The sequence below is a fragment of the Arthrobacter sp. AD-310 genome, assembly GCF_054656615.1.
Genome location: NZ_BAAHNO010000002.1, coordinates 1 through 55,768 on the forward strand (window position 1 = coordinate 1; position 55,768 = coordinate 55,768).

General features: G+C 66.4%; 57 protein-coding genes, 2 tRNA genes and 2 riboswitches (1 of these 61 cut by a window edge). Of the genes, 16 read left to right on the top strand and 43 right to left on the bottom strand.

The features are described 5' to 3' along the window. Both ACYQ1Z_RS00590 and ACYQ1Z_RS00595 read right to left on the bottom strand, forming a co-directional pair. A partial coding sequence (locus ACYQ1Z_RS00590) for a lytic transglycosylase domain-containing protein (RefSeq protein ID WP_459790405.1) occupies positions 1-932 on the bottom strand: 932 nt, incomplete at its 3' end. 111 nt (positions 933-1,043) lie between these two features. Next, on the bottom strand, positions 1,044-1,316 hold the full coding sequence (locus tag ACYQ1Z_RS00595) for a dienelactone hydrolase family protein (RefSeq protein ID WP_459790406.1): 273 nt from the start codon (positions 1,314-1,316) through the stop codon (positions 1,044-1,046). A 238-nt stretch (positions 1,317-1,554) separates the two neighbouring features. Further along, positions 1,555-1,721: riboswitch (cyclic di-AMP (ydaO/yuaA leader) on the top strand. A gap of 3 nt (positions 1,722-1,724) precedes the next feature. On the opposite strand from ACYQ1Z_RS00595, the gene ACYQ1Z_RS00600 reads away from it, so the two are divergent. Further along, positions 1,725-2,561 (top strand): LysM peptidoglycan-binding domain-containing protein, encoded by an 837-nt coding sequence (locus ACYQ1Z_RS00600; protein WP_459790407.1) that lies wholly within the window; start codon positions 1,725-1,727, stop codon positions 2,559-2,561. A gap of 118 nt (positions 2,562-2,679) precedes the next feature. On the opposite strand, the gene ACYQ1Z_RS00605 is transcribed toward ACYQ1Z_RS00600, so the two are convergent. From ACYQ1Z_RS00605 to ACYQ1Z_RS00630, 6 genes are all read right to left on the bottom strand, one after another. After that, positions 2,680-4,155: a protein adenylyltransferase SelO gene (locus ACYQ1Z_RS00605; RefSeq protein WP_459790408.1), complete on the bottom strand. Its 1,476-nt coding sequence runs from the start codon at positions 4,153-4,155 to the stop codon at positions 2,680-2,682. Further along, positions 4,152-5,594 carry an APC family permease gene (locus tag ACYQ1Z_RS00610; protein ID WP_459790410.1) on the bottom strand — a complete coding sequence of 481 codons (1,443 nt, stop codon included), beginning with the start codon at positions 5,592-5,594 and terminating at the stop codon, positions 4,152-4,154. The genes ACYQ1Z_RS00605 and ACYQ1Z_RS00610 overlap by 4 nt, the downstream gene beginning before the upstream one ends. Next, entirely contained in the window at positions 5,591-6,529 is a 939-nt protein-coding gene (locus ACYQ1Z_RS00615) for a ribonuclease Z (RefSeq protein ID WP_459790411.1), read from the bottom strand. The genes ACYQ1Z_RS00610 and ACYQ1Z_RS00615 overlap by 4 nt, the downstream gene beginning before the upstream one ends. Before the next feature lie 66 nt (positions 6,530-6,595). Beyond that, positions 6,596-6,787: a hypothetical protein gene (locus tag ACYQ1Z_RS00620; protein ID WP_459790412.1), complete on the bottom strand. Its 192-nt coding sequence runs from the start codon at positions 6,785-6,787 to the stop codon at positions 6,596-6,598. Between the two features lie 91 nt (positions 6,788-6,878). After that, positions 6,879-7,310: a hypothetical protein gene (locus tag ACYQ1Z_RS00625; RefSeq protein WP_459790413.1), complete on the bottom strand. Its 432-nt coding sequence runs from the start codon at positions 7,308-7,310 to the stop codon at positions 6,879-6,881. Between the two features lie 176 nt (positions 7,311-7,486). Next, entirely contained in the window at positions 7,487-7,699 is a 213-nt protein-coding gene (locus ACYQ1Z_RS00630; protein ID WP_459790414.1) for a hypothetical protein, read from the bottom strand. Between the two features lie 120 nt (positions 7,700-7,819). Here ACYQ1Z_RS00630 and ACYQ1Z_RS00635 point away from each other — a divergent pair, with 120 nt between their 5' ends. From ACYQ1Z_RS00635 to ACYQ1Z_RS00645, 3 genes are read left to right on the top strand one after another with little or no spacing between them, the layout of a single operon-like run. Continuing rightward, positions 7,820-8,338 carry a hypothetical protein gene (locus ACYQ1Z_RS00635; protein ID WP_459790415.1) on the top strand — a complete coding sequence of 173 codons (519 nt, stop codon included), beginning with the start codon at positions 7,820-7,822 and terminating at the stop codon, positions 8,336-8,338. Continuing rightward, positions 8,335-8,526: a hypothetical protein gene (locus ACYQ1Z_RS00640; RefSeq protein ID WP_459790416.1), complete on the top strand. Its 192-nt coding sequence runs from the start codon at positions 8,335-8,337 to the stop codon at positions 8,524-8,526. Before ACYQ1Z_RS00635 ends, ACYQ1Z_RS00640 begins: the two co-directional genes overlap by 4 nt. Before the next feature lie 49 nt (positions 8,527-8,575). Then, positions 8,576-9,448 (top strand): HNH endonuclease, encoded by an 873-nt coding sequence (locus ACYQ1Z_RS00645; protein WP_459790417.1) that lies wholly within the window; start codon positions 8,576-8,578, stop codon positions 9,446-9,448. Positions 9,449-9,462: 14 nt separating this feature from the next. Here ACYQ1Z_RS00645 and ACYQ1Z_RS00650 read toward each other — a convergent pair whose 3' ends face one another. Then, positions 9,463-10,692: a hypothetical protein gene (locus tag ACYQ1Z_RS00650; protein WP_459790418.1), complete on the bottom strand. Its 1,230-nt coding sequence runs from the start codon at positions 10,690-10,692 to the stop codon at positions 9,463-9,465. A 251-nt stretch (positions 10,693-10,943) separates the two neighbouring features. Between ACYQ1Z_RS00650 and ACYQ1Z_RS00655 the strand changes: the two genes are divergently transcribed. The 4 genes from ACYQ1Z_RS00655 to ACYQ1Z_RS00670 all read left to right on the top strand — a co-directional run bounded on the left by ACYQ1Z_RS00655 (position 10,944) and on the right by ACYQ1Z_RS00670 (position 15,167). After that, on the top strand, positions 10,944-12,815 hold the full coding sequence (locus ACYQ1Z_RS00655) for a vWA domain-containing protein (RefSeq protein ID WP_459790419.1): 1,872 nt from the start codon (positions 10,944-10,946) through the stop codon (positions 12,813-12,815). Between the two features lie 52 nt (positions 12,816-12,867). After that, positions 12,868-14,472: a phospholipase D family protein gene (locus tag ACYQ1Z_RS00660; protein ID WP_459790420.1), complete on the top strand. Its 1,605-nt coding sequence runs from the start codon at positions 12,868-12,870 to the stop codon at positions 14,470-14,472. Positions 14,473-14,587: 115 nt separating this feature from the next. Continuing rightward, entirely contained in the window at positions 14,588-14,764 is a 177-nt protein-coding gene (locus ACYQ1Z_RS00665) for a CsbD family protein (RefSeq protein WP_159823645.1), read from the top strand. Positions 14,765-14,927: 163 nt separating this feature from the next. Continuing rightward, positions 14,928-15,167 (top strand): hypothetical protein, encoded by a 240-nt coding sequence (locus ACYQ1Z_RS00670; RefSeq protein WP_459790421.1) that lies wholly within the window; start codon positions 14,928-14,930, stop codon positions 15,165-15,167. A 42-nt stretch (positions 15,168-15,209) separates the two neighbouring features. Here the strand turns inward: ACYQ1Z_RS00670 and ACYQ1Z_RS00675 are convergent, their stop codons facing one another. Then, positions 15,210-16,070: a hypothetical protein gene (locus tag ACYQ1Z_RS00675; protein WP_459790422.1), complete on the bottom strand. Its 861-nt coding sequence runs from the start codon at positions 16,068-16,070 to the stop codon at positions 15,210-15,212. Further along, entirely contained in the window at positions 16,070-17,821 is a 1,752-nt protein-coding gene (locus ACYQ1Z_RS00680; protein ID WP_459790423.1) for an NAD(P)/FAD-dependent oxidoreductase, read from the bottom strand. The genes ACYQ1Z_RS00675 and ACYQ1Z_RS00680 overlap by 1 nt, the downstream gene beginning before the upstream one ends. Before the next feature lie 150 nt (positions 17,822-17,971). On the opposite strand from ACYQ1Z_RS00680, the gene ACYQ1Z_RS00685 reads away from it, so the two are divergent. The 4 genes from ACYQ1Z_RS00685 (at position 17,972) to ACYQ1Z_RS00700 (ending at position 20,441) form a co-directional block, all read left to right on the top strand. Further along, positions 17,972-18,334, top strand: coding sequence for a UBP-type zinc finger domain-containing protein (locus tag ACYQ1Z_RS00685; RefSeq protein ID WP_459790424.1), 363 nt, complete (start codon positions 17,972-17,974; stop codon positions 18,332-18,334). 65 nt (positions 18,335-18,399) lie between these two features. Then, entirely contained in the window at positions 18,400-19,092 is a 693-nt protein-coding gene (locus tag ACYQ1Z_RS00690) for an MSMEG_4193 family putative phosphomutase (RefSeq protein WP_459790425.1), read from the top strand. Positions 19,093-19,116: 24 nt separating this feature from the next. Beyond that, on the top strand, positions 19,117-19,674 hold the full coding sequence (locus ACYQ1Z_RS00695) for a DUF3090 domain-containing protein (RefSeq protein ID WP_459790426.1): 558 nt from the start codon (positions 19,117-19,119) through the stop codon (positions 19,672-19,674). Next, positions 19,674-20,441, top strand: a complete 768-nt coding sequence (locus ACYQ1Z_RS00700; protein WP_459790427.1) for an SCO1664 family protein — start codon at positions 19,674-19,676, stop codon at positions 20,439-20,441. The genes ACYQ1Z_RS00695 and ACYQ1Z_RS00700 overlap by 1 nt, the downstream gene beginning before the upstream one ends. Positions 20,442-20,521: 80 nt before the next feature. Here the strand turns inward: ACYQ1Z_RS00700 and nrdF are convergent, their stop codons facing one another. The 7 genes from nrdF to ACYQ1Z_RS00735 form a co-directional block, all read right to left on the bottom strand. After that, positions 20,522-21,496 carry a class 1b ribonucleoside-diphosphate reductase subunit beta gene (nrdF, locus tag ACYQ1Z_RS00705; RefSeq protein WP_459790428.1) on the bottom strand — a complete coding sequence of 325 codons (975 nt, stop codon included), beginning with the start codon at positions 21,494-21,496 and terminating at the stop codon, positions 20,522-20,524. Positions 21,497-22,056: 560 nt separating this feature from the next. Next, positions 22,057-24,177, bottom strand: a complete 2,121-nt coding sequence (nrdE, locus tag ACYQ1Z_RS00710) for a class 1b ribonucleoside-diphosphate reductase subunit alpha (RefSeq protein ID WP_459790516.1) — start codon at positions 24,175-24,177, stop codon at positions 22,057-22,059. A 20-nt stretch (positions 24,178-24,197) separates the two neighbouring features. After that, the gene (gene nrdI, locus ACYQ1Z_RS00715) at positions 24,198-24,668 is read right to left on the bottom strand and encodes a class Ib ribonucleoside-diphosphate reductase assembly flavoprotein NrdI (protein WP_459790517.1); all 471 of its coding nucleotides are present in this window, start codon (positions 24,666-24,668) and stop codon (positions 24,198-24,200) included. Between the two features lie 109 nt (positions 24,669-24,777). Next, positions 24,778-25,023, bottom strand: coding sequence for a glutaredoxin-like protein NrdH (nrdH, locus tag ACYQ1Z_RS00720; RefSeq protein ID WP_459790429.1), 246 nt, complete (start codon positions 25,021-25,023; stop codon positions 24,778-24,780). A gap of 405 nt (positions 25,024-25,428) precedes the next feature. Next, positions 25,429-26,742 carry a class I SAM-dependent methyltransferase gene (locus ACYQ1Z_RS00725; RefSeq protein ID WP_459790430.1) on the bottom strand — a complete coding sequence of 438 codons (1,314 nt, stop codon included), beginning with the start codon at positions 26,740-26,742 and terminating at the stop codon, positions 25,429-25,431. Further along, positions 26,739-27,470, bottom strand: coding sequence for a DUF1365 domain-containing protein (locus ACYQ1Z_RS00730; protein ID WP_459790431.1), 732 nt, complete (start codon positions 27,468-27,470; stop codon positions 26,739-26,741). Before ACYQ1Z_RS00730 ends, ACYQ1Z_RS00725 begins: the two co-directional genes overlap by 4 nt. Continuing rightward, positions 27,467-28,849, bottom strand: coding sequence for an NAD(P)/FAD-dependent oxidoreductase (locus ACYQ1Z_RS00735; protein WP_459790432.1), 1,383 nt, complete (start codon positions 28,847-28,849; stop codon positions 27,467-27,469). The genes ACYQ1Z_RS00730 and ACYQ1Z_RS00735 overlap by 4 nt, the downstream gene beginning before the upstream one ends. A gap of 94 nt (positions 28,850-28,943) precedes the next feature. On the opposite strand from ACYQ1Z_RS00735, the gene ACYQ1Z_RS00740 reads away from it, so the two are divergent. Further along, positions 28,944-29,861 (top strand): LysR family transcriptional regulator, encoded by a 918-nt coding sequence (locus tag ACYQ1Z_RS00740; protein WP_459790433.1) that lies wholly within the window; start codon positions 28,944-28,946, stop codon positions 29,859-29,861. A gap of 45 nt (positions 29,862-29,906) precedes the next feature. Then, on the top strand, positions 29,907-30,413 hold the full coding sequence (locus ACYQ1Z_RS00745; RefSeq protein WP_459790434.1) for a DUF2004 domain-containing protein: 507 nt from the start codon (positions 29,907-29,909) through the stop codon (positions 30,411-30,413). A 154-nt stretch (positions 30,414-30,567) separates the two neighbouring features. Here the strand turns inward: ACYQ1Z_RS00745 and ACYQ1Z_RS00750 are convergent, their stop codons facing one another. The 7 genes from ACYQ1Z_RS00750 to ACYQ1Z_RS00780 form a co-directional block, all read right to left on the bottom strand. Beyond that, positions 30,568-31,530, bottom strand: coding sequence for a methylenetetrahydrofolate reductase (locus ACYQ1Z_RS00750; RefSeq protein ID WP_459790435.1), 963 nt, complete (start codon positions 31,528-31,530; stop codon positions 30,568-30,570). 360 nt (positions 31,531-31,890) lie between these two features. Then, complete coding sequence (locus tag ACYQ1Z_RS00755) at positions 31,891-32,562, bottom strand: hypothetical protein (RefSeq protein ID WP_459790437.1); 672 nt, start codon at positions 32,560-32,562, stop codon at positions 31,891-31,893. 35 nt (positions 32,563-32,597) lie between these two features. Beyond that, positions 32,598-33,515 (bottom strand): VWA domain-containing protein, encoded by a 918-nt coding sequence (locus ACYQ1Z_RS00760; RefSeq protein ID WP_459790438.1) that lies wholly within the window; start codon positions 33,513-33,515, stop codon positions 32,598-32,600. 71 nt (positions 33,516-33,586) lie between these two features. After that, entirely contained in the window at positions 33,587-34,591 is a 1,005-nt protein-coding gene (locus ACYQ1Z_RS00765) for a vWA domain-containing protein (RefSeq protein ID WP_459790518.1), read from the bottom strand. Continuing rightward, a complete protein-coding gene (locus tag ACYQ1Z_RS00770; protein ID WP_459790439.1) occupies positions 34,591-35,061 on the bottom strand; it encodes a hypothetical protein in 471 nt (156 codons plus the stop codon). Before ACYQ1Z_RS00770 ends, ACYQ1Z_RS00765 begins: the two co-directional genes overlap by 1 nt. Then, positions 35,051-35,938 carry a DUF58 domain-containing protein gene (locus ACYQ1Z_RS00775; RefSeq protein WP_459790440.1) on the bottom strand — a complete coding sequence of 296 codons (888 nt, stop codon included), beginning with the start codon at positions 35,936-35,938 and terminating at the stop codon, positions 35,051-35,053. The genes ACYQ1Z_RS00770 and ACYQ1Z_RS00775 overlap by 11 nt, the downstream gene beginning before the upstream one ends. 7 nt (positions 35,939-35,945) lie before the next feature. Then, on the bottom strand, positions 35,946-36,953 hold the full coding sequence (locus tag ACYQ1Z_RS00780; protein WP_459790441.1) for an AAA family ATPase: 1,008 nt from the start codon (positions 36,951-36,953) through the stop codon (positions 35,946-35,948). Between the two features lie 168 nt (positions 36,954-37,121). On the opposite strand from ACYQ1Z_RS00780, the gene ACYQ1Z_RS00785 reads away from it, so the two are divergent. Then, positions 37,122-37,325, top strand: a complete 204-nt coding sequence (locus tag ACYQ1Z_RS00785) for a hypothetical protein (protein ID WP_459790442.1) — start codon at positions 37,122-37,124, stop codon at positions 37,323-37,325. A 6-nt stretch (positions 37,326-37,331) separates the two neighbouring features. Here ACYQ1Z_RS00785 and ACYQ1Z_RS00790 read toward each other — a convergent pair whose 3' ends face one another. From ACYQ1Z_RS00790 to ACYQ1Z_RS00815, 6 genes are all read right to left on the bottom strand, one after another. Continuing rightward, a complete protein-coding gene (locus ACYQ1Z_RS00790; RefSeq protein WP_459790443.1) occupies positions 37,332-38,204 on the bottom strand; it encodes a carbohydrate ABC transporter permease in 873 nt (290 codons plus the stop codon). Beyond that, on the bottom strand, positions 38,201-39,082 hold the full coding sequence (locus ACYQ1Z_RS00795) for a carbohydrate ABC transporter permease (RefSeq protein ID WP_459790445.1): 882 nt from the start codon (positions 39,080-39,082) through the stop codon (positions 38,201-38,203). Before ACYQ1Z_RS00795 ends, ACYQ1Z_RS00790 begins: the two co-directional genes overlap by 4 nt. Positions 39,083-39,085: 3 nt before the next feature. Further along, complete coding sequence (locus ACYQ1Z_RS00800; protein WP_459790446.1) at positions 39,086-40,438, bottom strand: extracellular solute-binding protein; 1,353 nt, start codon at positions 40,436-40,438, stop codon at positions 39,086-39,088. Between the two features lie 116 nt (positions 40,439-40,554). Further along, on the bottom strand, positions 40,555-41,757 hold the full coding sequence (locus tag ACYQ1Z_RS00805) for an ROK family transcriptional regulator (protein WP_459790519.1): 1,203 nt from the start codon (positions 41,755-41,757) through the stop codon (positions 40,555-40,557). A 187-nt stretch (positions 41,758-41,944) separates the two neighbouring features. Next, positions 41,945-43,126: a class I SAM-dependent methyltransferase gene (locus ACYQ1Z_RS00810; RefSeq protein WP_459790447.1), complete on the bottom strand. Its 1,182-nt coding sequence runs from the start codon at positions 43,124-43,126 to the stop codon at positions 41,945-41,947. Positions 43,127-43,170: 44 nt separating this feature from the next. After that, a complete protein-coding gene (locus tag ACYQ1Z_RS00815) occupies positions 43,171-44,253 on the bottom strand; it encodes an FAD-dependent oxidoreductase (RefSeq protein ID WP_459790448.1) in 1,083 nt (360 codons plus the stop codon). 119 nt (positions 44,254-44,372) lie between these two features. Here ACYQ1Z_RS00815 and ACYQ1Z_RS00820 point away from each other — a divergent pair, with 119 nt between their 5' ends. Beyond that, positions 44,373-45,686: a class I SAM-dependent methyltransferase gene (locus ACYQ1Z_RS00820; RefSeq protein ID WP_459790450.1), complete on the top strand. Its 1,314-nt coding sequence runs from the start codon at positions 44,373-44,375 to the stop codon at positions 45,684-45,686. A gap of 100 nt (positions 45,687-45,786) precedes the next feature. On the opposite strand, the gene ACYQ1Z_RS00825 is transcribed toward ACYQ1Z_RS00820, so the two are convergent. From ACYQ1Z_RS00825 to thiD, 12 genes are all read right to left on the bottom strand, one after another. Continuing rightward, positions 45,787-45,859 (bottom strand) — tRNA-Ala (locus ACYQ1Z_RS00825). 230 nt (positions 45,860-46,089) lie between these two features. Next, positions 46,090-46,162: transfer RNA gene (locus tag ACYQ1Z_RS00830), tRNA-Ala, on the bottom strand. 117 nt (positions 46,163-46,279) lie between these two features. Further along, positions 46,280-46,681 carry a ribosome silencing factor gene (rsfS, locus tag ACYQ1Z_RS00835; protein WP_459790451.1) on the bottom strand — a complete coding sequence of 134 codons (402 nt, stop codon included), beginning with the start codon at positions 46,679-46,681 and terminating at the stop codon, positions 46,280-46,282. A gap of 40 nt (positions 46,682-46,721) precedes the next feature. Further along, positions 46,722-48,095, bottom strand: coding sequence for a hypothetical protein (locus ACYQ1Z_RS00840; protein WP_459790452.1), 1,374 nt, complete (start codon positions 48,093-48,095; stop codon positions 46,722-46,724). A gap of 7 nt (positions 48,096-48,102) precedes the next feature. Beyond that, positions 48,103-48,762, bottom strand: coding sequence for a nicotinate-nucleotide adenylyltransferase (nadD, locus tag ACYQ1Z_RS00845; RefSeq protein ID WP_459790453.1), 660 nt, complete (start codon positions 48,760-48,762; stop codon positions 48,103-48,105). A gap of 10 nt (positions 48,763-48,772) precedes the next feature. Then, complete coding sequence (locus ACYQ1Z_RS00850) at positions 48,773-49,003, bottom strand: hypothetical protein (RefSeq protein ID WP_459790454.1); 231 nt, start codon at positions 49,001-49,003, stop codon at positions 48,773-48,775. An 83-nt stretch (positions 49,004-49,086) separates the two neighbouring features. Beyond that, positions 49,087-50,463, bottom strand: coding sequence for a glutamate-5-semialdehyde dehydrogenase (locus ACYQ1Z_RS00855; RefSeq protein WP_459790455.1), 1,377 nt, complete (start codon positions 50,461-50,463; stop codon positions 49,087-49,089). 26 nt (positions 50,464-50,489) lie between these two features. Then, entirely contained in the window at positions 50,490-51,638 is a 1,149-nt protein-coding gene (proB, locus tag ACYQ1Z_RS00860; protein WP_459790457.1) for a glutamate 5-kinase, read from the bottom strand. Next, the gene (gene obgE / locus ACYQ1Z_RS00865; RefSeq protein WP_459790458.1) at positions 51,628-53,214 is read right to left on the bottom strand and encodes a GTPase ObgE; all 1,587 of its coding nucleotides are present in this window, start codon (positions 53,212-53,214) and stop codon (positions 51,628-51,630) included. The genes proB and obgE overlap by 11 nt, the downstream gene beginning before the upstream one ends. A gap of 115 nt (positions 53,215-53,329) precedes the next feature. Beyond that, positions 53,330-53,593 carry a 50S ribosomal protein L27 gene (gene rpmA / locus ACYQ1Z_RS00870; protein ID WP_009372867.1) on the bottom strand — a complete coding sequence of 88 codons (264 nt, stop codon included), beginning with the start codon at positions 53,591-53,593 and terminating at the stop codon, positions 53,330-53,332. Positions 53,594-53,654: 61 nt separating this feature from the next. Continuing rightward, positions 53,655-53,963, bottom strand: a complete 309-nt coding sequence (gene rplU, locus ACYQ1Z_RS00875; protein ID WP_056336264.1) for a 50S ribosomal protein L21 — start codon at positions 53,961-53,963, stop codon at positions 53,655-53,657. 263 nt (positions 53,964-54,226) lie between these two features. Continuing rightward, entirely contained in the window at positions 54,227-55,747 is a 1,521-nt protein-coding gene (gene thiD, locus ACYQ1Z_RS00880) for a bifunctional hydroxymethylpyrimidine kinase/phosphomethylpyrimidine kinase (RefSeq protein WP_459790520.1), read from the bottom strand. 7 nt (positions 55,748-55,754) lie between these two features. Continuing rightward, positions 55,755-55,768, bottom strand: a riboswitch (TPP riboswitch); it runs 84 nt beyond the window's last position.

Genomic DNA, 55,768 nt, shown 5'->3' on the forward strand with positions numbered 1-55,768 from the left:
GGTGCGGCCGGAACGGCCGGCGCAGGGTTGGCAGGGAGGGGATCGGCCGGGGCAGGACCGCCGGGAGCGGGGTTTGCCGGGGCGGGCCTGCCGGGTGCGGCAGGTTTGGGGGCGGCCGCAGCGGCAGCGGCCTGGCGGCGGGCCTGCTCCTCGGCCGCGGCGCGTTTGGCTGCCTGCGCTGCCTCGTAGGCGGCGAGCGCCGCCTGGCCCTGCCGGTACTCCTGTTCCACGGCCGCCGTCGTCCCCTTGAGCGACGCAAGCTGCGCTGTGAGCACTTCGTTGCGCCGCTGCTCTTCTCCGATCTGGCGCACCAGGGCCGACTGCGCAGACCGGGCGGCATCGAGTTTCGCCCTCGACTCCCCCGCCAGCCGCTCCCGTTCGGCTGCCGCGGCCTTTTGCTGCTCCGCCAGGGACAGGCTGGCGTTGCCGGCGGCCCTCGCTTTGCTGACGAGGTCCGCCGTCTTTTCCCCGACAATCTGCACAACGTTGAGGCCGTCAATACTGTTGTTTTCCAGGGCATCCAGGGCCACGAAAAATCCGATGGTGGTCCCGCCGGTTTTGTAGGACTGCGCGGCAAGGTTGCCGATTGCCTTCTGGTGGCGTGCCAGCTCGGCTTCGGCCGCCGCTGCCTGGGCGGACAGGTCGTCCACCCGGGCGGAGGCGGACTGCAGGGCGGCATCGGCTGCGGCATACTCCGCGGCGGAGGCCACCGCGGCCGCGCCCACGGACTCGGACTCGGCCTGGAGGCCCGCCAGGAGCCCGGTTATCCTGTCGATTTCCGCCGCCGTGCCCGCTTCCGATTCCTGCGCTTTCCGGACCTCGTCCCAGGACGGGTAGCCCTCCGGCGGCGCCTCGCCGGCGGAGGCCGGCAGCAGCGCGGCGGAGCATGCAAGGGCACAGGCCAGCAAGGCCCCCAGCAGCGGGGACGTCATCGTTCTACCGGACAGGCGCATAGTTCCGAAGCCTACCGGGTTCAACGCCGGGTTGAGGGTTGGCGGCCTGACATCGTTATGCAGCGGAGACTGGGACCCCTGGATACCGCCCTAGACGTGTTCGGCGAACCAGGCGAGGGTGTCGTTCCACGCGGCCGTGGCCTGTGCTTCGTTGTAGCGATCGCCCGTGTCGTTGTGGAAGGCGTGGTCACCCCCGGGTACACGGTGAGCCGGTGCACCACGCCGGACTTCTCCAGGGCATCCTCCAGGGCGGGCATAGCTATCCGCCGGCCATCCACAAAGTCCTGCCCGGCAAGGTGATCGAAGGCGGCGGCGAAATCGGCCACGCGCCGGTGGGCACCGGCGCGGGTGGGGCAAGATCATGGAGCGAACGGGCAGTCAATTTATTGTTTTGTGACATAAATAACAGCACTCTTCGGCGTGGCACTATCTTCCGTGGTCAGATGCGGGTGCTACAAAAATCCACGCGATTGCTTAATCCGAGAGCGGCGACTCGCATGTTACCTAAACGTGACAATTGGAGGGGGCCGGGTTAGGGTCTTAAACGTGTCCCTCCCAGACGGGACATTCCCCTCAGCATGCCGAGCCCTGCCGCTGAACCGGGACTTCATCGCTTTCCTGTTGGCAGGGACGGGGGAACCAAGTTTCCGCGGCTTCATCGAAGCCTTGGGGTTAAGTCGAAGAGCGCCTCCAACCGGGGCCGCTTTCGGCCGGGTATCTCCAACCCGAACCCGACAGCTCACCCCGCAGGCATGGGAGAGGCGATCAACTGTGTCAAAGAATTTTCCTACCGCCCGTCACCGCGCGACTCCGGCCCGCTCAATCGCGCTCCAGGGCTTGGCTGTTTCCGCAAAGTCCCAGGCCCTGACGCTCGGCCGTCCGGTGCTCGCAGTTGCCGCTGCATCCGGCATTGCGTTCGGCATCGGGGCTCCGGCCCACGCAGGGGTGAGCGGCCCGGACACCACCGAAACCACTAACGTCCAGGCTTACTCCGCACCTGCCGCGGCAGTTGCCGCCCCGGCACCTGCTGCAGCCAACGTCTACACCGTGGTTTCCGGCGACACGCTCGGCGCCATTTCCACTGCGCACGGCGTCAGCCTGAACGACGTCCTGGCAGCAAACGGCCTGGACATCTCGGCCATCATTTACCCGGGCGACCAGATCACCATCCCGGCCGCAGGCTACGCAGCACCCGCTGCCGCTCCGGTCCAGGCAGCGTCCGCACCGGTGAACACCGGCGTGACCGTGTCCTACGCCTCAGCGACCCCGGCCCCCGCCCCTGCTCCTGCTGCAACCGGCACGGGCACCGGCGCCGCGATCCTGGCTTCGGCTTACAGCCAGCTGGGCGTCCAGCAGGACTGCACCGCCATGGTCGAGAAGGCCCTGCGCTCCGTCGGCAAGTCCGTTGGCGACCTCGCCCCGACCCAGTTCTACCAGTACGGCACCGTGGTGGGCACCCCCGCACCGGGTGACCTGGTGATCACCGCAGGCCACGTGGGCGTTTACGCCGGCGACGGCCAGGTTGTCAGCGGCGGCGTGGACGGCTACAAGACCGAGGTCCACTCCATCAGCTGGCTCGGCGGCGCTTCCTTCGTCCGCGTAGCGTAGTTCCTGGGCAGCCTGGCGGAAGCAAAGCAGCCAGGCAGTACAGCAAGGGCGGCAGCCGGTTCACTCCGGCTGCCGCCCTTGCCCGCTTAACCGGGCAGCAGGGGTAGACGGCGCTTGGCTAGGTTCCGCAGAACGTCATGTAGTTCCCGAAGTCCTCCGGCGCCCCCTCCGTGTAGAGCTCCAGGCCCGGCCGCTCATCGTAGGGCGCCGTCACCGCCTCCAGCAGCCGGGTTAGGGGACCCAGCTCTCCGTCGGTGGCGGCGGCGAGCGCTTCTTCTACCAGGTGGTTCCGGGGGATGTAGACGGGGTTGACCCGGTCCATCCGGTCGGCGTCCGGGGACAGGGACTTCCAGCGCCCGTGCCACGCGTCGAAGGCGGCCAGGTCCAGGACCATGCCGCGGACCGGGCGGACGTCGCCCAGGGCGGCCTTGCCCAGGTTCCGGAAGAACAGGGTGTAGTCCACAGGTCCGTCCTTGAGGAGCGCCACGGCCCCATCCACCAGTTCCGAGGCCGTGTCTGCTTCCGGCGTTCCCGGCCGGACGCCGGCCAGGCCCAGCTTGGCCTTCATGCCGCCGAACCAGGCGTCGCTGTACTGGCGCCGGAATGCCCCCAGGGCCTCCACGGCCGGGGCAACAGCCTGTTCCTGGTCCTCGTTGATCAGCGGGAGGATGGCTTCGGCGAGCCGTGCAAGGTTCCATTCGGCGATGACCGGCTGGTTCGCGTAGGCGTACCGTCCGCCGACGTCGATTGAACTGTAGACGGCGCCGGGGTTGAACGCGTCCATAAAGGCGCAGGGGCCGTAGTCGATGGTTTCCCCGGAAATGGTCATGTTGTCTGTGTTCATCACGCCATGCACGAAGCCCACCAGCATCCACTGCGCCACCAGCGAGGCCTGCGCGGTCACAACGGACGAGAACAGGGCCAGGTACGGGTTCTCCGCAGCGGCGGCGGCCGGGTGGTGCCGGCTGATGGCGTGGTCCGCGAGCCTGCGCAGAAGGTCGATGTTGTCGGTGGCCCGCGCGTACTGGAAGCTGCCCACGCGCAGGTGGCTGCTGGCTACCCGGGCAAGGACGGCACCGGGCAGCATGGTGTCGCGGCGGACCAGGCGGCCCGTTCCCACAACGGCCAGGGAGCGGGTGGTGGGGATGCCCAGTGCGTGCATCGCCTCGCTGACGAGGTACTCCCGCAGCATGGGTCCGACGACGGCGCGCCCGTCGCCTGCCCGTGCGAAGGGGGTCCGGCCGGATCCTTTAAGGTGAAGGTCATGCACGTTGCCGCGGGGGTCCGTGAGTTCGCCGAGCAGAAGCGCCCGCCCGTCCCCGAGCAGGGGCGAGTATCCGCCAAACTGGTGGCCCGCGTACGCCTGGGCTACCGGCGTCGCGCCTTCCGGCACGTGGTTGCCGGCCAGGAGCCGGATACCCTCCGCGCTGCGCAGGTAGCCGGAATCCAGTCCCAGCTCCGCCGCCAGCGGCTCGTTGAAGACAAGGAGCTGCGGCTCCGGGGCCTCCTCTGCCTGCCAGGGCACAGCCATTTCCGCCAGTTCCCGCGCGAAGCGCCCGTCGACCGTGATTGTGGATTCTGCAGATGCAGTCATGGATTAACCCTATCGCCGTGATTCGTTCGCCGGTTGATCAGCCAGGTGACCAGCCACAGGACTACGCCGATGGCCATCAGTCCGCCGGCAATCTGGTACTGGATGACGTTGCGCCCCACCCAGGGCCCGGCAAGGAACGCGCACAGGATGGCGGCCACCAGGGGAAGGGGCCCGGGCGAGGTGAAAAACACCTTGCGGTGCGGGTCCCGCTTTCGGCGCAGCACCAGGCAGGCAACGTTCACAACGGTGAAGACACACAGCAGCAGAAACGCCGTGGTACCGGAAAGGTTGGCCACTATGTTGCTCTTCGGGTCACTGGTGACATAGAGGATGAGTCCCAGCGCCAGGATGGTTGAGAAGGCGATGCCGGCCCATGGTGTGCGGCGGTGCGGCAGGACCTTGCCCAGTGGGCGCGGCAGGACGTGCTGGCGCGCCATCCCATAGATCAGCCGGCTCGCCATCAGCATGTTGATCAACGCGGTGTTGGCCACGGCGAACACCGCAAGGAAGGGGAACACCCGGTCGATCGGGAAGTCCGGTGACCCCTTATGCACCACTTCGAGCAGGGCCGCGCCTTCCGCTTCCCGGATCCCTTCCAGTTCGGTGGGCGACAGGACGCTGACCACGGATACCGCCACCAGCATGTAGAGCAGGACCGCGATGCCGAGACCGGTCAGCATGGTCCGGGGAAAGATTTTTTCGGGATTGCGGGTTTCCTCCACCATGTTTACGGAGTCCTCGAAGCCAACCATGGCGAAAAAGGCGATTGACGTGGCAGCGGTGACCGCAAGGAAGAGGCCCTTGTCCTGGTAGTCGTTGAAGACGAAGATTTCGCCGGGGTTGCCGGTGCCCTGGGCCATCACAAAGAAGCCCACGCCAATCACGATGCACAGCGCCACCATCTCCACCAGGGTGAGCACCACATTAAACTTAACGCTCTCCCCCACTCCCCGGAGGTTGATGGCCGCAAGCAGGAGCATAAATGCGAGGGCCACTGCGGTGACGACGCCCTGCCCGGGGTCCGCCATGATGCCGTTTACTTCCAGGCCGCCGAAAAAGTTCTGGGCCAGGACGTTCGCGGAAGTGGAAGCGCTGGTGATGCCGGAGCAGACCACCGCGAACGCGACCAGGAAGGTGATGAAGTGGATGCCGAAGGCCTTGTGTGTGTACAGCGCTGCGCCGGCGGCCTGCGGGTACTGGGTCACCAGTTCCAGGTAGGAGAAGGCGGTCAGGGTTGCCACCACGAACGCCAGCAGGAAGGGAAGCCACACGATGCCGCCCACGGTTCCGGCCATGGTTCCGGTGACGGCGTAAACGCCGGCGCCCAGGATGTCGCCGACGATGAAGAGGAGCAGGAGCTTGGGCCCCAGAACCCGCTTCAGGGCGGGTTCATGGTTCCCGGGAGTTACATCGTGGACTTCCTCCGACGTAGCGCTCATCTTGGGCCTCCTTGCCCGGCTGGATGGATTGCGGGAGTGTCGTGTCCGGTGTGGCGCCGCGGTGGAAACGGGATGGTCTGCAGGTCCCGGGCGGCGGTGACAGCAGTATCGGGTGCCCGGGCCGCCGCTTGGGCCTCAAGCATGCCGGCGTCGTCCCCGTACCGGGACGAGAAGTGGGTGAGCACCAGGTTCCGCGCGCCGGCGCCTGCCGCCAGCTCCCCCGCCTGCCCGGCGGTGAGGTGGCGGTACTGCCGCGCCAGCCCGGCGTCGTCATCGCTGAAGGTGGATTCCGCGACCACGAGGTCGGCACCGTCCGCCAAGTCCTCGGCGCCCAGGCAGGGCGCGGTGTCCATGATGAACGCGAAGCGCTGTCCGGGGCGGGGGATGCTCACGTCGTCGAGTACGACGCCGGCAAGGGTGCCTTCGCGCTGCAGCCGGCCGACGTCGGGGCCGGCGATGCCCGCTGCCGCCAGGCGTTCGGGCAACATGGTCCGCCCGTCCGGTTCCGTGAGCCGGTAGCCGCAGGTTTCGATGCGGTGTCTAAGATCCCGGACCTCCAGGCCATCAGCGATTGTGTCGCCACCCGAGTGCGGGTGCAGTCGGAGGTCGATTCCGGGCGAACTGATGGAGACGAGGGCGCGCACCACGTCCTCTCCGGAAGCCGGATAGTGCAGGTGAACGGGGTGGGCCACGCCGTCCAGGGCCATCCGGGACAGGACGCCGGGAAGGCCGAAGCAATGGTCGCCGTGCACGTGGGTGAGGCAGATCCTGGTGATCTGCGCGGCCGACACACCAGCGTGGATCATTTGACGCTGGGTCCCTTCACCAGGGTCGAAGAGCAGGCCCTGGCCTTCCCAGCGCAGGAAATACCCATTGTGGTTCCTGGTGCGGGTCGGGACCTGGGATGCGGTGCCGAGGATGACAAGTTCACGCATGGGATCGGAAGACCAAAAAGCAGGTTCCGGATTTCTCCGGGACCTGCTTCCTGGCCGGGCCGAGGCTCAGTGCCGCCTGAGCATGCCCATGATTTTGTGTGCCATGCCGCTGGTCCGGCCATGCATGGCGCCGGTGGTGTGCGGCGTCCGGCCTGTGGTGTTCAGCCGGTAGTTCCGGCCCGTGCCGGTGGTGCCCGCGGTGCCTGTCCTGCCGGCGATCCGTCCGGCGGCATTCCTGATCATGCTTCCAAGGTTCATGCGAAACTCCTAAGTCCTGATCGGACACTGATGTTCATCAGTGTGCTTATTAGTTTAGCGGGGATCGGATCTGGGGCCAGTGGCTGCCCGGTCAGCGTTCCAGATCCTCGGGATCGAATTCGCTCAGCGGGGAGCCGCCGAAGTTCTCCGCATCGTCACTGCCCTCGGCTTCGGGACCCGTAGGGTTTTCGCCGAAGTCGACGTCGGCCACAGCCTCACCAAGGGTGGGCGTAGCCGCCGGCATCTCATTGCCCGCTCCATCACTTGTGGCCTTCATCTCGTCACGGAGGGTCTGGTCGCTCAGGAAGTCCTCCTCCTCTCCGGACACGGCCTCTTCCTGGAGCAGCGGGTCCTCCTGCCAGCGGTCAGGATTGTTCTCCGCGGCGCCGGGGTAGCTGTCCGGCACGCCGGCCGTGACAGGGTCCAGTTCCAGGGACGCGGCAGCGCCGGGGGTTTCATCCAGGAGCACGTCGTTTTCGTCGACGACTTCAAGCTCGTCGTCCGGAAGGTTCTGCTCGGTCATGGTGGTCCCTTCTCTCGGTCGGCTACGCAGACAATAGTAAGCATACTGATGAATGCGCCCCGAGTGAACCGGTGAGGTAACGTCCGGCCACGCGCTCCCGGGGCCTCCGCTATCACCCGCACCCGCTTTTCCATGTCCTGGGCACTTTCGTATTGTTCCCAGGCGGATGCCACCCATCAGTGCAGGAGCCACGAGCTGTCCTGCGGCGGATCGTGCTTGCGGCGGAGCTTGCGCACCAGCACGACGACGGGCCAGGCCAGCAGTTGCAGCAGGCCAGCTGCCAGCAGGAGGCCGACGACGAGGACAAGGACGGGTGAGTACAACAGGAATACGCCGATGCCGGCTGCTACGTAACCGCCGGCCAGCGCAAGAAATGTCCCGGAGTCCATGGAACTTCCCTGAAGGTGAACGCCGGGCGCTGGCCCGGGCTGCGGTGGCCGCCTGCTTCCTAACGGTGAGCCCAGCGTACTCTTCCCGCCCGGGCCCCGGAAGGAGCATAAGCTGTTCGTGTGGCACCGTCTCCCTCTCCCGGCCCCCTGGAGGTCATCGTCAATTCGGGGCCGGCCGACTGGTGGGTGATCCTCGCCGGGCTGGGTCCGCTGGCTGTCCTCATCGCCGCCCTCCTGGCGTTCTACATCAACTGGCGCACCCTCAAGCAGCGGACAGCGGCTGACAAGACCGCGCTGGAGCAGAAACGCGAAGCGGACGCCCAAGCCCTCATGCAAAAAACCGAAGCTGACAGCCGGGCGGAATGGTGGCGCCGCACGCAGTGGGCCCTTGACCGGGCGCTGGACGGGGACGAAGGTACCAAAGCCCTGGGGCTGGCCACACTGGAGGTCCTGGCCCGCAGCGAACTGGCCCGCGACGAGGAACTGGAGTTGTTCGACATCGCCTGGAAGAGCGTTGCCGGCGACGATAACGGGGACGAAGGCGACGCCGACGACGGCCCGGCCTTCGTGGACGCCGCTGCGAACTTGGGCGAGAATGGGATAACAGATGAAGGCAACACGAAGGAGGCTGGACTGTGAGCGCATCGGCTGAGCACCGCTTCGTCCACACTCCGCGCAGCACCCAGGCCAAGCCAGCCAGGAAAAAGACCACCCCCGCGGAACACCGCGTCCAGGTCGCCGCGGCCCGCCTGCGCGTCACGCTTGATGAGCGGCTGGGCCGGGAAACCCCAGCCAAGACCAAAGCGCTCGCCAAAGAGCCCATCTGACCGCCGCCGTGGCTGTCGCGCCTGCAGTACCGAACGGTCCGGGTGGTGTGTGGGTGCTGTAATACTCGGATGGGATATCCGCCGCTGGGACTTCTGGGACTACCGCGCCGCCGTCGAACGCGTGGCTTTATCCGGCCGGATGCTGCAGCCGTGGGAGGTCGGGCCCGGTACGGACATCCTCCCGGAGACTGAAGTATGGCTGGTCCTCCATGGCGCCAGCGAGGCGGCTGCCGGCCTGGCCGGACACGGCATGGTGATGTCCGGCCCATGCAACATTCCCCCGGGCCGGGACCGCGGGCCTGAGGGTACTTTCATCACGGTGGCGTTTAACGCCCTGGTTCCGCTGGGTGAGCAGATCCGCCCGGCTGTCCTCCGCGAAGCCGTGCCCGCCATCCAGTGGGAGCCGGGTGCAGCCGGAGCCATCGCGGCCGTTCCGGAATCAGCCGAACCCGGACTGAGGCGGCTGTGGCAGGACCAGGGCCCGGTCCGTTACAGGTCATCGTGGCTGCTCCCGGGAACCTACCCGCCGGAGGATATCACCAGTGCCGTTGTGAACCGTTACGAGCACGACCCCGACGCGCGCAGGCTCTGCCTGGCCTTCCACGGAACTTCCTGCTCAGCATGCGGCTTCTCCTTCGAGGAATCCTTTGGCCGGGCCGGGCCGGACGCCATCGACGTTCACCACGTCGTGCCGCCGGCGCTGCTCGGACCCGGCTACGAGCTGGATGCAGTTGCCGACCTTGTTCCGCTCTGCCCCAACTGCCACACCATGGCGCACCAGGGCAGGGGCACGCCGCGCTCGGTTTCGGAGCTGCGGGACATCCTGTCCGCCTCCGGGCATTTGCGGGGCCAAGTGGTCAGCCGGCAGGTCCTGGATGCCGAGGAGGAAGCGCGCAGGATGCTCGGAGGCGGCCACGGCTGAGGCCGCCCCGGGGCCTAGCTTGCCGGCACGGCGGCATCCTCGTCGTCGACGGCTCCCAGGAGGTCCATTTCCGCGAGCCGCGCAGGGTTCTCAACGGCCTCCGCAACGGAGCCGATCAGCGCCGGGGGTACGTGGAAGTGGGTGTCGATGGCCAGCAAACCAAGCTCCGCGATTTCCTTCAGCCGTTCCATGCCCACGGTGGTCAGCAGGGCCGCGGCGTCCTGCTCCTCGTCGGGAGCGTGCTCCGGAGCGGCCAGGACCCGCTCCACCAGTGGCGGTTCAAAAGTGGTCGCCGCCGTCAGGATTGAAACCTGCAGAGCCGCCAGGCTGGCTTCCCAGGGTTGCGCCGGGTCGAGCCGGAACACTGACTGGTCCAGGAAGCAGGCCGCAAACCTCCGGTACCGCGCCAGTTGCCCCGACGGCGTGCCGTCCAGGAAGCCCGGGGCGTCCTCCGCAGGAACCACCTTGGTCGACTTAATGTCGATCAGCCCGGCGGCCTGGAGTGCAGCCCACATGCGTGCCAGCAGGGGCACGTCATGCATGCTGCGGACCACGCGAAGGTCACTGGCGGCATCTGCCTGGCTGGTGCTGCCGGTGGCAGCCACGCCGACACATGCGGCGGCCGCTTCGATATCGCGCAGGCGGAGGGCGCCCGTGCCTGTGACGGGTTTTCCGTCACCGATCCACGAAAGCAGCGCGGAGGCCCGCTGGATCAGGGGCAGGCCCCGGAACGCTGCGAGCGCCTCGTCGTCGGAAATGTCCGGCACCTCGATCTGCGGTTGCCCGCCGGCAGTGGCGAGGCCTTCGAAATAGTCGTGGGCGCGGGCAAGATGCTCGTCGCTTCCCGTCCACCTGCCGGTTTCAGCGAGGAATTCGACGTAGCTGCGGATGGCGTCGACGATGTAGGCAGCGCGTTCCGATTCCGGAACTTCCGCGTTCTGCCCGGCCTCGGCGTCGGCCACGGCGCCGGAGACAGCGTCAGCCAGGGCTGCCGGATCAAGGCTTGTCACCTCCGCCGCGGCGGTGACGTCCAGGTAGCGGCTGAGGACCGGTTCGATCAGCTTCAGGTATTCCATTGCGGCGGCGGCTGCCCCCGGCATGCCGTCGTCGAACCACTGCACAAAAGCCGGCGCCAGGGAGTCCAGTGCCCGTGCGGCGCGGAATGAACTCAGGGAGACGGAGCTGGAGTTCGGCTTCCCTGCTCCGCCTTTCGCCGCGCGCCGTTTTTTGTTGTTCTTGCCCACCGTGCACCTGTCTGCTCGAAATTATTGCGGGTTCGACGCTACTGACTTCGGTGGCGGGATGCCACTTGCCGGCCCGGATTTGAGTCCGCACCCTCACATTCCGTGTTTCTGGGGGTTATCCTCAAAGGGCGTATCCGGTTGTTGGGGCATCAGGGCGGGGGGCTAGGCGCCCCGCGGTGTGCCTGCCGCGGGCCAGTTTCATAATTTGCATTCACACCGGGGTGACCCGGCGGATTTCAAAGGAAACGAGCATGGGCCGTCGACGGGCAGAAATAGCCCCAACCTATCCCCGCTGGGTCTGGGTCGCCGCAGCAGCCGCAGTTGCACTCCTCATCGTCGGTGGCGCGTTCGTGCTGCGGACGGTCGCCTTCCCCGACACTCCCCAGGCAGGCGGGACTCCTCCGGGCACTGGCGGCCCGCCGTCGTCGGAAGAATCCCTGCCGCAGGACAGCCCTGCCGCCGCGGCCGGAGCGTCCCCCTGCATCCCCCTCAACATCCTCACGTCGCTGGAAAACGCGGACATGGTGCGGGCACTGGCTGCCGAATACACTTCGAAACCCCGCAGCGTCGACGGAAAATGCGTGACGCCCGCGGTCACCCAGGAAAAGTCCGGCCTGGCGGCGGACAAGGTCGCCGCGCAGTTCCCCGCCCTGGGCGCCGGCGGTAAACCCGCCATCTGGCTGCCGGACTCGTCCGCATGGTTGCGCATTGCGGGCAGGGATGCCGGCAGCGGGGCCGTCCCCCAGCAGGGAACCAGCATCGCCCGGAGTGCGGTTGTTGTGGCGCTGCCGGAAACGATGGCTGCCGCGCTGGGTTGGGACGATAAGGCTCCGTCATGGTCCGAGGTCTTCACAACGGCCGGGGACCCGGACGTCTGGGAACGCCTCGGGCACGGCGACTGGGGCAAGTTCAAGTTCGGGAAGGCCAGTCCGCTTGTCTCGACGTCGGGCCTGATGGCCCTGGCCGCCTCCTACGGTGCCGCGGGCGGCAACGTAGGCGGCCTGGACGACATGGATTTGAACGACGCCGGGGTGGTGGACAAGGTGCGTGCCGGGGAACTGCGGACCAGCCACTACATGGCCACACCCGAGCACTTCCTCTGGCACGTCAGGGAGGCCGATAACGCCGGAAAGGTCTCCGAATTCCTGTCCGCCGTGATCGTGGACGAAAAATTCGTCTGGGACTACAACCGGGGAGTGGTGAGTGAGGACGGGATTACGAAGCATACAGGTTCGGCGCCCAGGGAACCGCTCAAGGCTGTCTACCCCAGCGACGGCGTGCCCGTGGCGGACAACCCGGCAGTCATCCTCAAGGGAGACTGGGTAGGAAACGAGCAGCGCCTGGCAGCCCGCGACTTCCTGGCGTTCGCGGTGACGGAGCAGGGACAGAGCGTCGTAAAAGCGTCAGGGTACCGGACCCTCCAGGGCCGGGTGGAGCCCGGGGTGGCGGAGACGGGACGGTACGCTGCCACGCTGCAGCCGCTTCCCCTGCCCCGGGCCGAAGTGCTGGCCGCCCTGCAGGAAAGCTTCCCGGAAGTCCGCAAGCGGGCCAGGGCCTTGTTCCTGCTGGATGTCTCGGAGTCCATGGCGCACGAGGAGCAGGGGGTCACCAAGCTGCAGCGGGCCAAGGACGCCATCGTTAAAGCCCTCGACCACTTTGTCGCTGGGGACGAGGTCGGGCTGGCGGCGTTCTCGCATGTTGAGGACGGCCCCCTGGAACCGGGCCTCGTCAGTCCGGTGGCCCCCTTTGAAACCGGCAGGGAGGACATCGTCACCAAGCTCAACGGACTCCAGACCCTGGACGCGACTCCGCTGTTCGAAGCGGTGGGCCGCTTCGCCGGGGACCAGGCCCGGGACTATAAGGACACGTACATCAACACCATCGTGCTTCTGAGTGATGGCAAGAACGATTCCACCCACCCCGGTGACCTCAACGGGCTGTCCGAACAGCTGAAGCGCCAGAACGGCACGACGCCGGTACTGGTCTTCACCCTGGCTTACGGGCCTGAGGCAGACGTCCCCACCCTGCTGGGGATAGCCAAGGCCAGCGGGGCGCATTACTATGACGCGACCGATGCCACCCGGCTCGAAGAGGTGCTGGGTGAACTGGTGACCAGTTTCTAGGCCGGCCGCCCGGGCAAAGCTGGGCAGCCCCGGAAACCGAGAGGAGCCCTACGTGGACAGCAGCCCTGAAACGTGGTTTCTGGGGGCCGACGAACGGGGAAATGCGGCCACGGAGGTGCATGCCGGTGCCGGATCACGGTCCTGGTCGGAGGGGAACCTGGTGCGGCCCCTTATACATGGGGCCACGTACTTCGCGCGGCTGCATGAGGAGCTGTCCGCGCTGCAGAAGGGCGACCGCGTCTGGTTCACGGACTGGCGCGGCGACGGCGACGAGCGGCTTACGCCGGACGGCCCGACCATCGGCGCGCTGCTGGAAAGGCTTGCACGCGAGGGTGTGGAAGTCCGGGGCCTGGTCTGGAGGTCCCACGGTGAGCGCGTGTCAGCGCCGATGAGCGGCCGGTCAAACCAGCATTTCAGCCGTGAGGTCAACGACGCCGGCGGCGAGGTACTGCTCGACCAACGGGTCCGCCTTTTCGGTTGCCATCACCAAAAACTCGTGGTCATCCGGCGGCGCGGGGACCCGTCCCGGGACGTCGCGTTCGTAGGCGGGATTGATCTGTCGCACAGCAGACGGGACGATGCCGTACATGCGGGAGACCCGCAAGCGGTCGAGATGGATCCGCGGTACGGGAAACGGCCTCCCTGGCACGATGCGGCCATTGAATTGCGCGGGCCGGTGGTGGCTGATGTGCTCGAGTTGTTCGCCGAACGGTGGAATGACCCCCACCCGTTGGACCACCGCACACCTTACGGGATGCTGCTGCACCGCCTGGCGAGGATGCCGAGGCATCCCCAACCGCTTCCGGAAACCGCGCCGCCGCCACCGCCTGCCGGTCCGCATGCCGTCCAGCTGCTGCGCACGTACGGGGTGCGCCGCCCGCCGTTTCCGTTTGCCCCCGAAGGTGAACGGAGCGTGGCCCGTGCCTATTCGAAGGCTTTCGCCCTGGCGCGCTCGCTGATCTACATCGAAGACCAGTACCTGTGGTCTTCCGAGGTGGCCGACGGAATTGCAGACGCCCTGGCGAAGAACCTGGAACTGCAGGTCATTGCTGTGGTGCCCCGGTATCCGGACGCGGACGGTGTGCTGTCCGGGCCGCCCAAGCGGGCGGCGCAGGTGCGTGCCATCAACATCATGCGCCGGGCTGCTCCTGGCAGGGTCGGTGTGTTCGATTTGGAGAACAAGGCCGGCACCCCTATCTACGTCCATGCCAAAATCTGCATTATCGATGACACCTGGTTCACCATCGGGTCGGATAACTTCAACCGCCGGTCGTGGACCACGGACAGCGAGCTGACATGTGCCGTCATCGACATGGCGACGTCCGGCAGCAGGCAGGCTGGCGCAGTCCCGGGCGCTCCCGAGCCCCTGGCCCGCGACCTCCGGCGGCAACTCTGGGCCGAGCACCTGGGCTTGGAGCCGGAGGATCCGCAGCTGGACGCCATAAAGGGCGGCCTGGGACTGTGGAACGCAACCGCCGATGCCCTGGACCAATGGCACCAGGAAGGCCGCTCATCCAACCGGCCCCGCGGCCACGTGCGCCGCCACCCTACGGAAAATGTGCGGCGCTTTCAGCGCCTCTGGGCGGACGCTGCCAACAGGCTTGTTGTCGATCCTGATGGCCGGCCCCGCGGCATGCGTGGGTCAAACAGGTTCTAAACAGCGAAGAACAGGCAGGCGGAGAACGGGCCCAAGGCTTGCCATCGGATTCCTAAGCATGCTTATGATGTAGGTGGCCGACTGAGTACGGCTGCCAACCAAGGGAGGAAACGCTATGGGACTGGGCGACAAGATTGAGAACGCGGCCGAGAAGGCCGGAGGCAAGGGCAAGGAAGCGGCCGGCGCCGCGACCGGCGACGAAAGCCTGCGGGCCGAAGGCCAGGCGGACCAGGCAAAGGGCGATCTGAAGCAGGCAGGCGAGAAGGTCAAGGACGCCTTCAAGAAGGACTGACCCTTTATAACAAAAGGCGCACCCGGCGAACGGGGTGCGCCTTTTGTTGTGTCGGGGCATTTGCGGTCATGAACGCGTAACGGCTTCTTCAACCCAATCACGTGTCGATAACCCTTGTGCGCGGGCTGTGTATCAGGACGCGTCCCGTTCCTACACTGGGCCAATGGAGACGATTACCGCGATGATCCTGGTTTTCGCTGCCGCCTTCGCCTGGATTGGCTTGACGGTTTATGTGCTCCTGCATTTGCGCCGCCGCCGCAACGGCTCCACCCTGGTGGCAACGGCCCCGGGCCATGACGGGCATGTCCGCGGTCGTCCACAGCTGCCCTGGCGCCACCACCATCCGGCAGCGAACCGGACCAGGGCACGCCGCAAGCTGCATCTACGGAAAGTGCGGGGCTAGGCGGGGTACGAACGCCCTGAGGCCGGGATCAGGGGACACCGCCTAACGGCGGATTCCCGGCGGACGTGAAATAGCGAGCGCCCACCCTCCGGCCAGCCCGATGGCGAGCAGCACGGTAACGAACCCTATCGACGGTCCGCTCGTCCAGGTCAAAGCGTCGCCATACCGCATCAGGGCAATAGCCTGCAGAATGACGAACGCAACGGAAGTCAGTGCCACCGGGCGAACGGAGCGGAGGTCGCCGCTCAACTGGCCCTGCCCGGCCGCCCACCCGAGACCGATCAGCCAGGCCCCGACTGCCCTTGCTGTCAGCTCGGACAGTTGCCACGGCCACCACACGGCCGCAAATAACGGTACAGCCAGGAGCGCCACGCCATACAGCACGAGAACCGCAGCGATTCCGCCAAGCAGCCACCGGAGCCCGGCGGGCAGCACCGGCCGCCGTTCCGCCGTCGGGGTGTTGCGGATAGCCGGCCGGGACCGCACCTGAACCCGGCTGATGACAACCATCGCCACCGGCACCACCGCATAGATTGCCAGCCACGCCCAGGCGGCAAATTGGGCCAGGGGCCCACTGCCTGGTGACAGGTGGAAGCGGTCGAGATGAAGCAGGGTGATTCCAAGGGTCAGCGACGTAAAGACGAACACGGGCCACACCGCCAGCCTCGCCGAATCCCACCTCGCAGAGCGGGCGCCCGTTACTTCAAGGCCCGCGCTGGCCCAGTAGGCCGCGCCAAGGAAAACGGCGGTCATGGGCGGGTTGACCGTCCAGGCGAACCATTCCGCTGTCCGGAGCGGAAACACAAACAGCACCAGTCCGGCAAGAAACACAAGGAACGCGGCGACATAGAGCAACCCCCGCATCGCCGGAATCACTGGTGCAGTGTCAGTTGAGGCGGACATCACCGGACAGTTCCTCGGGTTCCGGCACGTTCATCGCGGGTAGGGGGCGCGGCTGGCACTGGGTTCTCTGCAAGGTAGGTGTGCAGCATCGAGACCACGGTAGCGCCATCCCCCACCGCGGTGGCCACTCTTTTAATCGAGCCGGACCGCACGTCGCCGATTGCGAAAATTCCCGGCATGCTGGTTTCCAGCGGCAAGGGCTGCCTATCCGAATTTACGGAGTGGGCGTCGTTGGCATCCCTGCGGACACCCGTGCGCAGGAAACCGGCCGGATCGCGCTCGACGGCGTCAGGCAGCCAAGCGGTCCGCGGCACCGAACCGATCAGGACGAAAAGGCCACCCGCTTCGATGTACTCGCCCTGGTTCGCGTCGGCGGCTCCGGATGCTGCGACCTTGACTGCGGTAAGGAATCCGTCCTGGTTGCGGGCACCGACGATTATGGTGTTGTACCGGATTGCGACATTCCGTGTGGCCTGGAGTTGGGAAATGAGGTACTCCGACATGGTGGCCGACAGAGTGGGACCGCGCACCAGCAGCGTCACTTTCTTCGCATATTTTGCCAAGTGGAGGACAGCCTGCCCGGCCGAGTTGCCGCCGCCAACCACACAAACATTTTTGCCGGCCATCGAGGGCGCCTCGGAGACTGTGGCCCCGTAGAAGACTCCCCTGCCGACCAGGTCCTCGAGCTGGGGTATGCCGAGGCGGCGGTAGTCCACGCCCGTGGCCACCACCACCGTGCGGCAGCGCACGGTACTGCCATCGGAGATCGACACGGTATACAACGTTCCCTCGATGCCGACCCTGTCCGCCTTCCGCAGGAACAGGAAGTCCGTACCCAGGGTCCAGGCCTGGTGAAAAGACCGGAAGGCAAGGTGGGCGCCGCTGACGCCCCGGGAGAACCCCGGGTAGTTGCGGATCAACGAACTGGTGCCGGCCTGGCCTCCCACGGCCTCTCCCTCCACCACCAGGGTGGAGAGTCCCTCGGAGGAGGCATAGACGGCAGTTGCGAGACCGGAGGGGCCGGCCCCAACAACCACGACATCGAAGATCTTTTCAGCCGGCGGCGGCCGCGTCACCCCCATCGCCTGCGCAATCTCCAGGTCGCTGGGGTTCTCGAGAACTACCGGGGGACTTGTGAACTGCAGCACCAGGACCGGAAGTTCGGGGCTTTGCAGGCCCAGGTTCTCGAGGGTGCGCGTGGCCATGTCGGACCCGAAAGGGTGGAAGCCCACGGGGATGTGGTTCCGGCTCAGGGAGTCGCGCAATGTGTGTGTGCGTTCGTCCCCAACCTTTCCGATCAGCCGTACCGCCTCGAAGCCCACCCCCTGGGCCAGGTGCCAGTCGTCGAGCGCGTCGGTGATCGCCCCATGGAATTCTTCGTCGCGGGGCCGTTCGGGACGTATGATCAACAACTCGGCGTGTCCTTGGGCGATCGCGCGGAATACGGTGGGCGCGCTGGCGAAGTCGCCCCATGTCACCACCACCGCGCGCTTGGCCGCCGGGTGGAAGCCGTAGGCACGCCGCAGGAAATCGAGCCCGCCGCGGTCATCCGGTCCGTAGCACCCAAGGATGAGGGCAACGGGCCGGTTCCAGCGGCGCAGCCCCTCGAGTACCGCCCGCCCGTGGGCATGGCTGGCGCAGACAACCACCTCGTAGTCGGCGCCGTACCGTCGGCGCAGCTCATCGCCAAGGATTCGCCGGGAGGCTGGATCGGTGGTTGCAATCAGCATGATCGGGACCGAGTCATCCATGGCCGCCGTCTTTCCGGTTCAAGGGTTCGGTGGCGCTCACGTTACTCGCGCCGGGATGTCGGCGACAAGGGTTTTTGGCCCCCTGCCACTGCGTCAATCCAGTCATTCCAAGGACGCGGGGACTCTGCCAGAATAACTCCCGGAGGACCTATGGATGATCGTGCTGTTCCGGGAATCAGCCTCACCGCCACCCCCAGCGGAACGGGCTGCACTGAATGCCTCAGCGGTGAAGGCCCTGGATGGTGGCTGCACCTTCGCCGCTGCGCCCAGTGCGGCCACATCGGTTGCTGCGATTCGTCGCCGTCCCAGCATGCCAGTGCCCACGCGCGCACTGAAGGCCACCCCGTCATGAGGTCGTTTGAACCAGGTGAGAACTGGTTTTACCAGCTCACCACACAGAAGTTCTTCCGCGGCCCGCGGCTTCCGGATCCCCAGTCCCGGCCGCCGGAGCAGCCGTCACCAGCTCCGGCTGACAAGGTGCCGGCCGACTGGCGGGAGCACCTGCACCGGTAACCCTGGTCCGGAACGGCGCGGGCCGGCGTCGGGATACCGCAAAGGATGCTGGTTAGGCTGGGTGGATGGCGACAGTTATCCTCGTGCGGCACGGACGCACCACAGCCAATGCCGCTGGACTGCTGGCCGGCCGGGCCGCTGGCGTAAGTTTGGACCAGATCGGGCGCGAGCAAGCAGCTTTGACCGGCGACCGGCTCGCGGTGGTGCCCCTGGCAGGGGTGGTGTCGAGCCCCCTTGAGCGTTGCCAGCAAACCGCCCAGTTCATCCTCGACCGCCAGGCTGGTAATCCCGCTGCGTTGGCCGAGTCCGATCTTACCGAGTGCGATTACGGCCGATGGCAGGGCCGGATGCTCAGCGATCTCGCGAGCGAGGGTTTGTGGGCGGCTGTGCAGTCGCAGCCGTCAGCCGTCGTCTTTCCCGGCGGTGAACCCATGGCAGCGATGCAAGCGCGGTCGGTAGCAGCAATCCGGCGCCACGATGCAGCCTTCGAAGCCGAGTACGGGCCGGGAGCAGTGTGGGTGGCCGTGAGCCACGGTGACGTCATCAAATCAATCCTCGCCGACGCGCTCGGTATGCACCTCGACCTGTTCCAGCGCATTAACGTGGGTCCCGCCTCCCTATCGATCGTCCACTATGGTGCCGCGCGGCCGACCGTCCATGCGACCAACACCGACGCGGGGGATCTGTCATGGCTCTCAAAAGGCATCGGCTCTGGTGACGCGCCGGTGGGCGGCGGCGCGGGGCACATGGCCCAGTAAAGGCCGCGTGCCTAAAATACTGACATGCCCACACGTGTTCACGAGTTTTCCTGGCCTGACCGGGTCGTCATCGGCACTGTCGGCGTTCCGGGGTCCCGCACGTTCTACCTGCAGGTTCGCACAGGAAAGCTGATTGTGAGCATTGCCCTGGAGAAGCAGCAGTCGGCCCAGCTGGCCGAAAAGATTGACGATGTCCTCGATCAGCTCAGCATCCTCAAGGGCAACCCGTTCAGCGTTCCCGAGAGCACTCCCATCGAACTCGTCGACAATGACCAACTCGAACCGGTCGAAGAGCAGTTCCGGACCGGAACCATGAGCCTGGGGTGGGACCCGACGACGGCGCAGGTGGTCATCGAGGCGTATCCGATCACCGGGATCGGCGAGGATGACAGCGACGGCGAGACGCCGGATGAGGACGACGCTGACGTTCCCGAGATGCTGGTGGTGCGGATGCCGGTCGGCATGGCCCGCGCCTTCACCAAGCGCACGCGTGAGGTGGTCGGCGCCGGGCGGCCCGCATGCCCGCTCTGCGGTTATCCGGTGGACCCCGACGGCCACGTTTGCACTCTGCCCGACGTCTGATGCCGGCACCCGACCTGCTCACTTTCGAGCTGACGCTCACCGGCCGCATCAGGACGGCGTCGAACGCCACCTTTCTGGGCAGCATCGGCGGGACCTCGGTCGTTTATAAACCGATAGCGGGAGAGAAACCGCTGTGGGATTTTCCCGACGGTTTCCTTGCCCACCGCGAGGTCGCCGCCTACCTCGTTTCCGAGGTCCTTGGCTGGAACATTGTGCCACGCACCTGGCTCCGCGATGGTCCTCTGGGCGAGGGAATGGTGCAGCTGTGGCAGGAGTCTGACCCGGACCGGAACGCGGTGGACCTCGTTGCGTCGGAGGACGTACCGGCGACCGGGTGGAAACAGGTCCTGGAAGGCCAGGACGAGCAGGGGCGGACGGTCGCCCTCATTCACGAGGACACTCCGGAGTTGAGGCGCATGGCGGTGTTCGACGTCGTCGTCAACAACGCCGACCGCAAAGGCGATCACGTCCTTGCCATGCCAGACGGACACCGGCATGGAGTGGATCACGGGCTCACCTTTCACCAGAACCATAAGCTGCGCACGGTGCTGTGGGGGTGGCTGGGCGATGCCTTGACCGTCCAGGAGCTGGACGGCGTCGACCGTGTCATCGAAGGACTGCATGGTGAGCTGGGCCGAAAGCTGGCGAACCTGCTCAGCGCCGAGGAAATCGACTCACTCGGCGCCCGCTGCCGCCGGTTGCGCCTGACAGGGCGGTTTCCAGCTCCTGGCGGTGAGATGTCGGCAGTGCCTTGGCCGCTGTTTTAGGCGGCGCTGTTCCGATCCGGAAGGCAAGAGAGGCGGCCGACTTTGGTCGACCGCCTCTCTTGCCTTCGTAGCCCGAAACCTTAGAAGTCCCAGTCCTCGTCTTCGGTGTTCACAGCCTTGCCGATCACGTAGGACGAACCGGACCCGGAGAAGAAGTCGTGGTTCTCGTCAGCGTTCGGGGACAGCGCCGAAAGGATGGCCGGGTTCACGTCGGTGACAGACGCCGGGAACATGGCCTCGTAGCCCAGGTTCATCAGCGCCTTGTTCGCGTTGTAGTGCAGGAACTTCTTGACGTCCTCGGCCAGGCCCACGCCGTCGTATAGATCGTGGGTGTACTGGACCTCGTTCTCGTACAGCTCGAAGAGCAGCTCGAACGTGTAGTCCTTGATCTCCTGGCGGCGCTCCTCGGACACGGTCTCCAGACCGCGCTGGAACTTGTAGCCGATGTAGTAGCCGTGCACTGCCTCATCGCGGATGATCAGGCGGATCAGGTCTGCCGTGTTCGTCAGCTTCGCGCGCGAGGACCAGTACATGGGCAGGTAGAAGCCCGAGTAGAACAGGAAGCTCTCCAGCAGCGTGGAGGCCACCTTGCGCTTCAGGGGGTCGTCGCCCTGGTAGTAGTCCATGACGATCTGGGCCTTCTTCTGAAGGTTCTCGTTCTCGGTGGACCAGCGGAAGGCGTCGTCGATCTCCTTGGTGGAGCACAAGGTGGAGAAGATCGAGGAGTAGCTCTTGGCGTGGACGGCCTCCATGAACGCGATGTTCGTGTAGACGGCCTCCTCATGCGGGGTCAGCGCATCCGGAATCAGAGAGACTGCACCGACGGTGCCCTGGATGGTGTCCAGGAGGGTCAGGCCCGTGAACACACGCATGGTGAGCTGCTGCTCGGCCGGCGTCAGGGTGTTCCAGGACTGGACGTCATTGGACAGCGGCACCTTCTCCGGCAGCCAGAAGTTGTTGACCAGGCGGTTCCAGACCTCCACGTCCTTGTCGTCCTGGATGCGGTTCCAGTTGATGGCCTCGACGTGGCTCAGCAGCTTGACCTTCTCAGTCATCTTTTCCTCCGACTAATACTTCGCCGGACAGATATCTCCATCTCAGCAAGTTACTGAAGGGTGGGCGGGGCTGCCCCCACCCACCCAATGCTATGTTCTAGACGCGCTGTGAAATCGTTGAGTCCGGATTCCGCTTGGCGCTCGCGTTAGAAACAAACTTACCCGTTTCAACTGACCGGTTCACCGTCTTCGCGTTATTCGTGCCGGACCCCACATACTCGAAGGCCGTCGTCTTCGGCCACCTCGCAGCAGCGGCATTGTTGACGAATTTTCCAGTGATAGCGCTACGCGCCACCTTGCGAGCCATGGAGGCTCCCTTCTGCCGAAGTGTATCGGCTCGGAGTTAGCGCAGACCGTTTGCCTTGCGCTGGCACCTCGCCATCAATGGCTTCGACACTAGGCCGGACCAGTTGATACACTCGACGTTCCAGAGTGACATTTGGACGCGTCTCGTTAGCGAGATGTTTTGAGGAGTCATGTTTCAGCATGGCTCCTCAAGCTTTTAAAGCTTGCGTACGACGGCGGGCGGCACCCGCCGTCGTAATCAACCTAAAAAGGTTTCATAGTGCGCAGCTGACGCAACCCTCCACCTCGGTCCCTTCCAGCGCGAGCTGGCGGAGGCGGATGTAGTAGAGCGTCTTGATGCCCTTGCGCCAGGCGTAGATCTGGGCCTTGTTGATGTCGCGGGTGGTGGCGGTGTCCTTGAAGAACAGCGTCAGGGACAGGCCCTGGTCCACGTGCTGGGTGGCAGCGGCGTAGGTGTCGATGATCTTCTCGTAGCCGATCTCGTACGCGTCCTGGTAGTAGTCCAGGTTGTCGTTGGTGAGGTACGGCGCCGGGTAGTAGACGCGCCCGATCTTGCCTTCCTTGCGGATCTCGATCTTGGCCGCCACCGGGTGGATGGAGGAGGTCGAGTTGTTGATGTAGGAGATCGAGCCCGTCGGCGGCACGGCCTGCAGGTTCTGGTTGTAGATGCCGTGCTCCATGACCGAGGCCTTTAGCTCGCGCCAGTCGTCCTGGGTGGGAATGTGGTGGCCGGCGAAGAGCTCGCGGACGCGCTCGGTCTCCGGGACCCACTCCTGCTCGGTGTACTTGTCGAAGAACTCGCCGGATGCGTACTTGGAGTTCTCGAACCCGCCGAACGTCTGGCCGGTTTCGATGGCCAGCCGGTTGGAAGCGCGCAGGGCGTGGAACAGCACCGTGTAGAAGTAGATGTTGGTGAAGTCCAGGCCCTCTTCGGAACCGTAGTGGACCCGCTCGCGGGCCAGGTAGCCGTGCAGGTTCATCTGGCCCAGCCCGATCGCGTGGGACTTGGCGTTGCCCTCGGCCACGGACGGCACCGAGTTGATGTAGGACATGTCCGACACTGCGCTAAGTGCCCGGATGGCCGTCTCGATGGACGTCCCGAAGTCCGGCGAGTCCATGGTCTTGGCAATGTTCATAGAGCCGAGGTTGCACGAGATGTCCTTGCCGACGGTCTGGTACGTGAGATCCTCGTTGTAGAGGGACGGCGTGGAGACCTGCAGGATCTCCGAGCAGAGGTTGCTCATGGTGATCTTGCCGGCGATCGGGTTGGCCCGGTTCACGGTGTCCTCGAACATGATGTACGGGTAGCCGGACTCGAACTGGATCTCCGCGAGGGTCTGGAAGAACTCGCGGGCGCTGATCTTGGTCTTCTTGATCCGGGAATCGTCCACCATCTCGTAGTACTTCTCGGTGACCGAGACGTCCGAGAACGGAACACCGTAGACGCGTTCGACGTCGTACGGCGAGAACAGGTACATGTCCTCGTTCTTCTTGGCCAGCTCGAAGGTGATGTCCGGGATGACAACGCCCAGGGAGAGGGTCTTGATGCGGATCTTCTCGTCCGCGTTCTCCCGCTTGGTGTCCAGGAACCGGTAGATGTCCGGGTGGTGGGCGTGCAGGTACACGGCGCCGGCACCCTGGCGGGCGCCGAGCTGGTTGGCGTAGGAGAAGCTGTCTTCGAGGAGCTTCATCACGGGGATGACTCCGGACGACTGGTTTTCGATCTGCTTGATCGGTGCGCCGTGCTCGCGGATGTTGGTCAGCGACAGGGCGACGCCGCCGCCGCGCTTGGAGAGCTGCAGGGCGGAGTTGATGCCGCGGGCGATCGACTCCATGTTGTCCTCGATGCGGAGGAGGAAGCAGGAGACGAGCTCGCCGCGCTGGGCCTTGCCGGCGTTCAGGAACGTGGGCGTTGCCGGCTGGAAGCGGCCATCGATGATTTCGTCCACCAGACGGGTGGCGAGTTCCTCATTGCCGCGGGCCAGGTGCATGGCCACCATGCACACGCGGTCCTCGTAGCGCTCCAGGTAACGCTTGCCGTCGAAGGTCTTCAGCGTGTAGGAGGTGTAGAACTTGAACGCACCCAGGAAGGTTTCGAAGCGGAACTTCTTCTTGTAGGCACGGTTGAACAGCTCACGGATGAAGTTCATCGTGTACTGGTCCAGCGTTTCGCGCTCGTAGTACTGGTTCTTCACCAGGTAGTCGAGCTTTTCCTCCAGGTCATGGAAGAACACGGTGTTGTTGTTGACGTGCTGCAGGAAGTACTGGTGTGCAGCCTCGCGGTCAGCCTCAAACTGGATCTCGCCGCTGGGTCCGTAGAGGTTGAGCATCGCGTTCAGCTCGTGATAGCCCAGGCCCTTGTAGGCAGCCGGCAACTCGGGCTTCTGGGCCCTGGTTACTTCTGTTTCTGCGACAGTCGTGTCCAAAACGTGTCCAATCCATTGTTTACCCGGGACACGTCGTCTGGCGTGCCCATTAGTTCAAAGCGGTAGAGGTGCGGTACCCCGCACTTGGCGGCGATGATGTCCCCCGCCATGCAGTAGTTGTCCCCGAAGTTTGTGTTGCCGGCTCCGATGACCCCTCGGAGCAGCTGCCTGTTCTGCGGGTTGTTCAGGAACCTGATGACCTGTTTGGGGACTGACCCCTCTCCCCCGGTGCCGCCGTACGTGGGCACCACCAGCACGAAGGGCCGGGTGGCGAGGAGGGGTGCATCCCGTGGATACAGTGGAATCCGGGCAACCTGGCGCCCCAGCTTTGAAACGAAGCGGCTGGTGTTCTCGGATGCCGAGGAAAAGTAGATGAGCTGGCTGTCGGTGACAACGTGCTCCGGGCCATGGCCGGAAGGAGCCGGCGGGGACACCTCCACGCGCTGAGCCGCGTGGATTGCGGAGGCCTTGCGGTCTTGCTGCGCTGCTGGTGCTGCCATGGGAGTCACCTCAGCTGGTTCGTTGTTGCCGGCAGGAAAAGCAGGGCTCCTAGGCCACGGAGGAAACGGTGGAGAGCGCCAGTTCTTCGATCTTGTCCGGACGGAAGCCGGACCAGTGGTCCTGGTCGGTGACCACAACGGGAGCCTGCATGTAGCCCAGTGCCTTCAGGCGCTCGAGGGCCTCGGCGTCCTGGGAGATGTCAACGCTCTGGTAGGTGATGCCCTTCTTGTCGAGCGCGCGGTAGGTGGCGTTGCACTGAACACAAGCAGGCTTGGTGTAAACCGTGACGGTCATGGTCGCTGTCCCCTTTTGTCGAAATCGTCGGCTGGTCCGGTGTCCCCGTCCAAGCTGTATGTCGATACTACATGTAGTGCAGACGCCTCTTTGGAACCCCAAGATGATGTATTACAAGTATGTCATTTAATGCACCGTTAATCCACAGGGAGGGGTCTTCAAAATGTCCGGAATCGCGCCGATTTCGCGGACAGAATCCACACCCTGTGGAGTAGTTAGGCACAATTAACGCCCAGCGTGTCGCGGAAAAGACGGCGTGTCGCGGCCCCCGGGAGGGCCGGAAGCGCACCAAAAAGGGGTCCCGAAGTGACCTTCGGAACCCCTCCAGGTGATTAACGGCACGACGCCGGCCCCCGGCCGGGCGCCCGGGATACGGTCCGCTCCACCGGCCACCGCCGCCGGCGGCTAGAGCTGCGCCTCGCGGCGGTCCAGCACAATCTGCTGCACGTCCAGGTACCCCGACTGGAAGCCGGCACGGGAGTAGCAGAGGTAGAACAGCCACATGCGCTGGAAGACGGCATCGAACCCCAGGTCCGCCACATCACGGGACCGCGCCAGGAAGCGCTCCTCCCACAGCCTCAGGGTTGCCGCGTAGTGGTCCCCCATCCCCATCCGTTCGCGCACACGCAGTGTGGTGTGCTGCTGTGTCACGCCCTCAATTGCCCGGACGGACGGCAGGAAGCCGCCGGGGAAAATGTACTTGTGGACCCACGTGTACGCGTTGCGGGTGGCAAGCATCCGCCCGTGCGGCATGGTGATCGCCTGGATGGCGACCTTCCCGCCCGGGGCCAGGACCCGGTCGATGGTCTGGAAATAGATCGGCCAATACTCGTAGCCGACGGCCTCGATCATCTCGACTGACACCACGGCGTCGTACTCGCCTTCCACGGCGCGGTAGTCCTGCAGCGCCACGGTCACACGGTCCGCGTAGCCGGCGGCGGCGATGCGTTCCTGTGCGAGGACCTGCTGTTCGCTGGAGAGGGTGACGCTGTAGACGGTGGCACCCCGTGCCGCTGCCCGGAGCGCCAGTTCGCCCCAGCCGGTGCCGATTTCCAGGAGCCGGGTTCCGGTACCCACGCCGGCTTTGTCCAGGAGCCTGTCGATCTTGGCCTGCTGCGCCTCTGCCAGCGCTTCCCAAGGCACCGTGTCCAGGGGTCCGGCCGAGGCTGGGAACAGCGCCGACGAGTAGCTCATGGTGGCGTCAAGGAAAGCCGCGAACAGGTCATTGGACAGGTCGTAGTGCCGGGAGATGTTGCTGCGCGTGTTCTGCTCGGCGTTGCGTTCCTGCTGGGGGGTTCGCGGCAGGTACAGCGTGCGCAGTTTTTGCAGGGGCCCGGGAATCAGGGTGTCCACCGACGCAGCGAACACTTCCAGCACAGCCGCCAGGTCGGACGCTTCCCAGTCGCCGGCCATGTATGACTCCCCCAGGCCGATCAGCCCGTTGTCGCCGATCCGGGCCTCGAACGCTTCGGGGCGGACCATGGCCATCACCGGGGCGCCGGCACCGCCGGTCCCCAGGATGTTGCCGTCCGGGTATTCCACCCGGAGGGGCAGCCGGTTTACTGCTCCTCTGAAAAGGAGGCCCGCCACCTTTCCGGCCATCCGCGCTTTTGCTCCCGACGGCGGCACGGCCACTTCCGGCCATACCTGCGGGTCGATCGTGGCGGGCGATGCCGGGACGGATGGGGCGGCGGGTCCGTTGTCGTCCGTCATTGTCATTGAACTGCCTCCTGTGGAGAGTGGTGCGGCCGGGCGACGACGGGCAGGCGTCTTGCCCAGAGTGTAATGCCCTGCACCCGGATCAGCGCGGATACCAGCAGCGGCGCGGCCGGCACTGCAATGGCTGCGGCGAGGATGTTCCAGGGCGTGGCGGGGCGCCGCCGGCCGTCCATCGTGGCCACGAACGGGCGGGACCCCTCCCGCTCCAGGACGATCGATACCGCCAGCCGGTCGCCGGGTGCCGGCAGCTTCATGCGGTATCGGCCGTCCACGTCGTTGAAGGGCGACACGTAGAACGCTTTCGGGACGGACGCCCTGCCGGCCTGGTCCGTCCGGAGCAGGTAGCAGTGCCGCTCCCCGTAGGTGTTGTGCACCTCCGCCACCACGCACTCAAGCTCACCGGTGGTCCGGTAGCACCAGAACAGGGTCAGCGGGTTGAATACGTAGCCGAACACCCGGGCGCTGGCCAGCATGTGGATAGGCCCGCCGTCGGGCTCAATTCCCTTCGTGCGCAGGAACCGCTCCACGTTGGACCGGATGGTGGCATCAGGGTCACCGAGGTGGTCGCCGGCGCGGAATACCGCCAGCGGCCTGAGCGGCAGCGGAAGCCGCGGAAGCCGGTCAACGTCCACGAACCAGCTGTAGCTGCGGTAGGTGAACCTGTTCTTCAGGGGACTTTGCCGCACATGGGAAATGGATGTGCGGTAGATCGCTGCGGTGCCGCTCATGCCGGTTCCACCGCGGCGGCAAGGCGCCGTACACCGTCGTCGTACAGGGCCGCAGGCCACGAGCGGCCCAGCTTCTCCGCGGCGCGGACGCCGGACAACGCGCCGTCCTCATGGAAGCCCCAGCCCAGGTAGGCGCCGGCATAGGCTATCCGGTGGTCGCTGAGCCCAGCAATGGCCTGTTGTGCACGCAGCGATTCGGGCGTGTACTGCGGGTGCTCGTAAACCATGCGTTCCAGGACGGCGTCGCCGGCAATCAGGTCCGATTCGCCCAGGCTTACGAGGTAAGGCTGACCGTCCGCAGGTTCAAGCCTTTGCAGCCTGGTGAGGTCATAGCTGACCAGGACCTTGTCCGGGCGGGCATCGCAGGCGGGCAGCCGGTAGTTCCAGGACGCCTTCGCGTTGTCGGCCGACGGCAGCACGGCGGGATCACGGTGGAACACGGTGTGGTTGACGGAGTAGGGCATGCCGCCCAGGGCTTCCTTTTCCTCCGGGGTGGCGTCGGCCAGGAAGCCAAGTGCCTGGGCGGGGTGTGTGGCGATGACGACGGCGTCGAAGTCTTCCAGCCCGTCGGCGGCGGCGAGCTCCACGCCGTCGTCCAGCCGCCTGATAGCGGTGACGGGCGTGTTGAGCCGCACATCGGGCAGGGTCGCGGCAAGTTTCTCCACGTACCGGGCCGACCCGCCCGTGACCGTCCTCCACTGCGGCGAGCCCTTGATGCCCAGCATCCCGTGGTGCCCAAGGAACGTGAAGAGGTAGCGGGCGGGGTAGGCAAGGGCCGTGGCCGGGTCGCAGGACCAGACGGCACTGACCACGGGTGTCATGAAGTGGGAGATGAAGTAGGGGCTGAAATTCTCCCGGACCAGGAATTCGCCCAGGGTCAGCTCCGGGGCGGCCGTTTCCTCCCCGGCCACGGCTGACACCGGTGCGGTGTCAAGCAGGGCCCGGGCCTTGCGGTAAAAGCGCGTCACCTCCAGCAGCATCAGAAGGTACCGGCCGCGCAGCAGGCTGGACGGCCGGGCGATGATGCCGCGGCCGTGGTCACGGGCACCCGCGTATTCAAGCCCGCACCCGTCACAGCGGATGGACATGCTCATCTCGGAGTCCTGCGTTTCCACTCCCAACTCGGCGAACAGCCGCAGCAGGGTCGGGTAGGTCCGCTCGTTGTGGACGAGGAATCCAGTGTCGATGCCCAGGACCGTGCCGTCCGGCTGCGGCACGTCGTGGGTGTGGGCATGGCCGCCGAGGCGGGAGCCGGCCTCGAAAAGCGTCACGTCGTCCTCCCGGTTGAGGACATAGGCGGCCGTCAGTCCCGCCACTCCGCTGCCGATGACGGCCACGCGCCGTCGTCCGCCTCCACTCGCTGCTGCGTCAGGTGACAATTTATGCTCCTCTGCTGAACATTTGCCATTGGTGGGTATACAGACGGCAATTCGGCGCAGCACCGGGCACGGATGGGTGCAGTACTGTGGGCTGGTGGTAAATCCGGTGCACCTGAAGACCCTGATGGAGGTTACGCGGCTGGGCTCCTTTGCGGCCGCAGCCGCAACGCTGGGCTACACGGCTTCCGCCGTCTCCCAACAGATGTCCGCGCTGGAACGGGACACCGGCGTCGTCCTGTTCCAGCGGTCGGCGCGGAGCGTGGTGCCTACGGAGGCCGCCGTCGTGATGACGCGCCATGCCGCGAAGGTGCTGACGGACATCGAGGCGCTGATGGCCGCCGCCGCCAGGACCCAGGACAGCGCCAGCCAGGAACTGCGGCTGGGCATCTTTCCGAGCCTGGCGACCTACGTGCTGCCCCGCATCCTGAAGAACCCGGCCTGGAAGAACCTTGGCATCGACCTGAAGGTGTCCGTGGCTGAACCCGGCCAGACCATCCAGGGCCTGCGCGCCGGCGGTGACCTGGACCTGGCCGTGGTCTTCCAGGTGGGCCAGACCGGGGTGGCGTGGCCTGCGACGATCAACCGGCAATGGATCGGCGACGACGACTTCCGGGTGGTGTTGCCCAAGGGTTGGGGTTTCCGCCCGGAGGCCCAGGTGTCAGCCGATCACCTTTCCGAGCTGCCGTGGATCATGCACCACCCCGGAACCAGCGACGCCATGGTGATTGAACGGCTGTTTGCGGGCTGCAACCTCCATCCGCGGGTTGTGGCGCACAGTGACGACTTCCACGCCAGCCTCGAAATGGCGGCCGCGGGGCTGGGCGCGGCGCTGGTTCCCGAGCTCGCGTTGCGGAACAAGCCGGCCGGCGTCGTCGTGCTGGACGTCCCCGAAATCCGGCTGGCGCGCAACGTTTTCGCACTGCTGATCAATGACCGCAAAACTGCACGTGTGCAGCTGTTCGTGGACCTCATGGCCGAGACGCTGGCGGGGATGCGCACCGCAGTGAATTAGGCGCGAACGCTGGAATGCTCTGGGCTTCGGGTCTATGTTGAACTTATGAGCAAGGTAGCGAGCCAGCACTTTGGAGAGATTGAGCTCAATCACGGCAGGGAGCACGCGATTGCCGCGAAGCACGAGCTGCACGGCCAGCCGCTGGAACTCGACCTGAACATCACCGCCCACGACCACTTCGACGAAGCCGCACTGCGGAAGGTCGAATACCGGCTGCGGTTCCTTCCGGAGCTGGTGGACGAAGTCAAGGACATGATCGCCGAGGAGCTGGAGCAGGAAGGCACCAGCCCGCAGGAATACCTGCATTTCCACTGCAACGCCCTCAAGGATGAGCACCTGCAGAAGGTCTTCGGCGTGGAGGAACGCAGCCAGCTCACGAACGACGTCTTCCTCAAAGCCCTCAAGCTGGGCCACGTGGGCATCTACCCCGGGCAGCCGGAGCGCTACTTCGTCCTGGACTTCACGCTTGGGGAGCATTTCACGGATGAAGTCCTGGTTGCCTCCGCGGACGAGGACGGTGTTGTGGACGACGAGATCGTCTGGGAGTCCTGAAATCGGTAGTTGAAAACACGACGCCGGGCGGCCACCTTCCGAGGTGGCTGCCCGGCATCCGTTTTCGGTGCTTCAGGCTGGTTCGCCGTTTCCGGCAGTTCTGCGCAGACCGTCCGGGTTGCCTTGACCAGGTTGCGCAGGGACTCTAAGGAGCTCAGCTGGCGAGCTGCGGGCGCGCGATGCTTTCCCGCGGGCCGCGGGGGCGGCTGAACCGCGGAAGGGCCAGCTTATCCAGCACCTCGAGCGCGCTTTGGTGCTCGTTGAAGGTATAGATGTGGATGCCGGGCGCCCCGGCGTCCAGGGCCGCTTTCGAAAGATCGACAGTGGCGTCGACTCCGATATGGAGGCGTTCCAGGTCGCTGTCAGCGGCAGCCAGCTTTGCCATGAGTTCCGGATCCGGTTCCACGCCGGTCAGTTCACCGAGGCGGTTGAGGCGGCGGAGGCTGGTCAGCGGCATGACGCCGGGGATGATCGGGATGGTGACCCCGGCGCGGCGCGCCCTCGCGAGGAGGTCGGTGTACTGGTCAGCGTGGAAGAACACCTGTGTGATGGCGAAGTCAGCGCCGGAACGCTGCTTTGCCAGCAGCACCTCGACGTCATGCTCCTCGCTCGGCGATTCCGGATGACGGGCGGGGTAGGCAGCCACGCCAACGGCGATCTTACCCGCACACAGCAGTGCAGAACGCCGCTGCTCAACCCGTCGGATGAGGTCAATGAGGTCCTGGGCGTAACGGAGCGAGCCGTCGGTCACCTGGCCGCCCTTCGGCAGGTCGCCGCGGAGGGCCAGGATGCCGCGCACGCCAGTGTCCAGCAACTGGCCGATAATCCCGGCCAGTTCCTGTGGCGTGTTGCCGATGCAGGTGAGGTGTGCCAGCGGCCGGAGCGTGGTCTCAAGCAGGAGGCGGTTGATCAACTCGACGGCGGTGTCCCGGTTGGAACCGCTGGCACCGTAGGTGACGGAGACGTAGTCCGGCTCGGTGGTCTCGAGTTCACGGATGGTGGTCCACAGTGTGTCGGCCGCTGCCGGCGAACGGGGCGGGAACAACTCGTAGGACAGAGCCACGGGAGCAGCGTCAGATAGATTTGGATGTGTCTCAATGAGGCTTGGTGGTGACATTTGCGTCCTTGGCTTTGGGCCATTGGGGTCCTGCCTGCCACGGTTGTGGCTGCAGTCCGGCAATGAATTTGAGTTTGGGGAACACTAAAGAACTCCACAGGACGCAGGCGCGACTGTTACGCCTGGAACGAAGTCCTCCGTGAGCAAATGTCAGGCCCACATGGGGGCACCCACATCCTCCGAACGGAGGATCGCTGACACGTTACCGCGGTAACTTGTCTACGACTTTAGGAGTAACGGCGCGGCGCAAGCAAGTTGGCTCCCGAATTAAGACACAGTCTTACGCCCTGTTTCGCCCGCGGAACAGAATTATCTTCGTCCGATTCGCCCCCGTTGTGCTGGTGCGTGCAAACCCGCGGGCTACCAGGGACGGTCCGGGCCGGACGAATAATCCGTATCCTTGAGATACTCCTCGCGTTCCCGCCCGGCATTGCGTTCGCGCTGGGCCTGCCGGGCACTCTCTTCGAGCTGCTCCAACTGGTTCTGCCGGGCAGCTTCCTGTTCGGGTGCCTCTTCCTGCGGCGTGTCGCCCGGTGTCCCTGGCGGCGTGGCGGCGGCTGCCACTTTGTCGTTCAGGCGCTCTTCGGCCTGGGACAGCCGACGGCCCGAGTCCGACGCAGAGGCCCCCTTTAGGCACCCAGGCGGAGCGTCCTCCACCACGCCGAGGGCTTCGGCGTACAAGGCAGCAGCGGATGCAGGGTCCCCCGAGTCCAGCTTCCCGTCGCCCATTTTCTCAGTAGCGAGGCTGAGGTTTATCCGCACAATGCACTCGTCCGGGGATCCACCGGGCACCACGGCCAGCGCGTCCTCGAACAGGACCCTCGCCGCGGCGTAGTCCCCGGCCATCGCACGGCCGTCGCCTGCCGCGAAGGACGCCTTATGGGGTTCGACGGCGTTTGCCACACCAAGTGCCCTGGCAGCCTCCTCAACAGCTGCAGAGTTCCCGGCGTCGAAGGCCGCAGCAGCGCGGCCAGCCAGCACATTGAGGCTGAGCAGCTTCGCTGCCACGCAGAGCACAAGGAATACCGGCACGGCCGACCAGAGCAGAAGGCGCCGCCTCCTGGCCCTCATCGGGCTACTTCCCGTTCCGTTGCCGCTCCACGGCCGGGACCAGACGCTGACTCCACCTTGCCGGGCTGAAGCTCACGGATTCGGCGGACGAGCGTATGGGCCTCAACCAGGGCAAGGACGAAAGCCGCGGCGGCGAAGATCCAGTACAGCTCCAACCGCCCCGGCAGCGACATCGTGTCCCGCGTACGCTCCAGGTTCCCTGGACGAGCTTCCTGCAGCATGGGCTCCGTAGAGTCGCCGGCGGCCCGGTGCACGTATGGCACGCCGAGCTGCGAGGCGATCCCGCGCAGCCGGTCCTCGTCGATCCGGGACCTGGCATCCGCCCCGCCGTCCTGGACGTAGGCCGCGTCGGCGGTGCCGCCGTCGGATTCTGTTCCGTTGTTCTCCTTCATGCGCCCGCCGGCCTGGGTCCCGTAACCCAGCACCGCTCCCCCGCTGACCAGGCCGCTGTCCAGGTGCAGGGGTGCGGGCTCCTGTGCGCTGGTCTGCTCGCCGTCGCCAAGGTAGAAGACAACCCGCGGCCGTTCCGGATGGGCGTCCCGTGCCTGGGCCAGGCGGTCTGAAAGCACCTCGCGCGCGGCCGTCACGCTGCTGCCCTTTGAATAGAACGTCACTTGCGGCTCGAGGACCGAAATGATGGTGTCCAGTGCCAGGGTATCGGTGGTCAGCGGCATCCGGACGTGCCCTTCGGTGTCGAAGGTAATCACCGAGAAGCGCGCTCCGGGCAGTTCTTCGGCAACCGCCATGACGTCCTGCCGCACCCCGTCCAGCCGGGGTGCCCCGCTGCCGTAATCCTCGGCCACCATACTGGTGGTGGTGTCGACCACAAAGAAGACGTTGAGGTCGGCAGTGGCTGGCTCGGCCGTTCCCCCGGGAAGGCCCGGCCGCAGCAGCGCGGCCAGCAGCAGCGCCACCAGCAGGCCCCGGCGCCAGGCACGAAGTCGAGGTAGCCATGTACGCGGGCGCGGTATGTGATGCAGACGTGTCACAGCCGCAACCGCCACAACGCACCACACAGGACGAGGCCGGACAACAGCGCGGCGGCCAGCGGGACGCCGGGCTCGTCCGAAACTACGGCCCGTGGCGCACCCTGGATGGCAGCAGTTTCGGTTTCCTCGACCTGCGCAACAATGCCCGGGATCGCTTCGGCGCTGTCCAGGGGGTAGTACGAGCCTCCGGTGGATTCAGCCGCGGCCTTCAACTGCGCGCCGGGCTGGTCTGCTCCGGCGCCATAGTCGAGGTCGCCCGGATTGAGCGCATATACCTTTACATTCCGGTCCTTCGCCAGGGCCGCAGCCTCGCCCAGGGTCATGATGGGGTCGCCGGAGAGGAAATTGTCGGTCGCCAGGACCACGGACCGCGAGCGCAGGAGGCCCTCCTGGTCCCGGGTTCCGCCGGCGCCATCCTGCCGGGGGAAGCTGGCCAGGCACGACGCCAGGCCGTCACCGATCAGTGAGGAACCCCGGCCACTCCAGGTGCCGGCGAGGAAGCCGGAACTTCCGGGTTTGCCGTCGAACGCATCCCGGGCGAGCTGCAGCTGTTCCTGGGCGTAGCCGTAGTCGTCGGTCAACGGAAAGACCTGGACCGCCGTGCTGTCGAAAACAGTGAGGCCGATCCTTTCGCCGGCGAATTCCCGGACCAGCCCGGCGAAGACGTCCACCACCGCTGAGTCTGCGCTGCTCATGGACCCGGAGGCGTCCAGGCAGAGCATGATGTCCCGGTTGTGCTGTTCGGACCGGGTGGTGGTCAGATCCACCGGCCGGGCTGCCGCCGCCACGGTCGACACCAGCAGCGCTGCACAGGCCGCCCCCGCCACTGCCAGCCACCGCTTATGGCGCCGCAGCGCTGCCTGGTATTCCGGCAGCGAGGTAAGCCTGTCGGTATGGGCGGCAGGCCGCCGTCGTCCGTCACCCTTGCGCCCTGCCTGGAAAACTGCCCGGCCGACGGCGGCAGCGGCCACCGCAGCCAGGGGAACCATCCACCAGAACATCAGTTCCACGCGCCCACCACCTCACGCGCGCGGGCCGCGGCGGCGTGGGCGGACGGCAGCGGCTCGGGCCCGAACTCGCCCGGGTACAGCGCGTCCACGGCCTCGGCGGCCGCTGGCAGCGGGTGCTGCGCCAGGTCGTCGCGGGTCATCCGGAGGGCATCCACGCCCGTCGCGTCGCGGATGAAGCTGCGCAACAGGATACTGATCTCCTGGTGGGTGGCACGGAGGCTGAGGCGTCCTTCCGCGGCGCGGCGTTCGGCGTCGTCAATGCGTTGCAGGTAGGCCGCTTTGAGCGCGGGGAGATCGGTCAGGGCGGCGTGTCGCCCCGCCGCTGTTTCAAGCGGACGACGGCGGGTGGCGGCAAAGATGAACACGTACCAGCCGGCAACGAGGGCCAGGAGCGCGATGCCGGCCCACATCCACCACGGGCTGTACTGGAGCGGCGGGTAAAACCCGGGGTCAGCCTGCACGCCGGTGCCTTTCCAGGAGTGCGAACAGCGCCGTGACCACGTCCCGGGTACCGGCCACCTCCCCCTCGGTGATTCCCGCCGTGCGCAGCATGGCGTGCCGGTCCGTGTCCCGCGCGGTTTGCGCTTCCTTGTAGGCGGCCGCCACAGCGGGATCCAGGCCCAGGTGCGCAGGCAGGACCTCGGAACCGGCCACGCTGTAGTAGTCGACGGCACCGTCCGGACCGGACGGCACAAGGTCTGCGTCACGCACGGTGAGCCACAGGATTTCGTGCTGTGCGCGCATCCGGCGCAGGATCTGCCCAAGGGATGGGCCGGCTGCGATCTCATCCGAGACGACGAAGAGCAGGTGGCGTCCCTTGACGGTCCGCACCACATGCTCCAGCTGGGATTCGAGACGGCTGGGCGCCGCGTCCAGGCCTATTGCGTCGTGCACGTCCCGGAGGAGCCGTTCCAGGTGGGGCTCACCTGCCCTGGCGGGGACAGTACGGGTGGCTGTGGAGTCACCGCCGACCAGTCCCACCACATCACCGTGCCGGTGGGCCAGGTACCCCATCACGCCCAGGGCCATGATGGCGATGTCCTTCTTCGCCTCACCCGACCTCGCGGCGGCTGCCATGTTGCGGCCCGTGTCGGCCACCAGGAACAGCGTCTGGCGGCGGACAGCGACGTAGCGTTTGATCAGCGGGGAACCGTGCCGCGCCGATGCCTTCCAGTCGATGTCCCGGACCTCGTCGCCAGGCACATAGGCTCGCAGGTCGTCGAAGTCAAGGCTGCGGCCGCGGAAGACGGAACCGTACTCGCCGTCGAGCATCCCTCGGGCTTTGCGGTGCGCGAAGATGGCCATTTTCGACTTCACGCGCATCAGGAGACTGGCCATGCGTGACTCAGGGTGTCTGGACGGAGGCCACGACGGCGTCGATCACTGTTTCAACGGGAACCTGCTCAGCCACGGCGTCAAAGTTGAGGATCAGCCGGTGCCGGAGAACGCGGTGCGCCAGCGCCTTGACGTCTTCCGGGATAACGTGGTCCCGGCCGTTCAGGAGGGCCACGGCCCGTGCCGCCTGGCTGAACGCGATACTGGCGCGGGGGCTGGCGCCGAACTCGATGAAGCCTGCCAGCCGCTGGTCAATGTACTGGTGCGCGTTCCGCGTCACGAAAACCAGGCCCACGATGTAGTTGACGATGGACGCGTCCAGATAGATGCGCCGGACCACATCCTGGACCTCCAGGATGGAATCCAATGAGGCGGCCGCGGCGGGAGCCTGCGCGGGGTTGAAGACCCCGGCGTCGATCCGGCGGATGATCTCCGCTTCCTCGGCCGGTGACGGATAGTCCAGCACCTCCTTGAGCATGAAACGGTCCATCTGCGCTTCCGGAAGCTGGTAGGTCCCCTCCTGCTCAATGGGGTTCTGGGTGGCGAGGACCAGGAACGGTGACGGCAGCCGGTAGTCCTGGCCGCCGATGGACGTCTGGCGTTCCTGCATGGCCTCCAGCATGGCGCTCTGCGTCTTGGCACTGGAACGGTTGATCTCATCCAACAGGACAATGTTGGCGTGGACAGGGCCCAGCTGGGTGACGAAGGTGCCCTTGGCTGCGTCGTAGATCTGGGTGCCGACGATATCGCTGGGCAGCAGGTCCGGGGTGCACTGGATCCGGCGGAACGCGGCACTGACGGCCTCCGCGACCGTTTGGGCAGCCGTGGTCTTGGCCAGGCCCGGGACGCTTTCGAGCAGGATGTGCCCGCCGGTCAGCAGGCCCACCAGCAGCGACTCCCGCAGCCGGGACTGGCCCACTACCTTCGCGTCAAAGCTACGGGAGATGTTGGTGGCCACCTGTTGTGCCCGTGCCAGTTCCGCCGGTTCGATCGTCGCGGACGCACTGGTTTGAAGCACTGTATTCCCCCTGGTGGCTGGTTGTGGCCGCGCTGCGCCTTTGGATGGAACAGCTGTGCCCTCGAATGGAACAGGGGCACTCCGCCGCCATCCTATCCAAGTCCCGTCCCAAAATTCCGGCAATGGGTACCCCTCCCCATCCGGGATGGGCAGGTCTATCCTTTTGCCATGATTGAGCTTCCAGCCAGTTACAAGGAGTTCCTCGCCGACAAGAACGACATGTTCGTCAGCACTGTGCGGCCGGTCCTGATGCAGTCGGCAGCGGACAAGTTGCACGGGGTCCGGGTTACCTACAACCCGGGCGCTACCGGCCACCAGGCCCACCTGGACGACAGTATCCCCTACGGCGTGGTGGTCGAGGACATCGACTGACGGGCGCTAGCCCCGCACCGCTCCGGAGAGGGCAAAAGAGCTTCCGGCACCCCTGGCCACAAAGACGTACAACGCCAGGACGGGAAGCGAATACAGGATGGAAAACGCGGCCAGCTGGCCGTATGCCACTGCGCCGTGCTGCCCGAAAAAACTGTAGATGGACACGGCCGCCGGCTGCCGCGCCTCGGAGAGCAGCAGCACGAACGGGACGAAAAAGTTCCCCCAGACCTGGATGAAGACAAAGATGAACACCACGCCCAGGCCCTGGCGCATCAGCGGCAGCACGATGGTGCGCAGGGCCGTCATCCGGGAGGCTCCGTCCACCCAGGCTGCCTCCTCGAGGGACACCGGCACGCCGTCCATGAAGTTCTTGGTCATCCAGATGGCCATGGGCAGCGTGGTGGTGGCCATAAAGAAGATGGTGGCAGGCGTGGAGTCAAGCAGGTCGAGCTGGACGAACAGCCCGTACACCGGAACCATGATGGCCGTGATCGGAAGGCAGGTGCCGAACAGGACCGCGTACAGGAACGGGGTGTTGAACCGGGACCGGTAGCGGGACAACGGGTAGGCGGCCAGCACCGCGGCCACGAGGGACACCGCGCCCGTGCCGGCGGACAGCACCATGCTGTTCCACAACGGCAGGAACAGCAGGTCCGGGGTCAGGATGGCGGCGAAGTTCATGGCGCCGGGCTGCTCCGGGAGCCTGGTCTCGTGGCTGGCCGCGGGATCCAGGGAAGCGAGGACGAGCCAGAGCAGGGGCAGCAGGAAACAGGCGGCCACCAGCAGCAGGGCAAGGTCGGCCGGGGCCGTGCCGCGCTTCCGGCGGGGCCGCTGGACGGGCGGAAGGACCGACGCGCGGGTTTTTGCGGGCGCGGTCATGGCCGGGGCTCCCGCAGGAGACGGAGGTAAACAGCCCCGAACACCGCACCGATCAGGATGAGCACGGACGCCACAGCTGTGCCGTAGCCGATGTCGCCGAACTTGAAGGCCTCTTGGTAGGCCAGGACAGGCAGCGTGGTGCTGGCGTTCGCGGGCCCGCCCGCCGTCATGACCCAGACCAAGGTGAAGACGGCGAGTGTTTGCAGCGTGATGAGCATCAGGTTGGTGGCGATGCTGCCGCGGATGATCGGGAGGGTAATGAAGAGCAGGCGCTGCCAGCCGCGGGCGCCATCCATCTGCGCTGCCTCCGTGATCTCGGCCGGGACGTCGTTGAGGGCGGCGCGGTACACGAGCATGGAAAAGGCGGTGCCGCGCCAAACGTTAGCCAGCATCACCGCCACCATCGGGAACGCGTACAGCCAGTCGGGCCGGCCAAGCCCCAGGCCGCCCAGGAGCTGGTTCAGTGTCCCGTCGCGGCTGAAAAAGGCGTAGGCGGCGAACGCGGCGACGATCTCGGGCAGGACCCACGCGGCCACCACTGTTGTCCCCACGAGCGACGAGATTGCCGGGCGGGCCCGGCGCATCAGTACAGCAATCGCCAGCCCCAGCAAGTTCTGGCCAAGCACGGCGGAACCCCCCACGAACAGCACGGTGAGGCCGAGCGACAACGGGAAAGCCGGGTCGGTGATCAGCCGCTGGTAATTGTCCAGTCCCACCCACTCGGGGTTCCGGGCACTGCGGCCGGTCAGTCCGGCGTTTGTCAGCGAGGCCTGGAAGGCCCAGATGACGGGGCCGGCGAGGAACAGCAGCAGGAGCAGGACGGCAGGAAGGACCGGCAGGTAACGGAGGAGTTGCCGGGCCCGCTGGCTGGGCGGCACAGGCTACTTCCGGACGGTCTTGTCGGCGCCCACGATGTCGGTGACGGCTGCGTCGTAGTCCGCGGCGGCCTGCTCCGGTGTCCTGGTTCCCGTGATCACGGCCTCCGTCGCCTCCTGCACCGCTGCGGAGATGCGCGGGTAGTCGGAGGTAGCGGGCCGGTAGCGGGTGACGGACACGAGGTCGGAGACGTCCTTCACGAACGGGTTGCCTCCCTGGTAGCCGGGGTCGGCGGCGACGTCTGAGCGGACGGCAATCTGGGAGCTCTCCACGGTGAACGCCAGCGAGTTCTTTTGGTTCAACGCCGTGGTGAGGAACTTGAATGCCAGGTCCGGTTCCTTCGTTTCGGCGCCCACTGCCAGGGTCCAGCCGCCGGACATGCTCACTGCCCCGGGGGCTTCACCGTTTTGCGTGGGGAACGGCGCCACGCCCATGTCCTGTCCGTACTCGGGCCAGGCGTAGCTGCCGCCCTCCTGCCAGAACGACGGCGCGTAGGAGCCTTCCACAGTGGCGCCCAGTTTCCCCTTGGGGAACCATTCGCCGAAGACTTTCTTCCAGACGTTGGCGTCCAGCGCCTCGGCGGCCGGGACGGCGAGCTGTTCGTCATAGAGGGTCTTGAGGAAGGCCAGGGACTCAGTGAACCCGGCAGATCCCACCACCCACTTTTTGTCTTCCTCGTCGTACAGGCTGGACCCGGTGCCGTAGAGCAGCTCGTAGAACCCCTGCATCACGCTGCCCTCCCCGGTGCCCTTGCCGGCGTACATGTTGAACGGGATGACGGAGGGGTCGTTGGCTTTGATCTTCCGGGCCGTATCCAGGATGTCCTGCCAGCTGCGCGGCTGCCAGGGGTCGCTGATGCCGGCCGCGGCGAGGACTTTCTTGTTGTACCAGATGGCCCGGGTGTCGGTGCCCAGAGGGACCGCGTAGATGCCGCCGTCGTCCGCTTTACCGGCGGCCTTGGCGGCATCATCGTACTTCTGCCAGTCCTGCCAGCCGTCAAGGTGCGGATCGAGCTTCAGGAGGTATCCGGCGTCAACGTCGGAGCGGACCTTGAATGTGTCCTCATAGAACACGTCCGGCGCGGTGGACGGCGAGCGCAGGGCAAGTGCCAGCTTGGTGCCGTAATCGTCGTCGTTGCCCTGGATGGGCTGCAGCTCAACGGTGACGCCCTGGTTGGCGGCTTCAAACTCCTCCTTGGCAGCCTGGAACATGGTGTCCAGGGCGGTGAAGGAGTCGGTCTTCTGGTAGGCGACCTTCAAGGTCTTTGAGCCTTCATCAGGCGTGCCGGGCGAACAGGCCGTCATAACAACCAGCGCGGTGGAGATCAGGGACAAGGTCTTCAGGGCCCGGCAGCGCATGGTGCTCCATTCGGTTCAAAGCTGCGGACCCCGTTGTCAGCGGGCCCCAGCCGCGGCAATATGCACATGCTAGATGGGCAGGGTGCCGCAGGCAAGACACTAGTCCAATGAGTCGACTAACTCTCCAGCAGCAGCCGTTGTGCGCGGGGCGCGAGGGTGTGTTCGAGCACCAGCGAGGCCGCGCCAATGGCCCCCACGTCCTCCCCTACCCCTGTGCCTACCACCTCGATGGGGTGGATCAGCCGGGCGGCGCTGTTGGCGTCGAGCAGCGGCGGAACCTTTGCCAGGAAACGCTCAGCCATGGCACTCCAGAACGGTCCGCCGAACACCACGCGTTCCACGTCCAAAGTATTGGTAACCACCGAGACTGCCCGGGCAACCAGGACGGCGGACTTGTCGATGATGGCGGCGGCCCGTTCGTCCCCGCCGTCGGCCAGTTCGCACAACCTGGCGAAGCTCTGCTGGACTTCGGCGCCGCTGTTCCCGGCCCTGGAGCCGTCCAGAATCCCCGCGGCCTCGGCTTCAGCCACCAGCACCTGGGGGATGCAGGACGATTTCACGCAGCCGCGCAGCCCGCAGTCGCACCGGGGGCCGTCCGGGTCCACAACGATGTGGCCGATTTCGCCGGCGTTGCCGGACGTTCCCCGGACCACCTCGTCGTTGAGTACGATCCCGCAGCCAATGCCGGTGCCCATGTACATGAAAACGAAGCTGCCGGCACCGCTCGGACCGCCGGCCCAGGTCTCGGCGACGGCGGCACTGGTGACGTCCTTGTCCATCAGGACCGAGTAGCCGGTGGCGTCGGACAGTGCGTTGCGCAGCTCCACCCGGTCCCAGCCGGGGAGCAGCGGCGGATCCACCACGGTGCCGTTATCCAGGTCGATGGGTCCGGGGGCGGCTACCCCCAGCCCGGCGATCCTCTCCCGGTCCACGCCTGAATCCTCGACGAGCTTGGCGATCTCGGCGGCGATGGTGCTGATGACCGCGGAGGGGTCGTTTCCGCCGGGTGTCCTGATCCGCGAGTGGCGGACTACGGCGCCCACCAGGTCAAGGACAACAAAGGTGGTAACGGCCGGGTCCAGGTGCACGCCCAGGGCGTACATGCCACCCGGGTTGAGGCGAAGGATGGTGCGCGGTTTTCCGGGTCCGCTGCCTTCCTTGCCGGCCTCGACGATGAGGTGCTGGTCCAGGAGGCGGCGGGAGATGTTGGAGATGGTCTGCGGGGACAGGCCGACGATCTGTGCGAGTTCCACCCGGCTCAGCCCGCCCGAAGTCCTGCGGATCGCGTCGAGGATCACCGTCAGGTTGAAGTCCCCCATCCTGGGCAGGTTGGTTCCGCGCCTCGGTGAGGATTGGCGGATCTCAGTCACGGTGTCCCCTAAACATCTTTGGCCACGTGGTTGTGGTGCTGCTTGAATCGTACGTTACGCATGGACACAGACCCATAGGCGGGACCGCGGCGCGGCAGGGCTTGTGCATACTTTTACCGAACGCTGTGGCTCGCCTTTACCAAACCCTGCGTTTAGTGCTCCGTGCCACCAAAAACTTGGGGTTTTGGCCCTCCACGATGGTGGGGCCGACGTTCCGTTCCAGCGCCGGCAGGTAGGGCAGGTGCCGGTTGAAAACCGTCCACAGCCCGCCGCCGGGCGTGAGTACGCGTCCGGCGGCCTCAATCATTTTCAACCCCGCGCCCGCGTGAACCCCGGCCCCGACATGGAACGGCGGGTTGAGCAGCACCAGGTCCGCGCTGCCCGGTTCGAGGGTGCTGACGGCGTCATCCTGCAGGACCCTGACGCGGTCCTCGAGCCCGTTTGCGCGGGCGGTTGCCTGGGCGGATGCAACCGCGGCGGCCGACTGGTCCGTGGCCGTCACCATGGAGCCAGGAAACTGCCGGGCGTACATGGCGGCCAGGATTCCGGTGCCGCAGCCGAGGTCGACGGCGTGGCGGGCGGGCGCCATGGCGGGCAGGAAAGTCAGCAGGAACCTGGTGCCGATGTCGAGCCTGGGGCCGGCGAACACGGCGCCGTGGGCTGCCACGTGCAGGTCCAGTTCGGCGAGGTGTTCGACGACGGGAAAACGGTCCGGCTCCTGCGGCGGTTTCGGGCCGGTGGCCAGGATCACGCGGGACTTCTGACGGGCGAGCTGCGGCTGGACGGACCCGAAGTAGCGTTCCAGGACGGTGTTCATGCCCAGGGACATGTGCTTCACACGCCCGCCGGCGAGCAGTGTGACCCCGGCGGGAGCATGCCTGGCTACGGCAGCTGCGGTCTGTTCCAGTTCGGCCAGGGTTTTGGGCAGCTGCAGGAGCACGGTGTCCGCCCCGGAGAGGAGACCGGGGCCCAGCGGCACCTGCTCGAAGCCCGGCACCTGGCGCATGCCGCCGTCGTCCGCTGCCGTGGCGGCCCGCGCCGCCGCCAACGCCTCCGCGTTGAGCCGCAGGGCGCGTTCGCCGGTGATCAGGTCCTGGTGCACGCGGACGGTCCCGGGTCCGAGCGCCGCGATGGCGCCAAGGGTCAGCGCACCGTAACGGTCGCCGATGACTGCCAGCGTCCCGCCCGGCTGAGTGTACCCCGCGGCGGTTTCCAGCAGCAACCGGTCGGTGGCGTCCCACGCCTGGAGATTGGGCGCCTCAACGTCAGGCCGCCGCCGCAGCACCCGGAAGACGTCGTCGAGATCGCGTGCTGGCACCTGCTGCTGCTTTCTTTCGTCACTGCTGTGCACCCGTGCGCACTTCAGCCCCACGTTACCGGTTCCGCGGCGGGCGCCACTCCCGGGAGCTGGAGGATGGCGGCGACGGCGGCCCGGCCCGCACGGTTGGCGCCGATGGTGGACGACGACGGCCCGTAGCCCACCAGGTGGACGCGCGGCTCGGCTGCAACCCGGGTCCCGTCCATCGCGATCCCACCGCCGGGACCGCGGAGGTGGAGCGGGGCCAGGTGTTCAAGTTCGGCCCGGAAGCCTGTGGCCCAGAGGATGACGTCCGCTTTCAGGAACCGCCCGTCGGCCAGCCGCACCCCGTCCGGTTCAATGGCAGTGAACATGGGCTGCCGGTCCAGGGCACCGCGGGCTGCCGCGGCCCTGAGGGCGGGTGTCCAGATCAGGCCTGTCACGGACACGACGCTTTGCGGTGGAAGCCCCTTGCGCACGCGTTCCTCCACGAGGGCCACGGCATCGTGGCCGGCGCGGGAATCGAAGGCGTCGTCGCGCCAGGCCGGCTCGCGCCGCGTGAACCAGCTGGTGGAGGTCACCCGGGAGATTTCGTCGAGGAGGCCGACGGCGGAAATCCCGCCACCCACGACGACGACGTGCTTGCCGGCGAACTCCTCGGCGGCAACGTAGTCGGCCACGTGCAGCTGGCGGCCCCGGAAGGTGGATTGACCGGGGTAGATGGGCCAGAAGGGGCGCGTCCATGTTCCGGTGGCGTTGATGACGGCCTTGACCGACCAGTCCCCGTCGGACGTGGAAACCAGCAGCCTGCCGGCAGGGTCGGAGTCCTCCCGGCTGACCGCGCGGACCTTGACGGGCCGGCGTACCGCCAGGCCCAGCTCGTCCTCATACGCGCCGAAGTAGCGGGTCAAAAATTCCGAGCTTGGCTCGCGGGGGTCCACAGCGGGCTTGGCGATGCCAGGCAGGTCGCTGATGCCGTTGACCGTGGCCATCCTGAGGCTTTTCCAGCGGTGCCGCCACGCACCCCCCGGGCCTTCCTCGGCGTCGAACACCACATGGTCAAGCCCGCGGCGCTGCAGGTGGTAGGCAGCCGAGAGACCAGCCTGTCCGGCGCCGATGACGGCGACACCGGTCCGGACTGAATTCACTCCCCCATCATAGTCGCGCGGGGCGTTCGGGCCTTAGGGTGGGGCCATGGAACCGCCCCGGTACGTCACCGGAGGCGGTCAGCCCGTCAGGGCTACCCTGGCAGAAGGAGGCAGCGATCATGACCACACAACGCGGGGCCGCCGGCAGGCTGGCCAAAGCATTGGGCATCGTCCTGGGCACCGGGCAGATCCCCTTGCGGCTCAAGGCCTGGGACGGGTCGGAAGCAGGACCGGAAGACGCCCCCGTGCTGGAATTCCGTTCCCGGCGGGCCCTCCGCAGGATGCTGTGGTCCCCCGGCCAGCTGGGCCTGAGCCGGGCGTACGTTGCCGGCGAAATCGACGCGCCCGGTGACATATTTGCCGCCTTCACGGCCTTGAGTTCCGCCGGGAAGTTTGCCGAACCCGGACCCTTCCGGCCCCTGACGCCGGGCGAGCTGCTGACCCTGGCCGGCACCGCCGTCCGGTTGGGGGCGGTGGGGCCCAACCCTGCCCCGCCGCCCGAAGAGGCCCGGATCAGCCGGAAGGGCAGGCTGCACTCGCGCCGCCGGGACTCGGCGGCCATATCGCACCACTACGACGTCGGCAACGACTTTTACGGGCTGGTGCTGGGACCATCAATGGTCTACTCCTGTGCCGTTTGGCCCGCGGACGCAGGAACGCCCGGAGCAGATTCCGCCAGTGCCGAAGGGCTGGATGCCGCGCAGGAAGCCAAGCTGGACCTCGTCTGCCGGAAGCTGGGGCTCAAGCCGGGAATGCGGGTCCTGGACGTGGGCTGCGGCTGGGGCAGCTTTGCCCTGCACGCCGCCGGCAAGTATGGGGCCACGGTTGTGGGCGTCACCCTGTCCCGCGAACAGGCCACCCTGGCCCGGAAACGTGCCGCCGAAGCCGGGCTGACCGAGCGTGTGGACATCAGGGTCCAGGACTACCGGGACATCAGCGACGGGCCCTATGATGCGATCAGTTCGATCGGGATGTCCGAGCACGTAGGGCGCGAGCAGACCCCCGGCTATGCTGCTGCCCTGTTCGCCCTTCTGGCTCCCGGCGGCAGGCTACTGAACCACGCCATCTCCTGGAACGCCGGACCCACCAGCCCGGACCCCGATTCCTTCATCCCCCGGTACGTGTTCCCCGACGGCGAAATGATCAGCCTCGGCGAGATGGTCACGGCCCTGGAAGCGGCAGGTTTCGAAGTCCTGGATGTCGAGGCGCTGCGGCGGCACTACGCCCTGACGCTGCGCGCGTGGGTGAAGCGGCTGGAGGAGAGCTGGGACCAGGCCGTGGCGCTGACCAGCCCGGGCCGGGTGCGGGTGTGGCGGCTGTACATGGCTGCCAGCGCCCTGGGCTTTGAAGCGAACCTCACGGGCGTCAACCAGGTGCTGGTCCGCCGGCCAGGCGGTGAGGAGCCCCCGCTGCGCCGGACGGCGTGGATGTAGCAAGGGCTTGGGCAGATGAGCGAACTTGCCGGGGCTTAAACAGAAAGGGAACCATCCTCTCGGATTGGTTCCTCTTTTGTTCTCCTGCTGGAGATCCCGGTGGAGCTGAGGGGACTCGAACCCCTGACCCCCTGCATGCCATGCAGGTGCGCTACCAGCTGCGCCACAGCCCCTTGGATCGTTGTCCGGGCCGTACCGGCCGGAGCAACCTGACCAGCTTAGAGTACCGGAGGGCTGCATGCCAAATCGGCGGAAAAGCCATGCCCCAGGGCCTTCGGGCAGACGAAATTAAGGCTTCGACCGAATTTCGCCCCCCGGGCGCGGGGCGGGGGTGGCTGGCACCCGGGTCGGCCAGGCAACAAAAAAATCCGCCGGAATCAAATGATTCCAGCGGATTTTCCGGTGGAGCTGAGGGGACTCGAACCCCTGACCCCCTGCATGCCATGCAGGTGCGCTACCAGCTGCGCCACAGCCCCGAACTATTGCTGCTCCATGGATCTTTCCTTTCGGATTTCCCCGAAGCAACTCCAATATCTTAGAACAGCAATTCCGAAAATTCCAAATCGGGAATATTCGGTAGATTGGCGGCGGACTTACTCGCTGTCGGACGCTGCCGTTGCCTTCGCAGAAGCGTCGTCGCCGAGCTGAAGGTCCACCACGGGGCAGTCCTTCCAGAGCCTCTCGAGGGCGTAGAACACCCGGTCCTCCTCGTGCTGGACGTGGATGACGATGTCCGAGTAGTCAAGCAGCACCCAGCGTCCGCCGGACCGGCCTTCGCGGCGTACAGGCCGCAGATCCTGCTTGGCCAGCTCTTCCTCGATGCCGTCAACGATGGCGTTGACCTGGCGCTCGCTCGGTGCGGAAGCGATCAGGAAGACGTCGGCCAGCGCCAGCCGCTCGCTGACGTCCAGGGCCACGATGTCCTGGGCGATCTTGTCCGCTGCTGCCCGGGCAGCAGTGCGGGCAATGGTGATGGATGTATCTGATGCGGTCACGGGACTCCTTGTTGGTGTGAAAGTTTGTGCTGGTGACCGGTCAGCGGGTCATGCCGCTGATGATCAGGAAAATGCCGGAAATAAGTGCCACCAGCCCGAACAGCAGGATGCACAGCTGAAGCACGCGGTTCCGTTGAGCCCGGGCCAGGCCGGCGGTGGCAGCGTCCAGCGGGTCCAATCCGTGCGCCGCGCTGGCCGGAATCCGGGGAAGGTCCTCCTGGAGATGGTCCACCTGGTTTTCCGGGAACATCACCGGCTTGGGCCGGGTGGCTGCCCGGGCGGCGGCCTCGGCACGGGCAATGACCTGGGAGCGTCCCGACGCAGCGTCAGCCTTGGCAGGAGCGGGGCGGCTCGACGGCCGCCGCTTGCCAGTGCCTGCCGGCACCTTCGTGCCGGGCCCGGTGGTGACGGGAACATGGGAGGTTGCCGGCGGCTTCATGACGGGACGGTCCACACCCGGCACCTGCACAAACTCCAGCGGGGTCACCATGGCCAGGTTGTTTGCCGTTGACGGACCGGGACGGTTGGGGGCGGCAGTTTCCTTGGCACCGGATTCCTTTGCTCCCGCGTCCTTCGCCGGACCGGCCGGGGCTCCCGCCTGCTCTGCCAGCTTCTGCCTCGCGATGGCACGCCGGTTCATCACCGCGGCGCGTTCGGCCAGGGCGATCTGTTCTGCCAGGATGTCGGGGTCGATAGCTTCCGGATCCATGGAGGCGATGTGCTCCATCTTGGCGATCTGGTTCCGGGCCTGTTCAGCGATCAGGGCACGGGCAGCCAGGGCCTGTTCCACAGTCATGCCCGCGGGACCGGAAGGGCGCGGCGTGGCGGCGGAGTCCGGTGCTTCCGCCTCCGCGGCAGGTGGCGCTGCAGGATCCTTTGCCGGACCGGGCGTTCCTGCGCCGGCCGAAGCCGCAGCGGCGGATGACGCGGCGGGGGCAGCACCCGGCGCCCCGGCTGCCGGCGGAACCACCGGGTTGGCAGCGGTCAGCGCCTGTTCCTTGAGCTGCTGGAGGCGCAGCTGACGCCGGGTGGGCGGCCCGCCCGCGGCGAGCTGCCCTTCCTTTTCTTCGAGTTCCTTGATGGTGCGCAGGGCTGCACGGTCACGCGCGCGGATCTGGGACGACCGCTGCATGGGAGTCTGTACGGGCGCCTGCTCGGCGGCCCCGGCCCCGGGGGCCATTGTCGGGCCGGCAGAGGCAGTTGTTGCAGGCAGGCCCGCGGCCGGCGGATTGTCAGCCTTGACCGTGCCCGAAGCCGGTTTTTCGGCGGCTGGCGCGCTGGCGGCGGGCTGCGCAGGCTGCCCTTCCGTGGCAGGGCTAAGCTGCTCCGCGCCCTCGGCAAGGTTCGCCTGCTCGGCGGCCCTGGCCTGCCGGAGTTCCCGGCGGCTGCGGATGGGGGGCTGTTCCTGGCTCATGGAAAACTCATTCGGTACTGGCGGGTTCACGGGTTTCGGACGATGGTTCGTTCCCGCTGGCCGGCTCCTGGGCGTAGAGGCCGTACTTGGCGATGTATTGCACCACGCCGTCCGGAACCAGGTACCAGACAGGGTTGTTCGCGGCCACGCGGGTGCGGCAATCGGTTGAGGAGATGGCCATGGCCGGTACCTCAAGCAGGCTGACGTCATCCCGGCCCATGCCGTCGAGCTCATGGCCGGGCCGTGTCACACCAACGAAATGGGCCAAGGACCACAGCTCGTCGATGTCTTTCCACGACAAAATCTGTGCCAGGGCGTCAGCGCCGGTGATGAAGAACAGGTCTGCATCAGGGCGCTGGGCCCGCAGGTCCCGCAGGGTGTCGATGGTGTACGTCGGCCCCGGACGGTCAACATCCACGCGGCTCACGGTGAAGCGCGGGTTCGAGGCGGTCGCGATAACCGTCATGAGGTACCGGTGTTCGGGTTCGCTGACCTGCTTGTGGGACTTCTGCCAGGGCTGGCCCGTGGGGACGAATACCACCTCGTCGAGGTCGAACTCGGCGGCCACTTCGCTGGCTGCGACCAGGTGGCCGTGATGGATGGGATCAAATGTCCCGCCCATCACGCCCAGGCGCAGCCGGCCGTTGGTTCCGCGGTGGCGGAGCACGCGGGAAATGTTAGTGGCCCTGCCCGTGATCGTGCTTGTTCGGGTGCTGGCGGTGCGGGTCCGCGTGCTCCTCGGTGGGGGCGTGGCGGTTGCCGAGGTTGGTGTAGGAGAGGGTGACGAACATCATGACCAGGAAGATTGCGAAAATGACGATGCCGAAGACCCACGGCTCAGCCCACAATGGCGCGAGTTCGTGTTCTTCGCCTTCGGCGACGGTCATGGCGATCTGCTGGAACAGCATTTTCTCCCCTAAAAGTTCAAAATGGTTGATGGGCAGCGGAAGTTTCCACTGCTTTCTGGCGTCTGGTCTATGTTACCGCGTTGCTACGCGCGGACCTGGCCTTCGCCCTGCACGATCCACTTGGTGGTGGTGAGCTCGGTGAGGCCCATGGGACCGCGGGCGTGCAGTTTCTGCGTGGAGATGCCGACCTCTGCGCCCAGCCCCAGTTCCCCGCCGTCGGTGAAGCGCGTGGACGCGTTGACGATGACGGCTGCCGAGTCCACCTCGGCGATGAACCGCTCCGCGTTGGCGAGGTCGTTGGTGAGGATGGCCTCGGTGTGCCCGGTGGACCAGGTGCGGATGTGCTTGACGGCCTCGTCCAGGCTGTCAACCATTGCCACGGCGAGGTCGAGGTCCATGTACTCGGTCCCCCAGTCCTCATCGGTGGCGGGCTGGGAGTCGATGGAGGCGGGCAGCGCGGCGCGGATGCGATCGTCGGCGTGCAGACGGACCCCTGCCTTGCTCAGTGCGGCGGCCACGGCCGGCAGCACCGTCGATCCGGAGTGCACCAGGAGGGTCTCCACGGTGTTGCAGACACTGGGACGCTGCGTCTTGGCGTTGAGCAGGATCTCAACGGCCATCTCTTCATTGGCCGATTCGTCGATGAAGATGTGGACGTTCCCCTCCCCCGTCTCGATGACCGGGACGGCGGAGTTGTTGACGACGGTCTGGATGAGGTCGCGTCCGCCGCGGGGAATGAGCACGTCCACGCGGCCGCGGGCGCGCATGAGCACGCTGGCGCCGGCGCGGCCGTACTGGTCCACGGTCTGGACGGCGTCGGCGGGCAGGCCCACGGATTCCAGTGCTTCACGCAGCACCCGCACCAAGACTTCGTTAGTTGCCGCGGCGGCACTGCCGCCGCGCAGGATGACAGCGTTTCCGCTCTTGAGTGCCAGTCCGGCGATGTCGACCGTAACGTTGGGCCGGGCCTCGTAGATGGCGGCGACCACCCCCATGGGCACGTTGACCTGGCGCAGGCGCAGGCCGTTGGGGAGGGTTTGTCCGCGGACGACGTTCCCCACGGGGTCGGGCAGGTTGGCCAGGTTTTCGAGTGCGGCAACGAGTCCGCCGATGCGGGCTTCGGTCAGGGTGAGCCGGTCCAGCATGGCCGTGGAGGTGCCGTTGGCTTTGCCGGCGGCCACGTCCCTGGCGTTGGCGGCCAGGATCGCCTGGGAGTTCTCCTGAAGGGCGTCGCCGACGGCCCGCAGGGCGCGGTCCTTCCAGGCGCGGTTGGCCATGGCCATCCGCCGGGCGGCGTGCCGAGAACGGTCCGCGATTGCGTGGACGGCGGCCTGGACCTCAGCTTCGCTGCGGGATTCAGCGGCTGATTCCGGCGCTGCTGCAGGCGTAACCGGCTGCGCACCGGCAGCGGCAGCGTCTGCGGAGTTTTCAGCAGTGTTGGAGATCAGGGCTTCAGTCATGTTCCAAGTTTAGGCGAGCCGGGAGCTCAGACCAGCACGAGGTCGTCAACATGAACAACTTCGCGGTCGTAGCCGCTGCCCAGTTCCTCGCCAAGGTCCTTGGTGGACCGGCCCAGCATCCGGGGCAGTTCTTCCGACGAGTAGTTCACCAGCCCCCGGGCGACCACGGTGCCGTCGGCACCCGCGATTTCGACGGCGTCGCCCGCCTCGAAAACACCGTGCACCGCCGAGATGCCTGCGGGCAGCAGGGAGGTGCGGTGGTGCCGGACGGCGCGCACGGCGCCGTCGTCCAGGACAAGCCGGCCCTGCACCGAGGCGACGTGTGCCAGCCAGAGGAGCCGGACGGGCTTGCGGGCACCGTTGACGGTGAACCAGGTGCCCACGTCCTCCCCGTTCAGCGCGGCGGCTGCGTTGGGTGTCGATGTCACCAGGGCGTGGATGCCGGAGCCTGCTGCCATGGTGGCGGCTTCGACCTTGGTGAGCATGCCGCCCGTGCCGACGCCGGCCTTGCCGGCTTTGCCGATGGTGACGCCGTCCAGGTCGTGGGGGCCTTCCACCAGGGGGATCCGTTTGGCACCGAGCGACGGCGGACCGTCGTAGAGGGAGTCGACGTCGGACAGCAGGACGAGCGCGTCCGCCCGGACCAGGTGCGCAACCAGGGCGGCGAGGCGGTCGTTGTCGCCGAAGCGGATCTCATGGGTGGCCACGGTGTCGTTTTCGTTGACTACGGGGACCACGCCGAGGTTCAGGAGCCTGTCCATGGCGCGCAGGGCGTTGGTGTGCTGGCTGCGCCGCATCAGGTCTTCCGCGGTCAGGAGCACCTGGCTGACCGTCACGCCGTGGGCACCGAACGCCTGGGTGTACCGGGCCATAAGCAGGCCCTGGCCAACGCTCGCCGCGGCCTGCTGGGTGGCAAGGTCCCGGGGCCGCTTGGCAAGGCCGAGCGGCGCCAGGCCTGCTGCGATGGCACCTGAGGAGACCAGGATGATTTCGGTGCCGGCGTTCCTTTTGGCGGCCAGGGCGTCAGCCAAGGCCGTCAGGGACTCCTCCGAGATCCCGCCCTTGATGCTGGTCAGGGAGGACGAGCCGACCTTCACTACAACCCGCCGGGCGTTGGCGAGCTCACTCCTGTCCACCGAACCTGCCAGTTCCGCGGCGGCTGCCCTAGAACTCATCGGCGTCCAGTCCACTCTCCTTGAGGGGCTTGGCCGCGCGGCGTCCGCTGACGGACTCTGTCCAGATGCCGGCCTTGCGCTCGGCTTCAAGCTCGGCGCGGGCGGCAGCCTTGGCGTCCCGGCGTTCCTGCTGCTCCTCGCGTTTCTGGCTGCGGGTGGGACGGTCGCCGACGTCGGCGATCCGGATGTCGGTGCCGCGCGGCGAGGCCAGGAGTTCGGCGCCGGCCATCATGGTGGGCTCCCAGTCGAAGACGACGCCGTCGTCCTCGCCAATCACCACGGTGTCGCCGGGCTTGGCGCCCAACTTGAACAGTTCCGTTTCAACGCCGAGCTTGGCCAGGCGGTCGGCAAGGTAGCCGATGGCTTCCTCGTTGGTGAAGTCGGTCTGCTTGACCCAGCGGACGGGCTTTTCGCCAAGGACGCGGAACAGGGGCTCCAGATTCTTTTCCTCCCGCCGGATCCGGAACCCGGTCTCGTTGACGGCACGGGGCCGCAGCACGGCAGGCTGCACCTTCGGCGGGGCGGCGGCGACCTGGTCACGGGCAGCCTTGACGATCTCTGCCATCGCGAACCCGAGCTGGCGGAGGCCCTCATGGCTGGTGGCGGATACTTCGAACACCCGGTAGCCGCGGGATTCCAGTTCGGGCCGCACAAATCCGGCCATGTCCTTGCCGTCCGGCAGGTCCACCTTGTTCAGCGCCACCAGGCGGGGACGGTGGTTCAGCGGGACGACTTCGCCGTCCTGCCCGGCGTAGCTCATGTCGACGGCGTACTTCTCAAGTTCGGCCTCGATGATGGCGAGGTCGGTGAGGGGGTCGCGGTCCGATTCGAGCGTGCCGCAGTCCAGGACGTGGACCAGGGCGGCGCAGCGCTCGACGTGCCGGAGGAAGTTGTGACCGAGGCCTTTACCCTCGCTGGCACCCTCGATGAGCCCGGGGACGTCGGCAATGGTGAAGCGGACGTCACCGGCCTGGACGACGCCCAGGTTGGGGACCAGTGTGGTGAACGGGTAATCGGCGATCTTCGGGCGGGCAGCAGACATCGCGGCGATGAGGCTCGACTTGCCTGCGGACGGGAAGCCGACCAGTGCGATGTCGGCGATGGACTTCAGTTCAAGGACGATGTCGCGGGATTCGCCCTCGATGCCGAGCAGGGCGAATCCGGGCGCACGGCGCTTCTGCGAGGACAGGGCCGCGTTGCCCAGTCCCCCAATGCCACCGGCAGCGGCGACGTACTCCGCCCCTTCGCCGACAAGGTCCGCCAGGACCGTGCCGTCCTTGGACTTGACCACGGTGCCGTCCGGGACGGGCAGGATGAGTGATTCGCCGTTCTTGCCGCCGCGCCAGTCGCCCATGCCGGGGCCGCCGTTGGTGGCGTGCCGGTGGGGGGCGTGGTGGTAGTCGAGGAGCGTGGTGGTCTGGTGGTCGACGCGTAGGATGACGTCGCCGCCGTTGCCCCCGTTGCCGCCGTCGGGGCCGCCCAGCGGCTTGAACTTCTCCCGGTGGACGGAGACGCATCCGTGGCCGCCGGTACCGCCGGATACGTGCAGTACTACCCGGTCTACAAAGCTGGCCACGTAAATCTCCTCAATGCTGTTTGCGGGACGTCCACGACGCCCTATCGATTGTAGTGCGGTTAAAAGAACAGTGGAGGGGGGAACGGGGCCCGCTCCCCCTCTTCCGAACCGGTTGTTACTCTGCAGCTGCAGCAGCAACGATGTTGACGACGCGACGACCGCGGCGGGTGCCGAATTCAACGGCGCCCGGGGTCAGTGCGAACAGGGTGTCGTCGCCGCCACGGCCAACGCCGGCGCCCGGGTGGAAGTGGGTGCCACGCTGGCGGACGATGATCTCGCCGGCGGAAACTACCTGGCCGCCGAAGCGCTTGACGCCGAGGTACTGTGCGTTGGAGTCACGACCGTTGCGAGTGGAGCTCGCGCCCTTTTTATGTGCCATCTCAAATGCCTGCCTTTAGAATTCGGGGAATCTGTTGAAAAACCTGAACAGTAACCGGTGGTTAGCTGATGCCGGTGATCTTGACCTTGGTCAGTTCCTGGCGGTGACCCTGGCGCTTCTTGTAACCGGTCTTGTTCTTGAACTTCTGGATGACAATCTTGGGACCGCGGAGGTCCTGGAGGATCTCAGCCGTGACAGTCACCTTGGCCAGGTCAGCAGCAGCGGAGGTGACCTTGTCACCGTCCACCAGGAGCAGTGCGGGCAGCTCAATGGTGCTGCCGGCTCCACCGGCGACGCGGTTCAGGGTAACGAAGTCTCCGACGGAAACCTTCTCTTGGCGGCCGCCTGCGCGGACAATCGCGTACACCACTTGGGAACTCACTTCTCTCGACGTTTCTAACTAAATTTGCGTGCGGAACCGGCTGCTAAATGGCTGGTTTCCCGCTGTGCCTCAACGCCGTGGGGTCATAACCCAAGTGTTGGCGTAAGCACCGAAGAACTAGATTACGCTAATTTCCTCTTCGGCCGCAAATGAGGCTGGTTCCGGCGCGCCGGCTGTGATAAGAACCACAGCCAGGCTTCGCGGCGGGACCGGCGCCCTGCAATGATACCGGCGGAGCGCCTGCGGACGGCTCAGGAGTGCAGCCGCGGCGCGTCGAAGAAGTCCACTTCGAGGCGGCATGACTGCTTGAAGGCGGTGGCCATGGCTGCGCGTTCCTGCCCGGATGCGTCCCGCCCGGCCCGGTCCACGATGGCGATGGCCTTGCGGGTTGCCTCCGCGAAGCCTTCGTCAGCGTAGGTCCGGAGCCAGTCCGCGTACGGGTGCCCGTCGGGTTCGCCTGCGGCCACGAACTGCGCGTGCAGGGTCTTCCCGGCTTCCGCATAGAGCCAGAAGCACGGCAGGACTGCGGCGGCCAGCACCGCATAGCTGCCCGACGCCGATGCGGCGGTGAGGTGGTCCACGTAGGACTTCGTGACCGGGCCAAGTTCCGGCTTCACGGTGCGGGTGCCAAGCCAGGAACGGTGCAGCTCGGACTCGACCTCAAGGCACTGCTGCGCGGATCCGGCCCAGAAAAGCTGTTCGGCCTCGCTGGGAGCCAGGGCGCTGGCGCGGGCGAGGACCCGGGAGTACCCGTTGAGGTAGATGGCATCCTGGGCCAGGTAGTAGCCAAACTCCTTTTCGGGCAGGTTCCCCGACGCCAGCCCCTTGATGAAATCGAGCTCATAGATTGCGGCCAGGTCCGCTTCCGCCTCCGCCCACAGCCGGGCCGCAAAGGCCCCCTCCTGCGGCACGGCCTGAAGGTGGTGGAAGTGGTTGACGGGCCCGTTGCCCCCGCCCACCTCGAGGCCTTCCGACGCTTCCAGGGCAGCGGCGAGCCAGGGCTTGACCTCGCGCAGGGACGCCTCCCAGTCCCCCAGCCGCGCCTGGACGGTAGCCATCGCCGACGACAACGAACACCCGGTACCGTGGCTGTTCCGCGTTGCCACCCGGCTGCCTGGCACCTCCACCACATCCGCCGACAGCAGCCCGCGGCTGTTGACCAGGGCGTCCGGGCACTGTGCCCCGGCAAGGTGTCCGCCCTTGACCAGCACGGTGGCGCCGGTGGCCTCGGCCAGCCGCTTGCCCTGTTCCAGCGCTCCTGCCCAGGTGTCCGATGTTTCTTCGCCGAGGAGCATGGCCAGTTCGGCGAGGTTGGGCGTGATGAGGTGGGCGAGCGGAAGCAGGTCGCGCAGCGCCGCCTCGGCCGTCTCCTGAAGCAGCCGGTCACCGCTGGTGGCCACCATCACCGGGTCAAGAACCACGACGGCGGGACGCACCTTGTCCAGCCACGACCGCACTGCCCCGATCACGCCGGCGTCGCCCAGCATGCCGATCTTCACTGCATCAATGCTGATGTCGTCACTGATGGCATCCAGCTGGCTGGTCAGGAACGACGCTGGCGGGACGTGCACCGCCGCCACGCCGCGCGTGTTTTGCGCGGTCAGGGCCGTGATTGCGGCCATCCCGTAGCCCCCGTGGGCGGCAATGCTTTTCAGGTCGGCCTGGATCCCGGCACCGCCCGACGGGTCGGAGCCTGCGATGGACAGGACCCGCGGAACGTCCCGGCCTGCGCCGGGCTGGGCAGCAGCGCGCTGGCTGGTTTCGGCAGGCATAACAAGGGTCGAAGACAATGG

Bases quoted from the DNA above. Each gene is read 5' to 3' on its own strand.
- proB (WP_459790457.1), bottom strand. From the start codon at position 51,638: ATGAGTTCTAGGGCAGCCGCCGCGGAACTGGCAGGTTCGGTGGACAGG.
- ACYQ1Z_RS00785 (WP_459790442.1), top strand. From the start codon at position 37,122: ATGATTGAGCTTCCAGCCAGTTACAAGGAGTTCCTCGCCGACAAGAAC.
- ACYQ1Z_RS00670 (WP_459790421.1), top strand. From the start codon at position 14,928: ATGGAGACGATTACCGCGATGATCCTGGTTTTCGCTGCCGCCTTCGCC.
- ACYQ1Z_RS00690 (WP_459790425.1), top strand. From the start codon at position 18,400: ATGGCGACAGTTATCCTCGTGCGGCACGGACGCACCACAGCCAATGCC.
- ACYQ1Z_RS00850 (WP_459790454.1), bottom strand. From the start codon at position 49,003: ATGCTGTTCCAGCAGATCGCCATGACCGTCGCCGAAGGCGAAGAACAC.
- thiD (WP_459790520.1), bottom strand. From the start codon at position 55,747: ATGCCTGCCGAAACCAGCCAGCGCGCTGCTGCCCAGCCCGGCGCAGGC.
- ACYQ1Z_RS00665 (WP_159823645.1), top strand. From the start codon at position 14,588: ATGGGACTGGGCGACAAGATTGAGAACGCGGCCGAGAAGGCCGGAGGC.
- ACYQ1Z_RS00775 (WP_459790440.1), bottom strand. From the start codon at position 35,938: ATGGCCAGTCTCCTGATGCGCGTGAAGTCGAAAATGGCCATCTTCGCG.
- ACYQ1Z_RS00610 (WP_459790410.1), bottom strand. From the start codon at position 5,594: ATGAGCGCTACGTCGGAGGAAGTCCACGATGTAACTCCCGGGAACCAT.
- ACYQ1Z_RS00730 (WP_459790431.1), bottom strand. From the start codon at position 27,470: ATGAGCGGCACCGCAGCGATCTACCGCACATCCATTTCCCATGTGCGG.
- ACYQ1Z_RS00675 (WP_459790422.1), bottom strand. From the start codon at position 16,070: ATGTCCGCCTCAACTGACACTGCACCAGTGATTCCGGCGATGCGGGGG.
- ACYQ1Z_RS00800 (WP_459790446.1), bottom strand. From the start codon at position 40,438: ATGCGCTGCCGGGCCCTGAAGACCTTGTCCCTGATCTCCACCGCGCTG.
- ACYQ1Z_RS00745 (WP_459790434.1), top strand. From the start codon at position 29,907: ATGAGCAAGGTAGCGAGCCAGCACTTTGGAGAGATTGAGCTCAATCAC.
- rpmA (WP_009372867.1), bottom strand. From the start codon at position 53,593: ATGGCACATAAAAAGGGCGCGAGCTCCACTCGCAACGGTCGTGACTCC.
- ACYQ1Z_RS00605 (WP_459790408.1), bottom strand. From the start codon at position 4,155: ATGACTGCATCTGCAGAATCCACAATCACGGTCGACGGGCGCTTCGCG.
- ACYQ1Z_RS00680 (WP_459790423.1), bottom strand. From the start codon at position 17,821: ATGGATGACTCGGTCCCGATCATGCTGATTGCAACCACCGATCCAGCC.
- ACYQ1Z_RS00765 (WP_459790518.1), bottom strand. From the start codon at position 34,591: ATGTTCTGGTGGATGGTTCCCCTGGCTGCGGTGGCCGCTGCCGCCGTC.
- ACYQ1Z_RS00725 (WP_459790430.1), bottom strand. From the start codon at position 26,742: ATGACAATGACGGACGACAACGGACCCGCCGCCCCATCCGTCCCGGCA.
- ACYQ1Z_RS00855 (WP_459790455.1), bottom strand. From the start codon at position 50,463: ATGACTGAAGCCCTGATCTCCAACACTGCTGAAAACTCCGCAGACGCT.
- nrdH (WP_459790429.1), bottom strand. From the start codon at position 25,023: ATGACCGTCACGGTTTACACCAAGCCTGCTTGTGTTCAGTGCAACGCC.
- ACYQ1Z_RS00750 (WP_459790435.1), bottom strand. From the start codon at position 31,530: ATGTCACCACCAAGCCTCATTGAGACACATCCAAATCTATCTGACGCT.
- nrdF (WP_459790428.1), bottom strand. From the start codon at position 21,496: ATGACTGAGAAGGTCAAGCTGCTGAGCCACGTCGAGGCCATCAACTGG.
- ACYQ1Z_RS00625 (WP_459790413.1), bottom strand. From the start codon at position 7,310: ATGACCGAGCAGAACCTTCCGGACGACGAGCTTGAAGTCGTCGACGAA.
- ACYQ1Z_RS00700 (WP_459790427.1), top strand. From the start codon at position 19,674: ATGCCGGCACCCGACCTGCTCACTTTCGAGCTGACGCTCACCGGCCGC.
- ACYQ1Z_RS00630 (WP_459790414.1), bottom strand. From the start codon at position 7,699: ATGGACTCCGGGACATTTCTTGCGCTGGCCGGCGGTTACGTAGCAGCC.
- ACYQ1Z_RS00820 (WP_459790450.1), top strand. From the start codon at position 44,373: ATGACCACACAACGCGGGGCCGCCGGCAGGCTGGCCAAAGCATTGGGC.
- ACYQ1Z_RS00595 (WP_459790406.1), bottom strand. From the start codon at position 1,316: ATGATCTTGCCCCACCCGCGCCGGTGCCCACCGGCGCGTGGCCGATTT.
- ACYQ1Z_RS00615 (WP_459790411.1), bottom strand. From the start codon at position 6,529: ATGCGTGAACTTGTCATCCTCGGCACCGCATCCCAGGTCCCGACCCGC.
- ACYQ1Z_RS00685 (WP_459790424.1), top strand. From the start codon at position 17,972: ATGGATGATCGTGCTGTTCCGGGAATCAGCCTCACCGCCACCCCCAGC.
- ACYQ1Z_RS00790 (WP_459790443.1), bottom strand. From the start codon at position 38,204: ATGACCGCGCCCGCAAAAACCCGCGCGTCGGTCCTTCCGCCCGTCCAG.
- ACYQ1Z_RS00655 (WP_459790419.1), top strand. From the start codon at position 10,944: ATGGGCCGTCGACGGGCAGAAATAGCCCCAACCTATCCCCGCTGGGTC.
- ACYQ1Z_RS00840 (WP_459790452.1), bottom strand. From the start codon at position 48,095: ATGAGCCAGGAACAGCCCCCCATCCGCAGCCGCCGGGAACTCCGGCAG.
- ACYQ1Z_RS00695 (WP_459790426.1), top strand. From the start codon at position 19,117: ATGCCCACACGTGTTCACGAGTTTTCCTGGCCTGACCGGGTCGTCATC.
- ACYQ1Z_RS00805 (WP_459790519.1), bottom strand. From the start codon at position 41,757: ATGGGGGACTTCAACCTGACGGTGATCCTCGACGCGATCCGCAGGACT.
- ACYQ1Z_RS00620 (WP_459790412.1), bottom strand. From the start codon at position 6,787: ATGAACCTTGGAAGCATGATCAGGAATGCCGCCGGACGGATCGCCGGC.